Raw genomic sequence first — 57,671 nt, 5'->3', positions numbered from 1 at the left:
TTAGCCCTTACGGTAGGAGCATGTGGAAAAAAAGAAGAAAGCAAACCTTCTAGCCCTGGTCAAGCAGCTAGTGGTGATAGCGCTGAAAAAGTATTTCAAAAAAGTTGTGCAGGTTGCCACGGTAATGACCTACAAGGATTATCAGGGCCAGAGCTAAAAAAAGTGGGCGGAAAGTATAGCCAAGAAGAAATTGAAAAAATCATCGCGAAAGGTCGCGGTAGTATGCCAGGTGGTGTAATCCAAGGCGAAGATGTGAAAAAAGTATCAGAATGGCTAGCTGAGAAGAAGTAAAAAAGAAAAGCGGAAGCGGCTCGTTCAGAATGGGAGGGGGATGGAGCTCCTGACAGAGAGGCGTATTGTGCCTCGGAGGAAGGCGCGAAGCCACCGAGCATTCTAGCCGCGGGAGCCGACTAACTTAGAATCTCTTCATGAAATGCCAACAAATAAGACCTCTTTGTACGACAGCAGAAGGTCTTATTTGCTTGTGTTATGTTATATATTTCGTACCGTGTAACATAACTGTAACAAACTTGTATCCAAATTTAAAACCGAATAATGGTACAATGTAGGACGAAGTGCCTTTTTGTAGAATTTTGGTGAAAAAGTTTTACATAATTTAGAAGATAAAATAATGAAAAATGTGAAAACGACCGAAGATTTTAGCAATTATAGTTAAACATCGAAGAATAAAAAGTGTCGAAAAAATCATTAGTATTGGGTGATAAATAATGATAACAATGACGAATGTTTATAAGGAGTATCCAAATGGCATGAAAGCCGTGGATGGACTCACAGTAAAAATTAAGCAAGGCGAATTCGTTTATGTAGTAGGACCGAGTGGAGCCGGGAAATCTACATTTATTAAAATGATGTATCGTGAAGAAAAACCAACTACAGGATCTATTAATGTGAATGGTTTAGTAATTGAATCTTTACCAGAGCGTGACGTACCATATTTCCGTCGTCAGCTAGGCGTAATTTTCCAAGATTTCAAGTTACTTCCGAAGTTAAATGTATATGAGAATGTTGCGTTTGCTTTAGAAGTTATCGAAGAAGATCGAGACGTGATTCGTGAGCGCGTTATGGAAGTATTAAAGCTTGTAGGTCTTGAAGATCGTGCTGATGCATTGCCAAGTGAGCTTTCTGGTGGGGAACAACAACGTATTGCAATTGCAAGAGCAATCGTGAATCGTCCGAAAGTTGTAATTGCCGATGAACCAACTGGTAACCTTGATAAGGATACAGCGATGGATATTATGGGTATTTTTAAGCGCATTAATGATCGCGGTACAACGATTGTTATGGCGACGCATAATGCGGATATTGTAAATACAATTCGTCATCGTGTAATTGCAATTGAAGGTGGAAAAATTGTTCGAGACGAGATTGAGGGAGGATACGGATATGAAGACTAAAACCCTTAGTCGCCATTTACGAGAAGGTATCAAAAATTTATCCCGTAACGGATGGATGACATTTGCCTCTGTAAGTGCAGTAACAGTTACATTATTACTTGTAGGTGTCTTTTTAACAGCGATTATGAATATGAACCATGTTGCGACGAAAGTAGAGCAAGATGTAGAAATTCGTGTGCATATTGATCCAGCAGCTAAGAAAGAAGATCAAAAGAAATTAAAAGAGGATATTTCTAAGATTTCGAAAGTCGATTCTGTTAAATATTCTTCTAAAGACGCAGAACTAAAAAAATTGATTAAGAGTTTAGGCGATAGCGGGAAATCATTTGAGCTATTTGAGCAAGATAACCCGTTAAAAGATGTATATGTTGTAAAGGCGACAGAACCAACTGATACAGCTGTTATTGCAAAGAAAATTGCAAAAATGCAATTTGTAAATAAAGTACAATACGGACAAGGTGAAGTAGAAAAATTATTTGATACAGTAAAAACTGGCCGTAATATTGGGATTATCTTAATTGCTGGTCTATTATTCACAGCGATGTTCTTAATCTCTAATACAATTAAAATTACAATCTATGCACGAAGCACTGAAATTGAAATTATGAAACTTGTTGGGGCAACAAACTGGTTTATTCGTTGGCCATTCTTGTTAGAAGGATTATTCCTAGGTGTACTAGGTTCAATCATTCCAATTATTATGATTTTGATTTCATATAATTCGCTTCAATCTGTGTTTAATGAGAAATTTGCAGGAACAATCTTTGAATTACTTCCATATAGCCCGTTCGTTTTCGAGCTATCTGGCTTGTTAATGCTAATCGGTGCATTAATCGGTATGTGGGGAAGCGTTATGTCAATCCGTCGTTTCCTAAAAATTTAAAGTGTAAAAAGTTGCAAACATATTTCGTACAAGCTTATCATATAGTAGAAATAGTTAAAGGCATCGCACAGTGTGTGATGCCTTTTCATACACCATTGTGTGTTCGGAAAGGGGAATTCCGCATTGAAACGTAGAGTTGCGATTATAGGCATGGTTGTAGCGTTTTTCATTGGTGCTGGCGGAATGTTTGCGGGGATGTATTGGTTTGGTGGCTCTAACATCGCGCAATCTATTACAGGGAAAGAGGCCAATGTAAAACAAGCGGATTTGGATAAAATTCGCGAAGCGTATACACTAATTGATTCACGTTATGTTGAGGATGTGAAGGATGACAAGCTAGTGGAAGGAGCTATTCAAGGGATGCTTGCAACGCTGAAAGATCCATACTCTACATACATGGATAAGACCACAGCGAAGCAATTTGAGCAATCGCTTGATCCAGAGCTAGAAGGAATTGGTGCTGAAGTAAATAAAACGGATGAGAAATTGATTATTGTGTCACCAATCAAAGATTCTCCAGCAGAAAAGGCAGGTCTGAAACCGAACGATCAAATTTTAACAGTTGATGGAAATGGTGTGAAAGACTTAACACGCGAGGAAGCAGTCATGAAAATTCGCGGGAAAAAAGGGACGACAGTTACGCTTGAAGTGAAGCGTGCAGGAGTTACTGATCCGTTAACATTTAAAATTAAGCGTGATAAAATTCCGATTTTCACTGTATTTAGTTCTGTGAAGAAAGAGAATGGAAAGGATATTGGATATATACAAATTACATCATTCTCTGACAAAACAGCGAAAGAATTTCAAAATCAGTTGAAAGAGCTTGAAAAGAAAAATATACAAGGTCTTGTCATTGATGTGCGCGGAAATCCAGGCGGCTATTTAAAAAGTGTTGAAGATATTTTAAAAGAGCTTATGACAGACAAAAAACCAATGCTTCAAATAGAACAGCGTAATGGCGAGAAGCAAAAGTTCTACACGTCATTAAAAGAGAGAAAAATGTATCCAATCTCTGTATTAGTTGATAAAGGTAGCGCCTCTGCTTCTGAAATTTTAGCAGGAGCGTTAAAAGAAGGAGAAGGCTATCCTCTTATTGGTGAGAAAACATTTGGAAAAGGTACTGTTCAGCAAGCTGTACCATTTACAGATGGCAGCAATATTAAGCTGACAATGTTTAAATGGTTAACGCCTGAAGGCAATTGGATTCATAAAAAAGGAATTGAGCCGACGGTTGAAGTGAAACAGCCTGATTACTACCATGCAACGCCAATTCAAGTTGAAAAAACGTTGTCTTACAATGATAACGATGAGCAAGTGAAACATGCACAAGAGATGTTAAAGAGTCTTGGATATGAGCCGGGTCGTGGAGATGGCTATTTTAGCAAAGAAACAGAAGCAGCTGTGAAAGCATTCCAAAATGCAAACAGTATGGATGCAACGGGTAAGCTTGATAAAAAGACAGCAGAGACAATCCAAAATAAGGTTGTTGAAAAAATTCGTTCTGGTGAAAACGATCTACAGCTTCAAACAGCACTGAAATTAATGACGAAATAAGAAAAGCTGCCGGGAAACCCCGGCAGCTTTTCTAATATAAATCCATTTCGATTTACTAACATACAAATTGCTGCTATGCAGAATACAACATGCTCGATTCTATGTGCGGCCAAACGCTCTTGTCCATCTAAAAAAAGGTTTTTTTAATGCCATTGTTTCAATTTGTATTTATATATACTTTCAATGTTCTGTAATGTGTTAAACAAACGTTTGATTAATTGTGATAAGATAAAATGAAACGGATTAAATCTTACATAAAGCAATATGTACGGGAAGAAATAAAATATCTTATAAATGGTGGTGAATCGTCTCGTGGAGAGTTGGTTATTAGAAATTATGAAGGCAATTGTGCGTTGTTTAGCGCATCCTGCTTTGTATGTTTTCTTTATAAGTAGTTTTTTTGTTGGATATTTACGAGTATTACGAGAACGGAAAGATTTTTCTTTTAAGGTGTATGATGTTTGGTATGAACTACGCACATCTGGATTTGCAGGAATTGGTTTAGGACTCATTTTATCATTGATTACAGTTTTAGCAGGGCTTGTTTTCTCACAAGCAAGCGTGATTATAATGGCGATTTGGACGATATCGTTTGCTATTATTGCTCAGTATAGATACTTATCACCTGCATATACGTTAGGAGTTTCCATTGTAGCAGCGATATTATCTTCGAAACTTCCATTCTCTTTCTTACAGCTTCAAGAAGGAGAAGAGAGTAGCGTTGTATCATTAGCGATTTTACTTGGGCTTATGTTAGTTGTAGAAGGTTTACTTATTTCAAAGAATGCGGCGAATTATTCGACGCCGAAATTGCGAAAAGGAAAACGCAGTTTAAATATTGGACTCCATGAATCAAATAGATTATGGTTAGTGCCATTATTCGTTCTTATACCAGGCGATGCTTTAACGCAATTTATATCTTGGTGGCCGGTGGTCTCTGTTGGATCACAAAAGTTTTCTTTATTTTTAATCCCGTTCTTAGTTGGATTTACGAGAACGATTAAAAGCTTTGAGCCAAAATCAGCGTTGTTATTTACAGGACGCCGCGTATTTGGACTAGCTGCAGTTGTCCTTTTATTAGGAATAGCGAGTTATTGGTTGCATACATTAGCGATTGTAGCTATGGGAGTAGCGATGCTTGGAAGACTGACAATTGCTGTGCAAGAGCGTTTGGAAGATGACCGACGCCCTGCGTACTTTTCTTCTCGTGATAATGGTCTAGTTGTACTAGGCACAATTCCAGGTACAGCCGGAGAGGAACTGGAATTGAAACCAGGGGAAATCATTGTGAAAGTGAACGGAATTGTTCCGACAAATGTAGACGAGTTCTACAATGCACTGCAATTAAGATCAACAGGTGCTTTTTGTAAAATGGAAGTCGTTGATACGAACGGCGAGCTTCGCCTTGTACAACATGCAATTTATGAAGGAGAGCATCATGAACTTGGGATTGTTTTTGTAGAACAAGAACATCAGTGGGATACGGAAGTTGTATGATGTTGTTAAAAGAATAGCATATAAAAATGCATCTAAAGTTAGATGCGTTTTTTTTGTGATTTTTATGGAAGTCGTTATTTAGTAACATATGATCGTTTATTGAAATGTACTTATACATTCTGGTACAGCAAAATAAATTATGCTATGATGTGGACAAACAAAGCATAAAGCTATCTAACGGAGGGATTCATATGCCACATGTTGTATTTCGTGGAGTTACCACTGAACAATTGAAGAGTATAAGCAAACCATTAGTAGAAGAGCTCGCAGAGATTTGTGAGTGTGGTACGGATAATTTTACGTTGGAACTACCGAATTCTACATCTATATTCAACGGAGAAGAAATAGAGGTGTTTCCTCTTATTGAAGTAAAATGGTTTGAACGTGGACAGGAAACTCGTGATCGATTTGCTAAGGCCATTACTACATATTTGATGGATTTTGGACTTCCTGAAGTAGAGGTTGTGTTTACGGTTTTCACAGAATCAGCTTATTATATTAACGGAAAACATTGCGCAAGCTAAGGTTATAAGTTTATATACATAGGAGGAATAGATTATGATCGTTACAACAACTTCTGTTATTCAAGGAAAAGAAATTGAAGAGTATATTGATATTGTAAACGGTGAAGCGATTATGGGAGCAAATATCGTTCGTGATTTATTTGCGTCTGTTCGTGACATTGTCGGCGGTCGTTCTGGTGCTTATGAAAGTAAATTAAAAGAAGCACGTGATATTGCGATGGAAGAAATGAAAAGTCTTGCAGCGCAAAAAGGCGCAAACGCAATTGTTGGTATCGATGTTGATTATGAAGTCGTTCGCGAAGGAATGCTGATGGTAGCTGTAAGCGGAACGGCAGTTAAAGTTCGATAAGAGAATGATTTTGTGAACCCTTTCTCAACTGGAGGAAGGGTTCTTTTTATATGGACTTTAAGTTGTCTTTTCAGCGAAATCGTTTAGACTAATAGAGGGGTGAGAACGAATGAAAGAGAAGGTTTCAAGTACGAAATGGTTCGGACTTGCTGTGCAATCTTTATTGGTACTAGCGGATTATGAGGGTATTTGTCCTAGTGCAATTATGGCTGAAAAGTTAGGGACAAAGCCGCTCTTTTTAAGAAAAATCCTTACTCATTTAGTGAAAGCAGAACTCATTGTAGCGAAAGAAGGACGAGATGGCGGTTATTATTTAGCTAGAGCAGCAAATGAAATTACATTAGTAGAAGTGTATGATGCGATAAGAGCAGATCCGTATTCAAAAGGATTCCTTGATGTAGATGGGAAAGAGTGTTTTTCTCCTTCAACATGTTCAGCGTTATATGAATTAAGAGATGAAATGGAAAGATGGCTTGTAGAGGGGCTGGCAAAGAAAAAGCTAGCTGATTTACTTCCTAAAGAATAAATAAAGTGAAACTTCCATCAGTGGGGGTTTTTCTTTATCCCCACTGATGGAAAGCCCACCCAATCGGGCTCTTACGGGCAGTTATCTCCCACCTATCTTCTTTGTTTTTTCATAATCTCGAGGTGGGAGCTTTACTGCCCTAAAGTAGCGGGATAAAACGGAACTGTAGTTTTCGTTTTATTTTTTACGATTAACTGTTCTTGACAAAAGAACAGTTAGGGGGATATACTGTTCTTAAATTTAGAACAGTTAAAGGGGAGAAAAACCATGTCAGCAAAAAAGTCTGCAGCAGAAGAGTATTTGAATAAAATCCATGAGCTTAATACTCATACGGAAGCTCCAAAAGAAATTAAGGACACAGATTTCTTTACTATTGCTAAGGAGCGCCAATCTGTACGTCATTATGATCCGCATTTTAAAATGGATGAAAAAGATATTCGTGAAATTTTAGAGCTCGCAACTTTAGCTCCGTCATCGTCAAACTTGCAATCATGGAGATTTCTTGTTGTGCAAGATGAAGCAGCGAAAGAAGAGTTATTGCCAATCGCAAACAATCAAAAACAAATTGTCGATGCATCTATTGTCATTGCTGTTTTAGGAGATAAACAGGCCTATAAAAATGCGGAGAAAATTTACGGAGAAGTAGTGAAAAAAGGAAGAATGACAGAGGAAACGAAGAGTTTCTATGTTAATTCGATTGTTGAAAACTACGGGAAATTCTCTAATGAACAAGCTACTCGCGTGGCGATGATTGATGGTGGTTTAGTAGCGATGCAGCTTATGTTAGCGGCAAAAGCAAAAGGTTTTGATACTGTACCAATCGGTGGCTTCCATCCGCAGAAATTTGTAGAAGCTTTCCGTGTTCCGGAAAATCTTGAACCTGTTATGTTAATTTGTGTAGGGAAAGCAGTGCAGGCTGGATTTGAAAAAGTTCGTCTTCCACTTGATGATGTGTTAACTTGGAATAAATTTTAATCGAAAAAACGGGGCTGACTTGGGTCAGCCCTCTTTAGTGTGTCTAATATTGTCGAAGCGCCGATATATCAGAGGACAGCTTTTTTGCATTCTTTAATTTCACGCAGTAATTGCTCGTATTCACTTTCCAGAACAATCACATCATCGTGACGCCCTGGCATCGAAATGCGTCCAATTACTTCTGTTAATTTTGTTTGCAGACGCAGTAGTTCTTGCTCTGCTGGATTGATAGAAGATTGTTCAGTTCGTTTCGTATACTGCTCGTAATTTCCTTGAAAGATCCGCGGTTCGTTCTCATCTAGGTGTAAAATATGATCAGCAATTTTATGAATGAAGGTGCGGTCATGACTAATGAACAACACAGTACCAGGATAATCTTTCAGCATGTGCTCTAGTTCTTCTTGCGTAGCAAGGTCTAAATAGTTTGTCGGTTCATCAAGAAGAAGCAGATTGTAGTCTCCTAAGAATATTTTCGCTAGTGCGACCTTTACACGTTCGCCGCCGCTTAATACGTTTACTCGTTTATAAACATCTTCTCTTCGAAATAAGAGGCGCGCAAGAATTGTTCGTACGAAAGATTCGTCATAACGTGTTTTTTCCGTTACGTTTTGTAAAATGGTTTTGTCGTTTTGTAAAATGGCTAATGTTTGTTCAAAGTAACCAATTTTACAGCTTTTTGAAAGCTGAATTCCTCGTTCCTTTGCTTGAATCAGATGAAATAGCGTTGTTTTTCCACTTCCGTTTTTTCCGAGAATCGCAAGTTTTGCACCTGGAGTTATACTTCCATTTATGTTGTGAAAGAGGGTGCGGCTGCCAATTTTTTTCGTAACTTTATTTAATTGCAGGGCCGTTTTACTATGAATGGGTGCATGGTATTGTATATCAAATTTTGTATGCGCAATTTCTTTTGGTTTTTCTTTCTTTTCTAATTGCTCTAATCTTGTTTCTAGTGCTTTTGCGGCTTTTTGAACGTTACCTTGGCTATAAGCTGCTCCGGATTTGTATAGACAAGATTCATAAGAAGAAAAGCGCGTTGGGATTTTTGTCATACCAGAAGCCCGCTGTTGTCTACTGGCGATTGCCGTTTCTAAGCGCTGTTTTTCTTTCGTATATTTTTCATATTCCGCTTGCTGGTGCTGTCTTTGCAGCTTCTTTTGCTCCCGATAGTTTGTGTAATTTCCTTTATACTCCCGAACGGTACCGTCTTCAATTTCGATTATCTTTGTGCAAATGGCATCTAATAAGGCGCGGTCATGAGAAATTAAAATAATCGCTCCTCTATAAGATTGTAATGCCCGTTCTAGTTGTTCTGTGCCATGCATATCGATATGACTTGTCGGTTCATCAGCAAATAAGATAGCTGCTTCTTGTTCAAGGGCGTGAGCAATTTTTAAACGCCCGCGTTCGCCACCGCTCATATTCGTTGTGATGTGAGAAATTCCCCATTGTCCTTTTGCAAGAGAAGAGGCTGTTTCTAATGTCTCCTCATGGAACTGTGGAATGATGGCGATCGAACCGTAATGAGTAATCGTTCCTTCATCAGGTTCGATTTCTTTACTTAATATTTGTAATAGCGTTGATTTCCCGGCGCCGTTTACACCGACGATTCCAATGCGATCGTGCGCATGGATATCAAGCGCTTGTAACGTAAATAAAGTGCGGTCACCAAAGCTTTTTTCAATGTTTCGTGCTGTTAAAATAGTCATAAAAAAACCTCCCTAGTTTCACTAGAGAGGACATATTTCACCCGTAATATGTAAAAAGAGATGCACAAAAAACTGTACATGTATTTTTACATGTTCCTGTCAAAAGAAAGTTATCGACAAAAGGGCATACTAATCCTCTTCTAGTTTTCATCATTTTGTTTCACTATTTGTGATGGATGAATAAAAAGAGAATTAGAACTTCATTGGCCGATGTACCTTCCTTTCATAATTTCACCTTTATTGTATGCATTTGGGTGTATATTTGTCAAATCATTCTATTAATTTTCCTTGAAAATTTGATTATACAGTTTAGCCTTTTCAATTGCTTCTTTATCATTCACAATCTCTCCTGGCGCATTGGCAGATCCAATTATATAACCATCAAAAGAAGCGCCGACAAAGTCAAAAATGTATTGAAACTGTGCGATGAGTGGAAGTGCTTTTAATTTCGGATTGTCGCCGCCGACAATGACAACATATACTTTTTTATCTTGCATCCGCTCTTTAAAGTGAAGGGAAGCATCTCGTAAGCTTTGCGACCAGCGATCGACAACATTTTTCATATATCCGCTCATACCGTACCAATAAAGCGGCGTTGCAAAGACAATGGTATCATGTTCAAGCATCCGCTTAATGATACCTTCGTAATCATCATCAATTGGTTGAAAGCCCTCTGCATCGTGACGCTGATCTGTAATGGGCTTGATAGTATGATTACGTAAATATACTTCTTCAGTTTGGACGCCTTCTAACAACATATGCGTTAATTGTTCTGTATTCCCATTTGGACGTGAACTGCCGTGTAAAACGAACATCGTATATCAATTCCTTTCTTTTAGCAACGTAATGTGTTTTTGTAAATTCGCTTCGATATGAGAAAGTAACGAAATCTGCTTTTTTACTTCCGCAAGCTTATCCTCGTAAAGTGTGATGATACTGCTGCACGGGTTATCGTATAAGTGTGGCTCTACTTCTAAACAGCGCAGCATTCTAGCGGTTTCTTCTAAATTTAGCCCAAGTTGTAAATACATTTGAATAAGCTTTACTTGCTCAATGGTCGTTTCATCAAAATCACGATAGCCATTTGCAAGTCGTTTTGAAGTCAGTAAGCCTTTATCTTCGTAATGCCGTAGTGACCGTTCGCTTACGCCTGTATGTTTCGATAATTCTCCGATGCGCAAATCTATCACTCCTTCATCTCACATTTTAAACCCTGACACTAGTGTAAAGGTCAACGATGTTGATTCGCAAAGTTTTGCACATGATCTAAAAAGACTTGAATCGCTTTAGAAGGAATAAAATATTTTCCCCGTACAATGGAGAAAGGGCGCATGAGCTTTTCGTTTGGCACAGGGATGTGACATACTTCGCCAGCTTGCAACTCTTTACGCACTGTCCAGTCTGATAGAATGGCAATGCCAAGTCCGGCAGCAACGGCTTCTTTTACACTTTGAATGCTGCTAAATGTGAAGTAACGCTTCATTTTTAAATGATGGTCGTGAATAAAACGGTCGCTGTAAGCTCTCGTTCCTGAACCGGTTTCGCGGAGCACCCATACTTGATCTTGTAGCATGTTTGTCTGAATCGGGTTTGTCATCGTCAGAGGATGATTTGGCGGAACGACAAGCTTCATTTCATCCTCCATAAATGATTCTACGTCTACATCTGTGTAGATGACTTGTCCTTCTACTAAGCCAATATCTAGCTGATTCGAGCGAACACCCTGTAATACCTCTTCTGTATTCGAGATAAAGGTATGAACTTCAACGCGTGGATGTTCCTTTGCATAGTTTGCTAATATTTTCGGAAGAAGGTATTCTCCGATTGTAAAACTAGCGCCAATGCGCAGTGTTCCCGTAACGATATTATGAAGTTCATTAATTTCTTGTTTTGCTTCTTCGTACAGTGTCAGCATTTGTTTTGCATGTATGTATAAAATGTTTCCCGCTTCTGTGACTTGGACGTGTTTTGGTGAGCGCTGAATGAGCGTTGTACCAAATTCATTTTCTAAATTGCGAATGTGCATACTTACACCTGGCTGGGAAAGGTTCAACATTTCAGCAGCTCTTGAAAAATGTTTTTGTTCTACGACTGTTACAAAAATTTTTAAAATGTCGGTGTTGATGAGAATCATTCCTTTCGTTTTTTTGTCCAGCTCCGCCTCCGCTTTTCTTTTCATTTTATCATAAGTTTTCTTGATGATTGAGATAGTATATTGATATTAAACTTATGATTAAAATGCTCTTATAATGAAGGTAGAGCGAACATGCATATTACAAGATAGTTATTGGAGTGGTGAAAAGTGAATCAAATGATAGCGTTAAAAAAGGAGAGGGGTTTCGGATTCGCACAGGGCATTGGGATTACGTTACTGATCGCGATTGTTGCAAAATATTTGGCTCAGCTTCCGTTTTTAAGTATTATGGGCCAATTGGTTATTGCTATTCTAATCGGAATGATATGGAGAGCGGCAGTTGGCGTACCGCATCAAGCAATTGCTGGAACGAATTTTGCAAGTAAAAAACTACTGCGTCTCGGGATTATTTTACTCGGTATGCGATTAAATTTAGTTGATATTGCGAAGGCTGGCCCAAAGGTATTGGTCATGGCTGCAATTGTCATTACATTTACGCTTACTGTTGTATATGCGTTAACACGTTTTTGTAAAGTAGAGAAGAAGCTTGGTATTTTAACTGCATGCGGAACGGCGATTTGCGGGGCAGCAGCTGTTATAGCGATTGGTCCACAAGTAAAAGCAAAGGATGAAGAGGTTGCAGTTAGTGCAGCGATCGTTGCGATTTTAGGGACAATTTTCACATTAGCATATACACTGCTGTATCCTGTGCTTAACTTGTCTCCGTATGGATATGGTGTTTTTTCTGGGGCAACATTGCATGAAATTGCTCATGTTATTGCAGCGGCAGCACCTGGTGGCAGTCAGTCGGTTGATATTGCGGTAATTATGAAGTTAACGCGCGTTGCCTTTTTAGTACCTGTGGCACTTTTAATTGGCATATGGTTTCAGCGCGGAGAAGAAACGGGGCAAAAAAAATCTTGGCGTGACATTCCGATTCCGTGGTTTATTTTCGGTTTCTTAGCAGTGAGTGCGTTTCACTCGTTAGGAATTGTACCTGAAAAAATCGCAAGCGATATTGTGGTTGTTGCCTATATGCTTATGGCAATGGCCATGGCTGGACTTGGTTTAAATGTAGAGTTTAAGACATTCCGTAAGCTCGGAACGAAAGCATTTGTTGCAGGATTAATTGGATCGGTATTGCTTTCTGTTCTTGGGTATACGCTTTTGTATGTGCTGCATTTTGTGTAGAGGACTTGCTGAGCAAGTTCTTTTTTTATTGGAAATTTTGTAAAGATATCTTTACTTATTTTGGAAAAAATTTATAATAAAAGTAAAGATATCTTTACTTTTTGAAGGTGAATTCTATGAGCGTACAAAACAGAATTAAAGAATTAAGAAAACAAAATCATATTACGCAAGTTGAGATGGCAAAAGCAATGCAAGTGACGCGCCAAACTATTGTTGCGATTGAAAACCATCATTACAATCCGAGCTTGGAGTTGTCACTTAAGATTGCGAAGTATTTTAAGGTGAGTGTGGAGGAGATTTTTACGTTGGAATAGGGGGGGTTGTGATGGGGAGTTATAAATCATTATACATAGGGACTTTTTTAGGGTTACTTATAGGAGATATTTTATTATTTATGATGGATTCTTCTATACCGAAGATACCGGTATTACTGAGTAATGTTTTAGCGATGATATTTGTGATTTTATACGCTTATTACAAAAAGAAAAAGTTTGAACGTGAAGAAATTCCTGAGATTGATGAACGGGTACAAGACAATATAAAGAGATACTTAAATATTTCTTTTATCATGTCATTTATGATTCTCATTTTTTACATTGGTATAAGCAAAGTGGTCGGTAGAGAAACGTTACCGATACAAGAAATGTTTCTTATTTGCTGCGCTTTGATGGCTGGGAGTTTTATTGTTGCAACGGCATTTGGAAAACGAGCGTAAAGAAGAGATCGAGTGTAGCGAGTTACATGTTGAAAAATTATGATGTGTAATGTATGTAATGAATTTAATAGCATCTAAGAGAATGAATAATGACTTTGAGGGAGAAATGGATCATGAAAAGACGGGTCGATGAATACGAATGGCACATAACAGGAAAAGCCTCTAGATACACCTTTATGTTTTACGCAACATGCCTGTTAATTTGGACATTTTACGACATGATAACAAAGGGGAAAACAGGCTGGGAGTTTCCAATTATGGTGACTGGTAGTGCGATTTTTTTCGCCATTTGTGCATGGGAGAAGCGAAAGCTGAAAAATCTTGAAGATGATGAATGAGAATAATTTCGATAAGAGCTGTTTACACAAACTTGGATGTAGACAGTTCTTTTTTTATAAAACCTCTTGAAACTAACGTTACGTCACCTTTTATAATAAAAATGAGAGGGTGATGGAAATGATTTCTATTCAGCAATTAACGAAGGAGACAAGTATTACAGTAAGGACACTTCGGTATTATGATCAGATTGGTTTGTTAGAGCCAAGCGGAAAGACGGAAGGTGGACACCGATTATATAGTGAAGGTGATGTATTGAAGTTGCAGCAGATTTTGTTTTTAAAAGAAATGGGCTTCGCATTAAAAGAAATTACGAATATGTTAGAAACAGAGCGTGTAAATTTCAAAGAGGTTTTGCAAAATCAGTTGTTGTTCGTGCGAGAAGAGCAGCAGAAGTTTTCACATATGGAGAAAATGCTGCAAGCTGTTTTGTATTCTACAGAGTTAGAAGGGGACTTGAATTGGGGGATTATGTTTGAGCTCATGCAGCTTTCACAGCAGTCCCCGCGCATGCGGCAGCAATTTCAGCAACACGTATTTTCACAGGAAGAAGAACACCTGCTTAAAAATTTGCCAAACATGAGTGAACAAAATGAAGAAGTACAAGAGTGGATTCTTTTACTAAAACGAATGCGTCAGTTTATGCAAAGGAAGAGAGCACCAAGTGATGCTGAAGTACAAGGAATTACTGGAATCATTTTAGAGAAATGCCGGGAGATGGCCAACGGTGATGAATCATTTTTAGATAAATTGTGGGAAGTGCGTAAGTCAAAAGAAGAGTCGAAAAGAATGAATATGTATCCGATTGAAGAAGAGCTTCTGCAGTATATGGATGAGGCTTTTGAGTTGTATATAGAGGGAGAGGAGAAAAAATGAATCTACTAACCGAATATCGCTGGGCATTTTTAATTGGTGCTGAAATTGTGTTTTGGAGCGCAGCAATTAGTTTCTTTCTGTTACGATATGCTTTTCAGCTGCGTAAAGCAAGTTTCATTGTAGGGATTGTATTATTGCTGAATGAATTATTTATTTTAACGTTAGGTGTCATTGATTATTATGAAACAGGCGAGTTTTCTCAATTTCAAATTATTATCGTCATCATCTTATTGTATGCTGTTTTTTACGGAAAGAAAGATTTAAGGAAGTTAGATTTACGTATACAACGAATGATTGCAAAGTGGCGGGGAGAAGCATTACCAGTGATAGAGGAACCGGTAGAATTAACGGGCTGGGCACATACGAAGCAGGAATTATTGCATTGGGGACCTCATTTTATTGTATTTGCAGGTGTGCACATTGTGTTTTTCTTTCTGTATGGATTAGTACCTCTTGAAAACATATCAAGCTGGGATGCCGATATATTTTTAAATGAAACTGCGAATCGTGTAAGTAAAGTGTGGAGACTCGTTTTCGGTGTAGATACGCTTATTACTCTCTCTTATGTTATTTTTCCAAAAAAGAAAAAGAACGAGATGTTTTCGCGCTAAGGTAACATCTCGTTTTTTCTTCATTCTTCACGGCAGATACAGAACGTTTCTTGGATAAATATATTCAATCCAGCTTGAGCAGAATTTGTATTTGAGACACTTAAGCTTTTAAAGTTTTCCACATGAAATATTCTTGTACTTTCTGTAATTATAGCAGTAATAGGGTTATGGGGGCTTTTGGTTATAATGGTCACCGCTAAAGGTAAAGGGTCTTCACCTTGTAATGAGGCAGAAGTCAACTGAAGTAATGTTTTATTGTGATTACTAGTAAAATCTTGCAAAACAGGTTGATGGCTAGTGTCTCCTGGTACGAGAACTAGTACTGGTGAGTTTGTTGATCCAATTATGTGATTTTCAACAAAACAGTTAGGAGTATTTGATTCATCTTTAAGAGATTCTTCATTAAATTTGTCATGATGATCAAGCATATTGGGATTAAACCTCTTTTCTTTATTTTTGATACATTGTATTCCTTAAATAGAAAACACGTGTGGACAATGCGTGACGAGCTAGTTGTTCGTTTAAGTTGAAGATTGAGCTATGTGGATTTGACGTATGTCAATATAAAAAGAAGCTGCTGTCCTTAATGGACAACAGCTTCTTTGCTATCCCGCTCTAATAAGCGGTAAATAAAAATGGAAGTTTCACTTTATCCTGCCCAAATAGCCGGTAAGAAGTTAGGCAAGGAAGAGAGACAAACCGTCTGTAAGGGCCCGATTGGTTCAACTAACCATTCAGAGGAAAAGCATTTCTGAATGGAAGTTTCACTTTAAGCAACGTCTTCTTTTTGACCATCTCTCAACGTACTATTTTTATAACCATAGCTGAAATATACAACTAATCCGATAATTAACCAAACGACAAAGCCGATCCATGTTGTTGCTGGAAGTTGTAATGTTAAATATCCGCAGAAGAGAACTGCTAATATCGGAACCAATGGTACGAATGGTACTTTAAAGGCACGAGGCAGGTCTGGTTGTTTTTTGCGTAAGATGATAACACCGATTGATACAACGATGAATGCAAATAATGTACCGATGTTTGTTAATTCTGCTAGCTTGTCTAGTGGAACAAATCCAGAAAAGAAAGCAACCATAGCTGCTGTAATCCAGCTGTTCATAACTGGCGTTTGTGTTTTTTTGTTTACGCGAGAAAACGCTTTTGGCAGTAAGCCATCACGGCTCATTGCGTAAAATAAACGAGTTTGTCCATATAGCATAACGAGTAATACTGTTGTAATCCCAGCAATTGCTCCTAAAGAGATAAGTCCGGCAACCCAATCTTGATGAATATATTGCAAAGCATATGCAACAGGGTTCTTTACATTTAATTGGTTGTAGGGAACGATTCCTGTTAATACTAATGAAACAACAATATATAAGATTGTACAGATTGCTAAGGAAGCGATAATACCAATTGGCATATTGCGCTGTGGATTTTTAACTTCTTCAGCAGCTGTTGATACAGCGTCAAATCCGATATAAGCAAAGAATACAGTTGCTGCTCCAGTTGTTACACCAGAGAAGCCAAATGGCATGAATGGCGTCCAGTTCTCAGGTTTTACATAGAAAGCACCAACGCCGATGAATAGAAGAACAACAAATATTTTGATAGCTACCATAATGGCATTGAAGCGAGCTGATTTTTTTGCGCCTCTTGTTAATAAAAATGTCATGATGAAAATAATACAAATTGCTGGTACGTCTACGTATGTGCCAGCCGCTGGGTTATAAGCGCTTGTTAAGGCGTGAGGCAATTTAAACCCAAATCCAGATAATAATCCTTGGAAGTATCCCGACCAGCCAGATGCAACGGCTGAAGATGCTAATCCGTATTCTAGAATTAAGTCCCACCCTAAAATCCATGCAATAATTTCTCCAAATGTTGCATAGCTGTAAGTGTAGGCACTACCTGATACCGGTACAGTTGAAGCAAATTCAGAATAACATAATGCCGCAAATACACAGGCTAAGCCGGATAAAATGAACGATAAAATAAGTGCTGGTCCGGCATGCTTTGCTGCTGCAACGCCGGTAAGAACGAAGATCCCTGTTCCGATAATGGCGCCGACTCCTAACATTGTTAAATCAAATGCGCCTAGCTCCTTTTTTAAAGAAGCGCCTTTCTGCTGCGATTGCGCTAGCAGTGCGGAAATTGATTTTTTTCGAAATAGATTCATATAAGCTCCCTCACCCTCTAGTTGTTAAAATATTCTGAACTTTAATTCCGATTTGTCGTATAATGTCGAATCTTTAAACGTATTGTAATATGAAAAATGGGTGTTGTAAATACAAAATTTTTAGAAAATTATACCTATATAAAAAATTAGTTTCTTGTCGAATTGTTTATCGAATACTTGTTCGTTTTTTTGGTTTTTTCATGGGAGTTCGTGGTAAAATGAAAATACAGATTTTTTACGAGGAGGGCGGATTTATTTGGAACATCAATTTGAAATTGTCTCAGAATATTCCCCGCAAGGTGATCAGCCAAAAGCGATAGAGAAGCTGGTAGCGGGGATTAAAAACGGTAAGAAACATCAAGTGTTGCTTGGCGCGACAGGAACGGGTAAAACATTTACGATTTCAAATGTTATTAAAGAAGTGAAAAAGCCAACACTTGTAATGGCTCATAATAAAACGTTAGCAGGACAGCTATACAGTGAGCTGAAAGATTTCTTTCCAAACAATGCAGTTGAATATTTTGTTAGTTACTACGATTATTATCAACCGGAAGCGTATGTACCACAAACCGATACATTTATTGAAAAAGACGCAAAAATTAATGATGAAATTGATAAATTGCGTCACTCAGCGACGTCGGCTTTATTTGAACGAGATGATGTGATTATTGTAGCGAGTGTGTCTTGTATTTACGGTTTAGGTTCTCCAGAAGAGTATAGTGAGCTCGTTGTCTCTTTACGTGTTGGTATGGAGAAAGATCGCAATCAATTGCTTCGTGAACTTGTTGATGTGCAGTACGGCCGTAATGATATTGACTTCCAGCGCGGGACGTTTCGCGTGCGCGGTGATGTAGTTGAGATTTTTCCAGCATCTCTTGATGAGCATTGTATCCGAATTGAATTTTTCGGTGATGAAATTGATCGCATTAGGGAAGTAAATGCATTAACAGGTGAAGTATTAGCAGAACGTGAGCATGTGGCAATCTTTCCGGCATCTCACTTCGTTACACGCGAAGAAAAAATGAAAGTTGCTATTGAAAATATTGAAAAAGAGTTAGAAGAACGCTTAAAAGAATTAAATGATAATGGTAAATTGTTAGAGGCGCAGCGGATCGAGCAGCGGACACGTTACGATTTAGAAATGATGCGTGAGATGGGCTTTTGTTCAGGGATTGAAAACTACTCCCGTCATTTGACGCTCCGTCCGGCTGGTTCAACGCCATATACATTGTTAGATTATTTCCCTAAAGATTTTCTCATCGTAATGGATGAGTCGCATGTATCAGTGCCACAAGTAAGAGCAATGTACAACGGTGATAAAGCGCGGAAACAAGTGCTTGTTGATCATGGATTCCGTCTGCCATCAGCGCTAGATAACAGACCGCTTAAGTTTGAAGAGTTTGAAGAGAAAACGAATCAAGTTGTCTATGTATCAGCGACACCGGGGCCATATGAAATTGAACATTCACCAGAAGTGGTGGAACAGATTATTCGTCCGACAGGGCTAGTAGATCCGAAAATTGACGTAAGGCCAATTGAAGGACAAATTGATGATTTACTAGGAGAAATCCAAGATCGGATCGCGAAAAATGAGCGTGTATTAATTACGACATTAACGAAGAAGATGTCAGAGGATTTAACAGATTATTTGAAAGATGTTGGGATTAAAGTAAACTATCTTCATTCTGAAATTAAAACGTTAGAGCGGATTGAAATTATTCGTGATCTTCGCCTTGGTAAGTTCGATGTACTTGTCGGTATTAACTTACTTCGTGAAGGGCTTGATATTCCTGAAGTATCGCTCGTAGCGATATTAGATGCAGATAAAGAAGGATTTCTTCGTTCAGAGCGCTCTCTTATTCAGACGATTGGCCGTGCAGCTCGTAACGCAAACGGTCATGTTGTAATGTATGCCGACCGAATTACAAAATCGATGGAAATTGCAATGGAAGAAACGAAGCGTCGTCGTCAAATTCAAGAAGCATATAATGAAAAGCACGGCATTATACCGAAAACGATTCAAAAAGAGGTGCGCGATGTAATTCGGGCAACGATGGCTGCGGAGGATACAGAAACATATGAAGTGCCGTCACTAGCTTCTAAGAAAATGACGAAAAAAGAACGAGAAAATGTAATTGCAAAAATGGAAGCGGAAATGAAAGAAGCTGCAAAAGCGCTTGATTTTGAGCGGGCAGCTGAGCTTCGCGATCTATTATTAGAATTAAAAGCAGAAGGGTGAAGGTAATGGGTAAAGATTTTATCGTTGTAAAGGGTGCGAGAGCTCACAACTTAAAAAATATAGATGTCACCATTCCAAGAAATCAGCTTGTTGTTGTAACGGGGCTATCCGGTTCAGGGAAATCATCGTTAGCTTTTGATACGATTTATGCAGAAGGGCAGCGCCGGTACGTAGAATCACTATCGGCGTATGCACGGCAATTTTTAGGGCAAATGGATAAACCGGATGTCGATGCAATCGAAGGATTATCACCGGCCATTTCAATTGACCAAAAAACGACGAGCCGTAACCCGCGTTCAACAGTTGGAACAGTGACGGAGATTTACGATTATTTACGCTTATTATTTGCGCGTATCGGGACTCCGATTTGTCCAAATCATGGCATTGAAATTACATCGCAAACAGTTGAACAAATGGTGGATCGTATTTTAGAGTATCCAGAGCGTACAAAGCTACAAGTTCTCGCGCCGATTGTGTCAGGTCGTAAAGGTGCGCATGTGAAGCTATTAGAAGATATTAAAAAACAAGGGTATGTCCGCGTTCGCGTTGATGGAGAAATGCTTGATGTATCCGAAGAAATTACGTTAGATAAAAATAAAAAACATTCCATTGAAGTTGTCATTGACCGGATTGTGGTGAAAGAAGGCATTGCTCCTCGCCTTGCCGATTCATTAGAAGCGGCTTTGAGGCTTGGCGAAGGCCGCGTTTTAATTGATGTAATTGGAGAAGAAGAGTTGCTGTTTAGCGAGCATCACGCTTGTCCGTATTGCGGATTTTCTATTGGTGAACTTGAGCCGCGCATGTTTTCTTTCAACAGTCCGTTCGGTGCGTGTCCGTCTTGTGATGGTCTCGGTTCAAAATTAGAAGTAGATCTTGATTTGGTTATTCCAAACTGGGATTTATCATTAAACGATCATGCAATTGCACCTTGGGAATCGACGAGCTCGCAATATTATCCGCAATTGCTAAAGTCTGTTTGTAATCATTATGGCGTTGATATGGATGTACCAGTAAAAGATATTCCGAAGCAATTGCTTGAAAAGGTGTTGTACGGAAGCGGAGAAGAAAAAGTATATTTCCGTTATGTGAACGACTTTGGTCAAGTAAAGGAAGGCGAGATTATTTTTGAAGGTGTCATTCCTAATGTTGAGCGCCGTTACCGAGAAACGAGCTCTGATTATATTCGTGAGCAAATGGAAAAATATATGGCGGAGCAAGCTTGCCCAAAATGTAAAGGCGCTCGTTTGAAACCGGAAACTTTAGCTGTTTTTGTAGGCGGGAAAACGATTGCGGAAGTGACGCAGTTTTCTGTGCAAGACGCACACGAATTCTTTACAAATATCGAGTTAACGGAAAAGCAACAAAGTATTGCGAAGCTGGTTTTGCGTGAAATTAAAGAGCGTCTTAGCTTCTTAATTAACGTGGGGCTTGATTATTTAACGCTCAGCCGTGCAGCTGGAACGTTATCAGGCGGAGAAGCGCAGCGTATTCGCTTAGCAACGCAAATTGGTTCGAGCTTAACAGGGGTATTATATATTCTTGATGAACCTTCAATCGGTTTGCATCAGCGTGATAACGAGCGCTTAATTCAAACATTGAAAAATATGCGTGATTTAGGAAATACGCTTATCGTTGTAGAGCATGATGATGATACGATGATGGCGGCGGATTATTTATTAGATATTGGCCCTGGTGCAGGAATTCACGGCGGACAGGTTGTTGCAGCTGGGACACCGCAAGAAGTGATGCAAGATGATAATTCGTTAACAGGACAATATTTATCTGGTAAGAAGTTTATTCCAGTTCCGCTAGAGCGCCGCAAAGGTGATGGTCGTAAGATTGAGGTTATTGGAGCGAAGGAAAATAACTTAAAAAATGCGAAGATGTCATTCCCGCTTGGTACATTTGTTGCGGTAACGGGTGTATCTGGTTCAGGGAAAAGTACATTAATTAATGAAGTGCTATATAAAGCAGTGGCTCAAAAATTATATAAATCGAAAAGTAAGCCTGGTATGCATAAGGAAATTAAAGGCCTTGATCATTTAGATAAGGTAATTGATATTGATCAATCACCAATTGGACGCACACCGCGATCTAACCCGGCGACATATACAGGTGTATTTGATGATATTCGTGATGTGTTTGCGCAAACGAATGAAGCAAAGGTGCGCGGTTATCAAAAAGGACGCTTTAGTTTTAACGTGAAAGGTGGTCGCTGCGAAGCGTGCCGCGGTGATGGAATTATTAAAATTGAAATGCATTTCTTACCAGATGTGTACGTTCCATGTGAAGTTTGTCATGGAAAACGTTATAATCGTGAAACATTGGAAGTAAAATATAAAGATAAAAACATTTCTGAAGTGTTAGAGATGACAATTGAAGATGGGGTAGAGTTCTTTGCGAATATCCCGAAAATTAAACGTAAGCTCCAAACGCTTGTGGATGTAGGGCTTGGTTATATGAAGCTCGGTCAACCGGCAACAACGTTATCAGGCGGAGAAGCACAGCGCGTGAAGTTAGCATCTGAGCTGCACCGCCGTTCAACAGGCCGCACGTTGTACATTTTAGATGAACCGACAACAGGGCTTCATGCACATGATATTGCTCGTCTATTAAAAGTACTGCAGCGCCTTGTTGAAAATGGTGAAACGGTACTCGTTATTGAACATAACTTAGATGTTATTAAAACGGCAGATTATTTGATTGACCTTGGTCCTGAAGGCGGAGATAAAGGCGGGCAAATTGTTGCCACAGGTACGCCGGAGCAAGTTGTGAAAGAAGAGCGTTCTTACACAGGTAAGTATTTAAAAGGTGTTTTAGAACGTGATACAGCGCGTATGAAAGAAAAAGTGAAAGAAGTAGAATTAACAAAGTAAAGGAACATGTAACAGAGGGGCGGTGCCTTTCTGTTACATGTTTTCTGTTATATACATCCAAGGGGGATGAGGATGTGGATTCTACTGAAAAAGTGTTAGCCTCTTGTTGTTATTTCAGTATTTTTGTGTCTCCGTTATTATTTCCGATCATTGTGTATTTTGTTGTTCCTCATGAAGAAGTGAAATTTCATGCAAAGAAAGCTTTCATTTCCCATTTACTACCGTTCTTTTGTATATTTTTCGTTTTTCTACTTGGATTTGTGATGAACACACCAGAACAAATTGGTGTAATGGTACTTATTGCATTGTTGTTATTCGGATTAGTAAACCTTGTTATTTTCATCTGGAATATTGTGAAGGGTGTACAATTGCTTGTGAATGAGTAAATGATTTTCCGGAAGAAGAATCTGATAGGTGGCTTCATTGTATTTGTTCTTGGTATTTTTGGCGTAGTTAACGTATTATTGTTAGTATATATAAATCCACTTTGATTTTGTAACACACAAATCGCTACTATGCAGAATATACTATGCCAGGTACTAGCTTGTTCTTTTTGTTTCAAACTTGGCATGTGGCAGGAAAAGGTCCTCCTTAAAAAGAGGAGTTTTATATCGTTTTTTCAATTTGTATTTATATATGTAGTTTAGATATTCAGTGTCCCTAGTGAAAAGGAAGTGTAAAGAACATGAGATGGGTTATATCACTTATTGTAAATAGTATTGTGCTAATCGTTGTATCAGGTCTTCTCAAAATATTTGCACCAGGTGCGTTTGAAATAGCAAATATACAAACAGCAGTAATTGCGAGCGTTATTTTGTCTCTTTTAAATGTATTTGTTAAACCGTTCTTAATTTTAATTACCTTGCCAATTACTGTGTTAACATTTGGTTTCTTCTTAATCGTTATTAATGCGATTACGCTAAAAATTACGGATTCGTTACTTGGTGATGCATTTAATTTATCTGGATTTGGCGCAGCGATTATGGCAGCGATCTTTATTTCGATTTTAAATATGTTAATTGAAAAAGTGATTATTGAACCGTTATATGAGAAAAAATAATCGGATGGTAGAAAGTATCCGACAAAACGTAAAACATTTTGCGCACAGCGTGAAATGTTTTTTCTTTTTCAAAAGAAACCGTATTTCTTGTTTTAAGAAAAAAATGGTACAATAGCGGGTAGAATGGTAGTCCGCTGCCTAGATACATTCCGCAACGTGGAGGTTTACATATGCCAAAAGTTCGAACGAAAGATTTAATTGAACATTTTCATTTAGAATTAGTAAGTGGTGAGGAAGGAATTCACCGTCCAATTGATACGAGTGATTTATCACGACCTGGAATTGAAATAGCAGGATTTTTCACATATTATCCAGCTGATCGTGTGCAGCTTCTTGGGAAAACGGAGCTTACGTTTTTTGATACATTAACAGAAGAACAGAAGAAAATGCGCATGCAAGCGCTTTGTACAGAAGAAACACCGTGCATTATCGTAACGCGCGGTGAAGATGTGCCAGAGGAGTTAATGCAAGCATCTCGTCAGACGGGTGTGCCGATATTATGTTCACCGTTAAAAACAACACGTTTATCGAGTCGTTTGACGAATTATTTAGAAAGTAAATTGGCGCCAACAACAGCTATTCATGGTGTATTAGTTGATATTTACGGCGTCGGTGTAATGATTACAGGACAAAGTGGTGTCGGGAAAAGCGAAACAGCACTTGAGCTTGTGAAGCGCGGACATCGTCTTGTCGCTGATGATAGTGTAGAAATTCGCCAAGAAGATGACGATACACTAGTCGGGAGTTCACCGGAGTTAATTGAGCATTTACTTGAAATTCGTGGACTTGGCATTATTAACGTAATGACGTTATTTGGTGCAGGTGCAGTGCGTAATCATAAACGTATTACACTTGTGATTAATCTTGAGATTTGGGATCAAAAGAAAAATTACGACCGCCTTGGCTTAGATGAAGAAAAAATGAAAATTATTGATACAGAGATTACAAAGATTACTCTTCCAGTACGACCAGGTCGAAACTTAGCTGTCATTATTGAAGTAGCAGCGATGAACTACCGTTTAAAACGTATGGGCGTCAATGCAGCGCAACAATTTTCAGATCGTCTTATGAGCGCGATTGAACAAGGAGATCAAAATTAAATATAAGTGAAACTTCCATTAATGGAATAGAAGGGGAGTAGAGAATATGCTGTTAGGGTCTGTACCGCAGCTTGATCGCGTAGCAGTTCAGCTTGGGCCGTTTCCAATCTATTGGTACGGTGTCATTATTGGTACGGCTGTGTTGCTTGGATTATTGCTTGCAACCCGCGAAGGAGAGCGTCTCGGTGTTCCGAAAGATACGTTTATTGATTTGGTCCTAATTGCAGTGCCGATTGCAATCATTTGTGCACGTGCATACTATGTTATTTTCGAATGGAACTATTATTCCCAAAATCCAAGCCAAATTATTAACATTCGTCAAGGTGGTTTAGCGATTCATGGCGGATTAATTGGTGCGGTTCTTACCGGAATGGTATTTACAAAAATACGCGGGCTATCTTTTTGGAAGCTAGCAGATATTGCAGCACCAAGTATTTTGCTTGGACAAGCGATTGGCCGCTGGGGCAACTTTATGAACCAAGAAGCTCACGGCGGTGAGGTAACGCGTCAATTTCTTGAAAGTTTGCATTTACCGCAGTTTATTATAAATCAAATGTATATTGATGGCGTATATTACCATCCAACATTTTTATATGAATCACTGTGGAATTTTGCTGGGGTTATTTTACTCCTATTTTTGCGGAGAGCAAATTTGCGCCGCGGAGAACTATTCTTTATCTATTTAACTTGGTACTCCATCGGTCGTTTCTTTGTAGAAGGATTGCGCACAGATAGCTTAATGCTTGGTCCGCTTCGCATTGCGCAGGTTGTCTCCATTGTCTTAATTCTCGTCTCTATCATTTTTGTTGTTGTGAGACGAAAAATGGGGTATGCGGATAAACGATATGCAGAAAAATAATGATAGAACTTCAGAGATAATTCAGAAAAAGTAGCGTCATATATACGGCGCTGCTTCTTTTCATATCCCGCTATTTGCGGGCTTTCCATCAGCGGAAAAAAGCGCTGATGGAAGTTTTACTTGACCCCGCTCTAACAAGCAGTAAGCGCAGAAGGAAATGCGACTTCGAATGGAAGTTTCACTTTATCATACAAACAACTAAGGACGTGGAAAAGATGAACATCAATACAGTGTTATTTGATTTGGATGGAACGTTGATTAATACGAATGAACTTATTATTTCTTCATTTTTATATACTTTAGAAAAGTACTATCCAAATCAGTATAAGCGTGAGGATGTACTGCCGTTTATTGGTCCATCATTGCACGATACATTCAGTAAGATTGACGAAAACCGAGTGGAAGAACTCATCCAATGTTATCGTGATTTTAATCATGAACATCATGATGAGCTAGTAGAAGAGTATGAAACAGTGTATGAGACGGTGCAGGATTTACGAAAGAAAGGTTATAAAGTTGGAATTGTAACAACGAAGGCGCGCAAAACTGTTGAAATGGGATTAAAACTATCGAAATTAAAACAGTTTTTTGATGTTGTGGTGACAATTGATGATGTAGAGCATGTGAAGCCACATCCGGAACCGATTCAAAAAGCGCTGCAATTATTAGAAGCAAAGCCGGAAGAAGCGTTAATGGTAGGGGATAATCATCACGATATTGTTGGTGGGCAAAATGCTGGCGTGAAGACAGCAGCGGTTGCATGGACAGTTAAAGGACGCGAATATTTAGAGTCTTATAAACCGGATTATGTGTTAGAAAAAATGAGTGATTTGTTAACGATCTTAGGCTGACAAGGAGAGAGCATGGTGCGACGGACAACACGCTACCCTGTGTCAGGAGCAAATTCATTATGGAACGTATATAAGACCGTTTCATTTTGGAAAGTGATGAAAAACTTCATTGTCATTCAAATTGCGCGTTACACTCCGTTTTTACGGATGAAAAATTGGTTATATCGCACATTTTTGCGCATGCAAGTTGGTGAGCAAACTTCTTTTGCTTTGATGGCTATGCCTGATATTATGTTTCCAGAGAAAATTACGGTTGGGCGTAATTCGATAATTGGTTATAATACAACATTATTAGCTCATGAATATTTAATTACAGAATATCGCCTTGGTGAAATCAGAATTGGAGACGAAGTCATGATTGGAGCAAATTCGACGATTTTACCGGGTGTTGTCATTGGAGACGGAGCGATTGTTTCCGCGGGTACACTTGTTCATCGTGATGTACCGAGCGGTGCTTTCGTTGGTGGAAATCCGATGCGTGTTATTTATACGAAAGAGGAAATGGCAGCGAGAGAAGGGAAATGTTAGAAATGTAACATTTCCTTTTCTTTTCGAGAATGAAAAGGAAATAATTGCGTATAATATACTGTTTTGTTTTTAGAAGAATCGTTTATACTTATAGATAGAAGAATGAAATAATGGAGGCTCTATGGGGAAAAATCAAGAAGTTCATAAAGATAACGGACAAGTAATTGCTTTTAATCAATTAGCCGATTTCTTTTATGATAAAGGAATGAAGGCTTATCGCAATCATCATTTAGATGATGCAATTAAATATTTCAAAAGAGCGGCACAAAGTCAGAAAGAGCCGTTTATTTTATGTCAATTAGCAACGGCATTATCAGAAGCGGGAGAGTATCACGAATCGAATCAAATTTTATTGCAAATCGTTCGTACGGGTGAACGAATAGAAGAATGCTATTATTTTATGGCAAATAATTATGCGTATCTTGGTCTATTCCAACAAGCGAAAAAGTATGCAGAGCGTTATTTAGAAATTGCGACGGATAAAGAATTTATTGCAGAGACGATGGAACTTTTAGAGATTATCGAAGAAGAAGAAATAGATGCACCGGAATTAGAAGATGAAGACGGACTAATTGTGATGCAAGAGCAAGCAAATCATTATATTCGGAATGGTCAATTAGAAGAGGCAATTGCTACGCTTGAAGGAGTTATAACGGAATATCCGGAATTTTGGTCGGCACATAATAATTTAGCGATTGCTCATTTTCAGCTTGGTAATGTTGATCAAGCATTGAAAATGACTGAGCTCATTTTAGAGAAGAATCCAGGGAATATTCATGCGTTATGTAATACGCTTATTTTTCTATATTCTATTGGAGAATATAAGCAAGTAGAAAAGTTAGCAGAGCAACTGGAGACGGTGTATCCGATGTCGTTTGAACATCGTGTAAAACTAGGGACAACATTTGCGACAATTGGTCGTTTTGAAAGTGCATATAAATGGTTAAAAGTTTTAAAACGTCAAGGCTATGAAGGTGATGTTAGTTTTTATTATTGGTTTGCATATTCTGCTTACATGGTAAACGATGAACAAACAGCAGAGAAAATGTGGGCACACGTGGTGGAATTACATCCTGATAAAAAAGGAAAAGAGCCTTGGAATGCTATTAATTTAGCAGATGAAGGCCAAAATATTTTATTTCAAGAACTGCAGCAATCATTTCAGCAAAGTGAAACGTTAGAAGAACAAATGCTGGCTTTATATTTAATGAATGAGCTGACGACACCAGAGAAAATCGGCTTTTTCTTTGATGTGATGCAATCTCCTAAGCGTGTTCCAATCGTATCACAGCTCGCGCACTATTTCTTTTTAATAAATAGTCATAAAAGTATTCCACAAGAGCTTCAGCCGTTTGAACAATGTATTCATATTGCTGATGCTTTATACAACTATACAAAAAAAGATGATGAGCTGATTGAAGAGTGTCTATACCTTTGGTTTTGTACATTTATACGCTTATACACGAGCGGAACGGTGTTTACAAATGTATATGGTTGGTCAGCGGCGGTTGAATATATTGTAAGAGGTGAATGTCACGATAAGTTGACGCAGGTAGAACTAGGGAATATATATAATGTATCAGTAGCAACTGTACGAAAGTATGTGCAAGCGGTAAGAAGTGTGCATGCGTAAAGTGAAACTTCCATCAGTGACGCCTTTCTCACTGATGGTTAGCCCTCACCAATCGGGCTTTTACGGGCAGTTATTCTCCCGCTTCTCTGCTTCGCTTTTCCTCTGAATCTTGAGGTGGAAGGTTACTGCCCGCGAATAGCGGGGTAAGAGCGAGCAAATCATTGGGAAAAAAACATTGCCGGCAGTATAATGAGGGTATGAAAAGGTCGTTATGAACAGGAGATGAAGACTATGGCAGAAGAAAAAATTTATGATGTAATTATTATCGGAGCTGGTCCAGCAGGAATGACAGCAGCTGTGTATACATCTCGATCAAATTTAAGTACGTTAATGCTAGAACGCGGTATTCCAGGCGGACAAATGGCAAATACAGAAGAAGTAGAAAACTATCCGGGTTATGACCATATTTTAGGGCCGGATTTATCAAATAAAATGTTTGAACATGCGAAGAAATTCGGTGCAGAATATGCATATGGTGATGTAAAACAAGTTATTGATGGAAAAGAGTATAAAACTATAATCGCTGGAAAGAAAGAATATAAAGCACGTGCAATTATTGTAGCAAGCGGTGCGGAATATAAGAAAATTGGTGTGCCAGGCGAGAAAGAACTTGGCGGACGCGGCGTATCATACTGCGCAGTATGTGACGGTGCATTCTTTAAAGGAAAAGAGCTTGTTGTTGTTGGTGGCGGCGACTCAGCTGTTGAAGAAGGTGTGTATTTAACGCGCTTTGCAACGAAAGTAACAGTTGTTCATCGTCGTGATCAATTGCGTGCACAAAAGATTTTACAGGACCGTGCTTTCCAAAATGAAAAAGTTGATTTCATTTGGAATCACACTGTAAAAGAAATTAATGAAGCAAATGGAAAAGTAGGCAGCGTAACGCTTGTAGATGTAAACAGTGGGGAAGAGCAAGAGTTCAAAACAGACGGTGTGTTTGTTTATGTTGGTATGTTACCACTTTCTAAACCATTTGTAGAATTAGGTATTACAAATGAAAATGGCTATATTGAAACAAATGAACGTATGGAAACAAAAGTTCCTGGTATTTTCGCAGCTGGTGATATTCGTGAAAAAATGCTTCGCCAAATTGTAACAGCAACAGGTGATGGAAGTATTGCAGCGCAAAGTGCACAGCATTACGTGGAATGCCTAGTAGAAGAATTAAAAGAAGAAAAATAATAATTCAAGAAGAGAAGTTACCTTACTGAGGTAACTTCTTTTTCATTTATCGGCGCTTTTTTCGATATATCGGCTGTAGTTTCTATTATTACATTTAATTTTGGATTTGCGATTGTATCATATTTTAGTAAGAAATAAGTGATTGAGGGGTAGTCCTTAGTCACTTATTTTTTTGTTTGTAAAAGGTTAAAACCTACTTTTTTTAAGGGGGGGGCGAGAGCGACTGGTCGTGCATAGTAGCGTTCAGGGCCTTTTTGTGCCACATGCGGAGTTTGAAACAAAAAGACGATGCAAGTGGAGGCTATGTTTTGTTTAGCGTGGCAGTGACTTGTAGGTTGAGAAAACTTTTAGATGGGCGAGAGTGACTGGTTGTGTAAAGATGGGTTCAGGGCCTTTTTGTGCCACGTGCGGAGTTTGAAACAAAAAGACGATGCAAGTTGGAGGTTATGTTTTGTTTAGCGTGGCAGTGACTTGTAGGTTGAGAAAACTTTTAGATGGGCGAGAGTGACTAGCCGTGTAAAGAAGCGTTCAGGGCTTATTTTTGCCACGTTCAGGGCTTGAAACAAAGGGAGGAAACGACTGGGGTTCCTTCGTTGTGACAAACTGTATTTGATAGTATAATGAAGGAAGTATATAATGGGGATTTCTCCGTTAGTAGCTGAGGTGAAGAAGTTTGCAAAGAGTGACGAACTGTGTGTTAATTAAGGATAATGAAGTTCTTCTATTACAAAAGCCTCGTCGAAATTGGTGGGTTGCTCCAGGGGGAAAAATGGAGCGCGGGGAGACAGTAAGAGAATCGGTTGTTCGCGAATATCGCGAAGAAACGGGTATTTATTTGAAAAACCCAGCATTAAAAGGTGTCTTCACTTTCGTAATCCAAGAAGGAGACAAGGTTGTTTCTGAATGGATGATGTTTTCTTTCTTAGCGACAGACTTTGCAGGAGAAAATAAACTGCAAAGCGAAGAAGGGATAATAGGCTGGCATACATTTGATAAGATTGATGAGTTGCCAATGGCACCGGGAGATTATCATATTATTGATTATTTAATTAAAGGAAATGGTATTATTTACGGTACATTTGTATATACACCAGATTTTGAATTGCTTTCGTATCGATTAGATCCGAGTTAAACCATGAGGGGTGATATGATGGACGCGCATAATGATATTAAAATGGTTATTATTACAGGAATGTCTGGAGCCGGGAAAACAGTTGCCTTACAAAGTTTCGAAGATCTAGGATATTTTTGTGTGGATAATTTACCGCCGATGTTGTTGCCAAAGTTTGTTGAATTAATGGCAGACTCGAAAGGTAAAATGAATAAAGTAGCGCTCGGTATTGATTTACGTGGACGAGAGTTCTTTGATCACTTATGGGGAGCGCTTGATGATTTAACAGAACGTACATGGATTATACCGCATATTTTATTCTTAGATGCAAAAGATAGTACACTTGTGACTCGTTATAAAGAAACAAGGCGTTCACATCCACTTGCTCCAACGGGTCTTCCGTTAAAAGGAATAGAAGCAGAGCGTTCATTATTAACAGATATGAAGGCGCGTGCGAATATTGTACTTGATACATCAGAATTAAAGCCGAAAGAGTTAAGAGAAAAGATTATTCAATTATTCTCAACTGAGGGTGAACAAGCATTTCGTGTAAATGTGATGTCATTTGGATTCAAATATGGTATTCCAATTGATGCTGATTTAGTATTTGATGTTCGTTTTTTACCAAATCCATACTATATTCCACATATGAAGCCATTAACAGGTCTTGATGAGGAAGTATCGTCATATGTGCTTAAATTTAATGAAACGCACAAGTTTTTAGAGAAGTTAACTGACCTTATTTCCTTTATGCTTCCGCATTATAAACGCGAAGGGAAAAGTCAGCTTGTTATTGCGATTGGATGTACAGGTGGGCAACATCGATCCGTTACACTTGCAGAATATTTAACGAAACATTTAAAGCAAGAGTATACAACGCATGTATCTCATCGTGATGTGGAGAAGAGAAAGGGACATTAAGAGATGGGAAAAGAGGGGAAACCAAAAATCGTTATTATGGGAGGTGGAACGGGTCTATCCGTTTTGCTTCGCGGTTTAAAAACGTATCCTGTTGATATTACAGCGATTGTAACGGTCGCTGATGATGGGGGAAGTTCTGGAAGGCTCCGTGATGAGTTAAAAATCCCGCCTCCTGGAGATATTCGTAACGTGCTGGTTGCGTTGTCTGATGTAGAGCCTTTGGTGGAGTTGTTATTTCAGCATCGCTTTACATCAGGAGAAGGATTAACAGGACATGCGCTTGGAAATTTATTGTTAGCTGGAATGACAGCTATTACAGGTGATTTCTTTCATGCGATTACGGAAACGAGTAAAGTGTTAAATGTGAGAGGACGTGTACTTCCAGCTGCAAATCAAAGTGTTGTTTTGCATGCGGAATTGGAAGATGGTCAAATTGTAAGCGGGGAATCGAAAATTCCGTATTACGGGAAAAAAATTAACCGTGTCTTTTTAACACCGGGGGAAGTAGAGCCGCTTCATGAAACGTTAATGGAAATTCAAAGAGCTGATTTACTTTTATTTGGACCAGGAAGTTTGTATACGAGCATTTTGCCGAATTTAATGGTGAAAAAAATCGGTGAGGCAGTACTTCAGGCAAAAGCGAAGAAAGCATATGTTTGTAATGTTATGACTCAAGCTGGTGAAACAATGGGATATACAGCGTTTGACCATGTGAAAGCATTGCATGATCATCTTGGAGAAGCGTTTATCGATACAGCAATCGTTAACGATGAATCAATCCCATCTCAATTATTAGGACGCTATGCAAAAGAAATGTCGGAGCCAGTTGAGATCGATGAAGAACGTTTTGCTGCGCATAATATTAAGTTGATTAAAGGTTGTTTGGCAAAGTATGATGATAAAGTTGTGCGTCATGATACGATAAAGCTAGCTTCGATTTTATATTCATTAATATAACTTGTAAGCTATAAAGCGTTACTTCTTTGAGGTAACGCTACAAATTCATTTAGGGTAGTAATGATCATTAATAGGAGGTGAAACGGTTGTCCTTTGCATCAGAAACAAAGAAGGAGCTAACAAAGCTTACGATGAAGGAATGCTGTGAGAAGGCAGAGTTGTCAGCATTGCTTCGTATGAACGGTTCACTCTCCTTTTCAAACCGCCGTGTAATCATTGACATTCAAACGGAAAATGCAGCGATTGCGCGGAGAATCTATACATTATTGAAAAAAGGATATAACGTGACAGTTGAACTACTTGTGCGTAAGAAAATGCGCTTAAAGAAAAATAATGTGTACATCGTTCGTTTAGTTGAAAGAGCGCGTGAAATTTTATCCGATTTACACATTGTGCGAGAAGACTTTTCGTTTATTCGCGATATTTCACAAGAATTAATTGAGAAAAAGTGTTGTAAACGTTCGTACTTACGCGGTGCATTTTTAGCGGGTGGTTCTGTAAATAATCCAGAAACATCGTCGTATCATTTAGAAGTTTTCTCGTTATACCAGGAGCACAATGATGCGATATGTGAACTTATGAATGAGTTTATGTTAAATAGTAAAACGTTAGAAAGACGAAAAGGGTACATTACGTATTTAAAGGAAGCGGAAAAGATTACCGAATTCTTAAATATTATTGGTGCTCATAGTGCTCTTTTAAAGTTTGAAGATATTCGGATTGTGCGTGATATGCGTAATTCTGTAAATCGTCTTGTGAATTGTGAAACAGCAAACTTAAATAAAACGATTGGTGCAGCTTTAAGACAGATTGAAAACATTCGTTATATTGAAGAGACTGTTGGACTTGACTTTTTACCAGATAAATTACGTGAAATCGCAGAACTACGTATCAATTATCAAGATGTTACATTGAAAGAATTAGGAGAAATGGTATCTGGGGGAAACATTAGTAAATCGGGGATCAATCATCGTTTGCGTAAAATTGATGACATTGCAGAGAAATTACGCGCCGGTGAAGCGGTTATAAAAAAATAAAGGGCAAAGGGGAATGGAACAGTGGTTCAAAAACTGGTAGAGGTACGGTTGAAGACTGGATTACAAGCACGTCCGGCGGCGTTGTTTGTACAAGAGGCAAATCGTTTTCAAGCTGATATTTTTATGGAAAAAGACGGGAAAACGGTCAATGCTAAAAGTATTATGGGGATTATGAGCTTAGCTGTTGGATCTGGATGTGAAGTTACAATTACGACAGAAGGATCAGATGAGACAGAAGCATTAGCAGCACTTGTTGCTTATGTACAAAAAGAACAATAAAAAGCTATCGCGAATGTGCGATAGCTTTTTATTGTGGCTGGGCTACTCGCCGCGTGTCGAATGTGGTCGAGGGGTCTTTAAATCGTGTCGAGTCGCCGATAAATTGTGCCGAGTCGCTGATAAATGAAAAAGAGCTATCAGGAATGATAGCTCTTTTCTATAAGCGATTAGCGATTTGTAAAGATTTTATCGATTAAGCCGTATTCTAGCGCTTTTTCTGCTGTCATGAAGTTGTCGCGTTCTGTGTCGCGCTCGATTACTTCTAAGTCTTGACCTGTACGCTCAGCAAGAATTTTGTTTAGTTTATCACGTAAGAATAGGATACGTTTTGCAGCGATTTCGATTTCTGTCGCTTGTCCTTGTGCGCCGCCAAGTGGTTGGTGAATCATAACTTCACTGTTTGGAAGAGCGAAACGTTTTCCTTTTTCACCAGCTGCAAGTAAGAAAGCACCCATAGATGCAGCCATACCGATACAAATTGTAGATACGTTTGGTTTAATGAATTGCATTGTATCGTAAATTGCCATACCAGCTGTAATAGATCCACCAGGACTGTTGATGTATATATGAATATCCTTTTCTGGGTCTTGTGATTCTAAGAATAAAAGCTGAGAAACGATTGAGTTTGCTACGTTGTCATCAATTGCGCTACCTAGCATGATGATGCGGTCCTTTAATAGACGAGAGTAAATATCGTAAGCACGTTCCCCGCGATTTGTTTGTTCAATAACTGTAGGAATTAAATTCATGTGTAACTTCCTCCTTTAACACATTTGTTAATTTTATAATACAATTATGGTCAATAAAGGTCAAACGAAACCACTTCAGTTTAAAAAAATATGTAGGTTTACCATGTTAATTCGCTATAAATAAGGAATTCCCTTCTTCTGTACCTTCCTCATCATAACCGAATTGGGTGAATTTAAACATACTTATAGAAAACCTCTCTTTTTTTAGGTAGGCGAGTGCATCCGGCCATGCATAGAAGCGGTCAGGGCCTGTTTTTGCCACATGCGAAGTGAAAACCAAAAAAGAACGCTATTACATATATAAGCGTTCTTTTCCGTACTATTCCTTTAGTAAATACGTAACTTTATTTAAAATTTCTTCTAGCTTCTTGGCGTTGTTTGCATACATGTTCGCGGCAATGCTTGATTTCGTCTCTAAAGAAAAGAGTTCAAGGTCAGCATGACACTTCTTTAAGGAAGCGAATAATAATGGTTTGTCTTGAGGAGAAGGCATTTGGATTTTATCGTTGTATATGTCGACTGTTAGTTGGCCGTAGGAGTCGACTTGTCCAATGAATACGTTGTCGATTGCAACCCCCATTTTTTCGAGTTCGGTGCGAACCCAAGCGCGGTTATGACCGCTTGCTGCAAGAGGTTCATCTATTATGTTTCCATCCATAATGATTGTGTGTGTTTCTTTTTCGTTTGGTAGTTTTAATCCGATATCTTTTGCAGTTAATGGTTGCTTGTCCTTCTTCAATAATACGTTTAGTTCACCGCTCGGTTCTAATATAGCGAATTCAACATCGGTTATGTTGAATACATCTTTTTTTCGCAGAAGTTCTAATAGTTCGTCGCTTGTATATTTTTCCTTTTTTAAATTATCTTCGAGTACTTTGCCGTCTTTTATAAAAATAGTGGATTTACCTTCTACAAAATCTCGTACTGTTTTATTTTTTAAGGAAATTAGTCCTGCGAAAAAGGGAATGACGGCAAAAACCAGCATACTAGAAATACCGTGGAAGAAGTTTTGTTCCAGTCCTGTTGACACTTCCGCAGCGATATCACCGATTGTCATACCTGCTATGTATTCAAAAAAGGAAAGTTGAGCGATTTGTCTTTTGCCAAGCCATTTCGTAATGGCGAATAAAACAATTAAGACACATAAAGAACGTATAATGACAAGTGGCCATTCTGGTATGTGAATGTTAGGCATGTATATCCTCTCCAGTCTTCCTAAAATCCTTTATATTGTGGTTCTTCTCGCTCTAATGTTGAAACGCGCCCTTGTATATCAGCGATAATACTATCCATCTCTAACATACATTCATGAAAAACGCGCTTTGTTTCTTGATCAGCAGAGTTTTGAGAAAGGGCGCTTAAACTTGCTTGTGCACCTTTCAAACTAGCAAGGCATGTTTTGACGCTTGCAACAACGGTCATGAGAGCACCTCTTATCCTTTTGGTTTAAATAATAAAGCTCCAATAAATCCGAAGATAATTGCGGCGGATACACCAGCGCTTGTTACTTTAAACATTCCTGTTATAACGCCAATGATTCCATGTTCAGCAGCTTCGGCCATTGCGCCGTGAACGAGAGCGTTCCCAAAGCTTGTAATAGGAACCGTTGCACCCGCTCCGGCAAAATCAATTAATGGTTCATACAAATTAAATCCGTCTAATATAGCGCCAATGACAACAAGTGTCGCCATTGTATGAGCGGGGGTGAGTTTGAAGACGTCGAACATAATTTGTCCAATGACACAAATGATGCCGCCGATTACAAAAGCCCAGAAAAAGATCATGTATTATACACCTCCAACTTCAATGGATACTGCATGGGCGATACAAGGAATTGTTTCTTGTTGCTGGAAAGTTAATGGGGAAAGTAGGGCCCCGGTAGCAACTACAAGTATTTTGCGAAACTCTCCTTTTTTCATTCGGTTTAGTAAATGTCCATACACAACAGTTGCTGAGCAGCCTGGGCCACTTGCTCCTGCTAAAATAGGTTGGTCGTCTCTATAAATGAGCAATCCGCAATCTTGAAATTGTTCGCTTCGTATAGATGTTCCTTGCTTTCGTAGTAAGTCATAGGCAATTTCTCGTCCGACATGACCGAGATCGCCCGTTACAATTAAGTCGTAGTAGGATACGTCGATTTGTCGTTCTCTTAAATGTGCTTCTATCGTGTCGACAGCAGCGGGAGCCATAGCCCCTCCCATATTAAACGGATCGGTTAATCCCATATCGATCACTCTTCCGATTGTTGCTGATGTTACGCAAGGTCCATCTCCTTGATCACTTAATAAGGCAACACCGGCTCCTGTTACTGTCCACTGCGCGGTAGGGGGTTTTTGTCCTCCGTATTCAGTTGGATATCTAAACTGTTTTTCTATAGCGGTATTATGGCTTGATGCTCCTGTTAATAAATATTTCGCTCCTTTTGCATTTACGATGCTTGCCCCTAACGCAAGTCCTTCCATTGAAGTAGAACAAGCGCCGAATAATCCGAGATAGGGAGTGCCGAGTGTCCGGCAAGCAAAGCTTGAAGGTGTAATTTGATTAATTAAATCTCCCGCCAAGATAAATTGAACATCTTCCTTCCGTAGTTTTGCTTTTTCGGTTGCTCTGCTGCAAGCCTCTTCGAATAAAACGCGATGTGCCTTTTCATAAGAGTCTTGTCCTAGCCATAAATTATCATGCAATGTATCGAAATCGTCAGGGATGTTGCCGTTTGCTTCAAATGGTCCGCCAATGACACCAGTTGAGATAATCACGGGTTTGTTTTCAAATACCCATGTTCGGTGACCTTGTAACATTTAAAATCCTCCCCATTGAATTAAAATTGTGCGAATCAGTGCAATTACAAAAGCGGAAAATACACCAAATAAAATAACGGATCCGGCTAGTTTAAACATATTTCCGCCCACTCCAAGAACAAAACCTTCCGTACGGTGCTCGATACAAGCGGATATGACAGAATTTCCAAATCCGGTCACTGGAACGGCTGTACCTGCCCCGCCAAACTGAGCTAATCGATCGTATACACCAAAACCTGTTAGGAGCATAGAAATAAAGATCATTGTTGCTACAGTTGGGTTCCCCGCAGATTGTTCAGTAAAATCGAAATAAGTAATATAAAATGTGGAGATAAGTTGACCGATTAAACAAATGAATCCGCCAACAAAAAATGCTTTTATACAATTTTTTAGAACAGGACGCTTCGGCTCACGCTGCTGTTCAAACTTTTTATATTCTTGTTGCACTGGTGTTAAGTCTTTGTTTTGGCTCGACATATGAATCCATCCTTTTCTATGGTGAAAAGTATTATCCCGCTATTCGTGGGCAGTAAATTGAAGAAGAACGGGGGAACTACCCGTAAAAGCCCGATTGGGCGGGCTTTCCCTCAGTAAGAAAAGCATCACTGATGGAAGTTTCACTTTATTACGTATCAGAATGCATTTCTTCTTTCACTACTTTTAGTTGTTTCTTAATCTCTTTCTTATCCGCTTTTTTGTTTTTAATCTTCGTTTCTAATTTATCTAGCAGCATAAAAATTTTTTTATCTGTACTGACATGAATTTTTGAATTTGGATACTTTTTTTCTAATGTTTGTTTCATTTTCTTTTTTAATTTCTTTAGCTGAAAGCGTTCGTGGTGCTCTGGTTTCGCGGCTACATACAGTTCGTTATCTAAATTAACCGCCTTTACATCAATTATTTCTTCCATATTAAAAATCTTATCTTTCGCTTGATTTGCTATGGATTGATCAACAGACTCCATACTGACTTGTTTTAATTTCGTATCTTCTTTAGTTGCTTTGTGTTCTTCTTTCTCATTTGCTTCTTTTTTTACTTTTTTATCTAGTGGGCTGTTACAGCCGCTTAGGAAATTGAGGGAGAGAAGGAATAACAAAGTAATAATCCTAAATTTTCGCATTGTATCATTCCGTTTCTATAGCTCTATGTAATTTGAGGTGAAAAAAGGATGATATGGTATCACCCTTTTTTCGGTTCAGTGTAAAGTAGGCATCAATGCCCTTTACTGTTGTGTATATTGAGGTTCTTCTTGTTGAACCTCTTCAACGCGTGGAGATAAAGAATCAATAATCGTTTGCGTTTGCTGCGCTGCACTTTGGAATAATTGCTTTGCTTGTTGGTTATCAGTATCAAGAGCGAACCCTTCTAAGCTCGCTTGTGCACTTTTTAATCCTGAAACAGTTTGTTTAAGTTTCGTAATTACAGTCATAACGTAATTCCTCCTCTGTTTGAATTGAATTTCAATGATTAGAATTTGTGAATGTGCGTTGAAATATAATTACCAATTTTAGGTTTTGTTCGAAATGTAAATTTTTATCATGTAATTTGAAAATGTAAGGGATTAGCAGGTTTTCTATATAAGCGAGTAGCAAGCATGTTGTATTCTGCATAGCAATGAATTGTATGTAGGGAAATTAAAATATCAATAGTTATGGTTATTAGAAAATAACGATTATGTGTAAATTTGTAGGCTTTTGATGGAGAGTACATATTTTATATTTCGTAGTTCAAAATATCATGTATCAATTGAAATATGGAGAATAAAAATTAGCAAACGACGATAAAAAGGAGAAAAAGTTATGGATCATCATACTTTAATTAGATGGTTGGAAGCGATGTTAATTATTTTCGCATTAATTGCAATTTGGTTTTCTGCAAGTAATTTCAGTAGTGTGAAGCGCTTTTTAATTGGTCGTCCTATGTCAACGTCAGAGCTTCATGCGCAACATAACAAGTTATTTTGGTTAATCGCGCTGCCGATCCTTTCAGCGGATTTGTATTCATCTGTTGCATATGGACCTGAATCAGGAATGACAGAGCTTGTAGGACTTGGCCCTGATGCGAAATGGTTAATTTTACCGATTACCATTTCTACTATCGTTCTTTTGGCAATATTGATTGTCTCGTATATTATGGGGATTTTGGCATATCCAAACGGCGGGGGAGCGTATGCTATTGCGAAGGATAACTTCAAGCCACGCTGGGTTTCTCTTGTTGCCTCTAGTTCTTTGCTTGTTGATTATGTGTTGACCGTAGCTGTATCCGTATCTGCGGCGATGGAAGCTGTTTCTTCAGCGTATCCTGTAGTCGCTCCTTATGAAACGATTTTGGCTATTTTATGCGTCGTTCTTTTAGTGCTTGTAAACTTACGCGGAGTAGCAGAATCAGCTCGCGTATTTGCTTGGCCGACATTCGGGTTTATGATTTGTATGTTAACTTTAATTTTTACGGGCTTTTTTGATGAACTTCGTCACGGGTTTATTCAACCAAGTACACCGAGCTTTGGAACAGTTCCAGAGGGCTTAACAACTTTACTAGTTTTGAAAGCGTTCAGTTCAGCTTGTTCAGCCCTTACAGGAATTGAGACGATTTCAAATGCAGTTCCTATTTTTAGAGAACCACAGCAAAAAAACGCAATTAGAACGTATATTGCTTTAGGTTCGATCACAGCTGTGACACTGTTAGGATTTTCGTTTCATCTGTATGCGAAAGGTATTACGCCAGACCCACATAACACGATGTTGTCACAGTTAGCTGGCATGTATTTTGGACATGGAATTTTATATCAAGTCATTATATGGTTTACGTTCATTGTGTTAATTTTAGCAGCAAACTCTACATTTACAGGATTTTCTCAGCTTGCTGCGATTGTAGCAGCAGACGGATTTTTGCCTCGAAGCTTAACAAATCGCGGAGACCGCTTAGGATATTCGAATGGAATTATTGCGTTAGCATCACTAGCATGTATTTTGATTATAGCGTTTCATGCGCATACGAATGCGTTAATTCCGCTTTATGCGATCGGTGTGTTCCTTTCGTTTACAGTAGCGCAAATTGGTTTGATGCGCCGCTGGAAGCGAGTGAAAGGATCAAACTGGAAAGTTAAGTTTACAATTAATACAGTTGGTGCTGTGATTACATCAATCGTTGCCGTTATTTTTGCTGTTACAAAATTTACGGGCGGCGCCTGGGTTGTATTAGTTGTCTTGCCGATTTTTATTTTCATCTCAATGTCCATTCACAAGCATTATGAAGATGTTGCGAAAGAACTGCGCATCGATATGCAAACGATACGTCCAGAAGCAAGCGATATAGTCACACTCGTTTTAGTGTCAGGCGTTCATCGTGTTGTGAACAACACGATATCCTTTGCGAAAAGTGTAGATGTGGATCCGATTGCTGTATATGTTGGTTTCGATGCTGCATCTATAAATAAAATGGAGACAAAGTGGAAAGAATGGGGAACTCCTTGTAGACTGGTAGTTCTTCGCAGTAAATATCGGTCTATACTTGAACCGCTGAATCGCCTTATTAAAACGATAGAAGCGAAACAAAAGGGTGGGGGACACATTCATATTATTATTCCGCAGTTTATTCCGCACAAATGGTGGCATCATGCGTTGCATAACCAAAGTGCGCTTCTATTACGCATGTGGTTTATGCGCAATAAAGATATTGTAATTACAACGGTTCCATATCATTTGCAGAAATAATATCGTTTCATGATTGGCAGCCCACATCGTTACGTGATGTGGGCTGTTATTCAGTAATTATGACATAAGAAGTAATTGCTTCCAAAACGAAGATATCGTATAATAAACATTACGCGATAGGATAAACAGGTATCCGTTTGCCGTAGAATTTATAATCATGCGCCCATAGCTCAGTCGGATAGAGCGGTGGTTTCCGGTACCACGTCTGCCGGGGGTTCGAATCCCTCTGGGCGCGTCAAAAACCCTAACTTATAGTAAAGTTAGGGTTTTATTAATATAAAAGAGTAGTCTAAGTATAATGAGGTTTCGTTATATTTAAACTACTCTTTTTAATTGTTATTTCTAGAAATGGGAGTTACTATTAGTACGTGGTATAAAGTTTTGAGTGTTTTTAAAAGGTTGGCATTCATTCCTCCTAAATATTATTCGTTTTTTTAGTTGTAATATATAAACTTGAATAATACATATAGAGTAATAATATGTGGATATGGGTGTTAGTCCAGGATTCTCCTTTTTATAAACTTATTGTACAATAGAAGTGAGGGGGAGATTAGGTTGAAAGCAAGTCTTTTACAAGAACAAAGTTTACGTTTGGCAATGACGCAAGAGTTAAGACAAGCAATTACAATGCTCCAGTACAATGTGCAGGAATTAACGGAGTTTTTGTATGAGCAATCGCTGGAAAATCCCCTTATCGAGCTGGGGGGCTTTGACAGGGAGAAGAAAAAAAGTAAAACAACGGGGAAACAAACTGAGAATCAAATGGAAATTTATAGTGTTGATTCAACAACGATTCAACAGCATTTAGTAAACCAATTGCAGTATTATAAAATAGATGAAAAGCAAAGAAGAATTGCCTCATTCATTATTTTAAATATGGATGAGAATGGATATTTACAAGAAACGAATGAGGAATTAGCGTCGTTATTATCAGTGCGTATAGAAGACGTGAATAGCTGTATGGAGCTCGTTCAATCGTTAGAGCCAGCAGGGATAGGAGCGAGAAATATTCAAGAGTGTTTATCCATTCAATTAAAGCGCTTACATAAAAGGAGCGCTTTAGCGGAGATGATTGTAGATGAATATTTTGCATATTTTGTAAAGAAAGATTGGCGCAAATTAGCAAATGTATTGAAGTGTAGTACGGAAGAGTTACAAGAAGCTGTTCATGTGATTACATCGCTGCAACCGAAACCGGGTTTGGCGTTTTCTTCGGAGAAGCCGATGTACATTGTTCCAGATATGGCGGTGAAAAAAGAAGAGAATCGCCTAGTGATTCAGATGAATGAACGTAATATGCCGAGAATTGAAATTCATTCAGAATATAGTGAGCTTCTTCATAATAGTGAAAGTGACGTTGCTTCTTATGTTTCGGAAAAATATCAGCATGTACAATGGATTATGCGTAGTTTAAAACAAAGGAAGCAAACGCTTTTAAATGTAATGGAAGTAATTATTGAAAAGCAACGTGACTTTTTTATGAATGGGCCGCAATATTTAAAGCCACTTGCACTAAAAGAAGTGGCCGAGATATTAGGTGTTCATGAGTCAACGATTAGCCGAGCGACGCGCAATAAATATGTGCAAACGCCGTATGGTTTATTTGAAATGAAGTCGTTCTTTAGCAATGCGGTAACAACTACAGAAGACGAGGCGGTTTCAACGAAGAGAGTAAAGCAGCTTATCGGAGAGTTTGTAGAGAAAGAAAATAAGAAAAAACCACTTTCAGATCAAAAGATTTCAAAAATGTTAGAAGAAGAATACGAAATTGTTGTGTCGCGCAGAACAGTAGCGAAATATCGTGAGCAGTTAAATATTCCAGCTTCTTCTCTGCGAAAAACGATTGTATAGGTGATGAACATGGAGGTTATTCTATATACAAAAGCGGAATGTGGCCTTTGCCAAAAGGCAAAAAAACTTCTGCAAGAATTGCAAGATGAATACGTATTTGATTTGAAGGAAATAAATATATATGAGGATGAACAGCTGTTAGAAAAGTATCATCTTATGATCCCTGTTGTTGAAATTGAAGGGATAGAGGTAGAATATGGAATTATTCACAAAGATGTCATAATGGACAGTATAATTCGTATAATAAGAGTTGAATAACTTTTTATCTCCTGTTACAATAATAAATGTAGCAGGGATTATTTTTTTTACTCTATGCGGGACACAATATGTCACTACGGGACATATAATGACCATATAGATAATGAACCAATGTGGTGAGGAGATGCAATATGATGCGCTCATGGATTCAGTATACAAAAAAATTATTACCTGATCTGCTACCTGTTATGCAAAAGAGAATGCAAATTCTTCAGTACATCCGGTTAACGCAACCTATTGGTAGAAGAAACTTATCTGCAAGTCTTGGTATGACAGAACGAGTATTACGAAGTGAAGTACAGGTTTTGAAAGATGAAAACTTGATTCACGTCGCCTCTTCTGGAATGACATTAACAGAAGAAGGAACAGCTGTTGTTCTTGCTTTGGAAGACTTTATGAAAGAAATTTCTGGTTTGAAGGTTTTGGAAAAGCAGCTTAAGGAAACATTAGATTTGGATGAAGTTTTCGTTGTCCCTGGTGATAGTGATGAATCACCTTGGGTCAAGCTGGAAATGGGCCGTGCTTGTGTTGCTCGTATAAAAGATCGTCTAACAGCGAATAATATCGTTGCTGTGACTGGAGGAACCACGATAGCTGCCGTAGCTGATATGATGCAAATTGATTGCAAAGATCTACATATGTTATTTGTCCCAGCACGCGGTGGAATAGGAGAGAGTGTGGAGCTAGAAGCAAACACGATTTGTGCGAAAATGGCACAAAATACGATGAGTAATTATCGCTTATTGTACGTTCCTGACCACGTAAGCAGCGAGGCATACGCATCCATTGTGACAGAACCTTCTGTGAAAGAAATTCTTGAGTTGATTCGATCTTCCAATATTGTCATTCACGGAATCGGTGATGCCCTAACAATGGCGCGTAGAAGAAGTACTTTAGAAGCAGATTGGACGAAAATTAAAGAGAACAAAGCGGTCGGTGAAGCCTTTGGGTACTACTTAAATGAACAAGGTGAAGTTGTTCATAAAGTGCAAACAGTTGGCATGCAGCTTGAAGATTTACAGCATGTATCTCATGTCGTGTCAGTTGCTGGAGGTTCATCAAAAGCGAAAGCGATTCAAGCAGTAATTAAACAAGGGAACACTTCGTTACTAATTACAGACGAAGGTGCAGCAAAAGAGTTAGTAAAGGGTAAATAACCCTTAATATACATCCCCCAAGGAGGAAATTCAAATGACTAAAATTGGTATTAATGGATTTGGCCGTATCGGACGTGTGGTATTCCGCGCAGCTCTTAACAACCCTAACGTGGAAGTAGTAGCAATTAACGACTTAACAGATGCAAAAACATTAGCACATCTTTTAAAATATGACTCTGTTCACGGAACAGTAAATGCAGAAGTATCTGCAAACGGCGATAGCATCGTTGTTAACGGTAAAGAAATCAAAGTTATTGCTGAGCGCGACCCAGCTCAATTACCATGGAGCGACTACGGCGTAGAAGTAGTAGTAGAATCTACTGGCCGTTTCACTAAAAAAGCAGACGCTGAGAAACACTTAGGTGGATCAGTTAAAAAAGTTATCATCTCTGCACCAGCTTCTGACGAAGATATCACAATCGTTATGGGCGTTAACCACGAGCAATATGATGCAGCTAATCATAACGTAATCTCTAACGCTTCTTGTACTACAAACTGCTTAGCTCCATTTGCTAAAGTATTAAACGAAAAATTTGGCATGAAGCGCGGTATGATGACAACTATTCACTCTTACACTAACGATCAACAAATTTTAGACTTACCACATAAAGATTTACGTCGTGCACGTGCAGCAGCAATGAGCATGATCCCAACTACAACTGGTGCAGCGAAAGCAGTAGCATTAGTATTACCAGAACTTAAAGGTAAATTAAATGGTGGTGCAGTTCGTGTTCCAACTGCTAACGTATCTCTTGTTGACTTAGTTGTTGAGCTTGAGAAAGAAGTAACAGTTGAAGAAGTAAACGCAGCATTCAAAGCAGCAGCTGAAGGCGAATTAAAAGGTATCCTTGGATACAGCGAAGAGCCATTAGTATCTATCGACTATAACGGATGCACAAGCTCTTCTACAATCGATGCATTATCTACAATGACTATGGAAGGCAACATGCTTAAAGTTCTTTCTTGGTACGACAACGAAACTGGTTACTCTAACCGCGTAGTTGACTTAGTAGACTACATTGCTTCTAAAGGTCTTTAATTCTTAAGTTTATCAGTTATTAATGACAAAACGAGGGAGAGGGTTTGTTCCCTCTCTCTTCTTTCGTTTTATAAGCAAATGTGATAAGCTTTTGAATGGGTTTTGTCAATCCTAACTAGTCGGAGGGAAATCCAATGAATAAAAAATCAATTCGTGACGTAGATTTAAAGGGTAAACGAGTATTTTGCCGCGTTGACTTCAACGTGCCAATGAAAGAAGGCAAAGTTACAGACGAGACTCGTATTCGTGCAGCTCTTCCTACAATTCAATATTTAGTAGAGCAAGGTGCGAAAGTGATTTTAGCAAGTCATTTAGGTCGTCCAAAAGGACAAGTGGTAGAAGAAATGCGTCTAACTCCAGTAGCAGTACGTTTAGGCGAACTTCTTGGTAAAGACGTGAAAAAAGCGGACGAAGCATTCGGACCTGCTGTACAAGAAATGGTTGCAGCAATGAACGAAGGCGACGTATTAGTTCTTGAAAACGTGCGTTTCTATGCAGGTGAAGAAAAGAACGATGCAGAACTTGCGAAAGAATTTGCAGCTCTTGCTGATATCTTTGTAAATGATGCATTCGGTGCAGCTCACCGTGCTCATGCTTCTACTGCAGGTATTGCAGATTACTTACCAGCAGTATCAGGTTTCTTAATGGAAAAAGAATTAGAAGTATTAGGTAAAGCACTTTCTAATCCGGAACGTCCATTTACAGCAATCATCGGTGGTGCGAAAGTAAAAGATAAAATCGGTGTAATACGTCATCTACTTGATAAAGTTGATAACTTAATCATTGGCGGCGGACTTGCTTATACATTTGTAAAAGCATTAGGTCATGAAATTGGAAAATCTCTATGTGAAGATGACAAAATTGAACTAGCAAAAGAGTTTATCCAACTTGCAAAAGAAAAAGGTGTAAACTTCTACATGCCAGTTGATTGCGTTATTGCAGATGAGTTTTCTGAAACTGCAAACCGACAAGTTGTAGATATCGATTCTATTCCTGCTACTTGGCAAAGTTTAGATATCGGACCAAAAACAAGTGCAATTTATGCAGATGTAATTAAAAACTCTAAGCTTGTTGTATGGAATGGACCAATGGGCGTATTCGAAATGGCTCCATATGCAGAAGGTACAAAAGCAGTAGGACAAGCATTAGCAGATGCAGAAGGTACATACTCTGTTATCGGCGGTGGTGACTCTGCAGCAGCTGTTGAACTATTTGGTATGGCTGATAAAATGAGCCACATTTCTACTGGCGGCGGTGCGTCATTAGAATTTATGGAAGGTAAAGAACTTCCTGGTGTAGTTTGTCTTAACGACAAATAATTAGCAGCCAAGAAAAAGGACGGTGCAAAGCATGCGTAAACCAATTATCGCAGGTAACTGGAAAATGAATAAAACTCTATCTGAAGCAGTTAGCTTCGTAGAGGAAGTAAAAGGTCAAATCCCAGCTAGGGCGGCTGTTGATGCAGTTGTTTGTTCTCCAGCTCTTTTCTTAGAGCGTCTTGTAGCAGCTTCAGAAGGAACTGATTTACAAGTAGGTGCACAAAACATGCACTTCGAAAAGAATGGTGCATTCACTGGCGAAATTAGCCCGGTAGCACTTAGCGACTTAAAAGTAAGCTATGTAGTACTTGGTCACTCTGAACGTCGTGAAATGTTTGCTGAAACAGACGAAACAGTAAACAAAAAGACTCTTGCAGCATTTGAACATGGTTTAACACCAATCGTTTGCTGTGGTGAAACGTTAGAAGAGCGCGAAAGCGGAAAAACATTTGATCTTGTAGCAGGTCAAGTGACAAAAGCACTTGCAGGCTTAACAGAAGAGCAAGTAAAAGTAACTGTTATCGCTTATGAGCCAATTTGGGCAATCGGTACAGGTAAATCTTCTTCTGCACAAGATGCAAACGAAGTATGTGCGCACATCCGTAAAGTTGTTGCTGAAGCAGTCTCTCCGGCAGCGGCAGAAGCAGTTCGTATTCAATACGGCGGTAGCGTAAAACCTGAAAACATTAAAGAATACATGGCACAATCTGATATCGATGGTGCTTTAGTTGGCGGCGCAAGCTTAGAGCCTGCTTCCTTCTTAGGTCTTTTGGAGGCGGTAAAATGAGAAAGCCAACAGCTTTAATCATTCTTGATGGTTTCGGTTTACGTGAAGAAACATACGGGAATGCTGTAGCGCAAGCTAAAAAACCTAATTTCGACGGTTTCTGGAACAAGTTCCCTCACACAACACTAACAGCGTGCGGTGAGGCAGTAGGTCTTCCGGAAGGTCAAATGGGTAACTCTGAGGTAGGTCACTTAAATATTGGTGCCGGCCGCGTTGTATACCAAAGCTTAACACGTGTTAACGTTGCAATTCGTGAAGGTGAATTCGATCAGAATGAAACGTTCCAAAGTGCAATGAAACACGTAAAGGAAAAGGGTACAGCTCTTCATTTATTCGGTTTACTTTCTGATGGCGGTGTGCATAGTCACATTGACCACATGTTTGCTCTTCTTCGCTTAGCTGCAAAAGAAGGCGTGGAGAAAGTATATCTCCATGCATTCTTAGATGGCCGCGATGTTGGTCCGCAAACAGCAAAAGGGTATATCGATGCAGCAAATGAAGTAATCAAAGAAACAGGAGTAGGACAATTCGCGACAATCTCCGGTCGTTATTACTCCATGGACCGTGACAAGCGTTGGGATCGCGTTGAAAAATGTTACCGTGCCATGGTAAAAGGCGAAGGCCCTACTTACAAAACAGCACATGAGTGTGTGGATGACTCATATGCAAATGGTATCTATGATGAATTCGTATTGCCGTCTGTAATGGTAAATGAAGATGAAACGCCAGTTGCAACTATCAATGATGATGATGCAATCATCTTCTACAATTTCCGTCCAGATCGTGCAATTCAAATTGCGCGTGTATTTACAAACGAAGATTTCCGTGAGTTCGATCGTGGTGAAAAAGTACCTCGCATTCCAGAATTCGTTTGTATGACACACTTTAGTGAAACTGTAAAAGGTTACGTAGCATTCAAGCCAATGAACTTGGATAATACGTTAGGTGAAGTTGTTTCACAAGCGGGATTAAAACAACTTCGCATTGCGGAAACTGAAAAGTATCCGCACGTTACATTCTTCTTTAGCGGTGGTCGTGAGGCTGAATTCCCAGGAGAAGAGCGTATCTTAATTAACTCGCCTAAGGTTGCAACGTATGACTTGAAACCTGAAATGAGCATTTACGAAGTTACGGACGCTTTAGTAAATGAAATTGAAAATGATAAGCATGATGTAATCATTCTTAACTTTGCAAACTGTGATATGGTTGGCCATTCTGGGATGATGGAACCAACAATTAAAGCAGTAGAAGCAACTGATGAATGTTTAGGAAAAGTTGTAGAAGCGATTCTTGCAAAAGATGGTGTAGCACTTATTACTGCTGACCATGGTAATGCTGATGAGGAGTTAACTCCAGAAGGCACACCGATGACTGCTCATACAACAAACCCGGTTCCTTTCATCGTTACAAAAGAAGGTATTGAGCTTCGCGGCGACGGTATTTTGGGAGATATCGCACCAACAATGCTTACACTTCTTGGCGTTGAACAGCCAAAAGAAATGACAGGTAAAACAATTATTAAATAATTACTCATATAATAAAGGAGAGAAATAATATGCCAGCAATTTTAGATGTTTATGCTCGTGAAGTTTTAGACTCTCGTGGTAACCCAACTGTAGAAGTAGAAGTATACACGGAAAGCGGTTCATTCGGACGCGCATTAGTACCAAGTGGTGCATCTACTGGTGAATACGAAGCAGTAGAATTACGTGACGGTGACAAATCTCGTTACCTTGGTAAAGGTGTTCTTAACGCAGTAAATAATGTAAATGAAATTATCGCTCCAGAAATCGTTGGTTTCGACGTAACTGACCAAGCTGGAATCGACCGTGCTATGATCGAATTAGACGGCACTCCAAACAAAGGTAAATTAGGCGCTAACGCTATCCTTGGTGTATCTATGGCAGTAGCTCATGCAGCAGCTGACTATGTAGGTCTTCCATTATACCGTTACCTTGGTGGATTCAATGCAAAACAATTACCAACTCCAATGATGAACATCATCAACGGTGGTTCTCACGCTGACAACAACGTAGACTTCCAAGAGTTCATGATCTTACCAGTTGGTGCTCCAACATTCAAAGAAGCAATCCGTATGGGTGCTGAAGTATTCCATGCATTAAAAGCTGTATTACATGACAAAGGTCTTAACACAGCAGTAGGTGACGAAGGTGGATTCGCTCCAAACCTTGGTTCTAACCGTGAAGCATTAGAAGTAATCATCGAAGCAATCGAAAAAGCTGGTTACAAAGCTGGCGAAAACGTATTCTTAGGAATGGACGTTGCTTCTTCTGAATTCTACAACAAAGAAACTGGTAAATATGATCTTACAGGTGAAGGACGCAGCATGACTTCTGCAGAAATGGTTGATTTCTACGAAGATCTTTGCAATAACTTCCCAATCATCTCTATTGAAGATGGTTTAGACGAAAACGACTGGGATGGCCACAAGTTATTAACTGACCGTCTTGGCAAAAAAGTTCAATTAGTTGGTGACGACTTATTCGTAACGAACACACAAAAACTTGCTGAAGGTATCGAAAAAGGTATCTCTAACTCTATCCTAATTAAAGTTAACCAAATCGGTACTTTAACTGAAACTTTCGAAGCAATCGAAATGGCTAAACGTGCTGGTTACACAGCAGTTGTATCTCACCGTTCTGGTGAAACTGAAGATGCTACAATCGCTGACATCGCAGTTGCAACTAACGCTGGCCAAATCAAAACTGGTTCTATGAGCCGTACTGACCGTATTGCGAAATACAACCAATTATTACGCATCGAAGACGAACTAGGCGAAATCGCTGTTTACGATGGTTTAAAATCTTTCTACAACTTAAAGAAGTAATTTCTGTAAGGTAGAATAGTATTGCTTTTACCTCCTATAAATGTGGACATCCACGTTTATAGGAGGTTTTTTTAATATGAGGAACCATTGCTAATTCTGTTATAAATACAGAAAAATCAGAATGTAAGCGCCTACCACATTGTGCTAAATTTGTCAACAAAATAAATTGAAGGTCTTTACAATTTGTACTATGATTAGTTAGGGAAATGTCAACAATCGCATAATAAAGGATGATAGATAGATGAAATTCACGAAAATTATTGTCCAAGTAGCAGCGCTTTACGTATTTTACATGATTGGAACGTGGATAGGAGGCACATTTCATCTTCCGATTCCAGGAAGTTTAATAGGGATGCTTTTGTTATTTATATTGCTGAGCTTAAACGTCCTTCCAGTAAAGTGGTTTGACTTTGGAGCAGAAACATTGGTGGATCTTATGCCATTTTTATTAGTTCCCTCAATCATTGGTTTAATGAATTATGGTTCTTTTTTTGTGAGTAAAGGTATTTCGTTGTTAATTACTGTTGTTCTGAGTACGTTTATTATTATCGTTGTAGCAGGGCATACAGGACAATACTTTGCGAATAGAAAGGAAAAAGAGATACAATGAGTATAGTAATTGGAATTGGTTGGATTATATTGACAGTGCTATTATATCAATTATCGAAGAAGATTTATGAGTGGTTTCCAACGCCGTTTACGATTCCCATGCTTGTCGCAACAGCTTTAATGATTATATTGTTAGTTGTATTTGGTATACCATATCAACAATACATGCAAAGCGGCGGGGGCTGGATTTCGAAATTGCTTGGTCCTGGGGTAGTAGCGTTTGCGATCCCTCTTTATAAACAACGCAGTGTTTTAAGAAAGTATATTATCCCAATTGTTGGCGGTGTATTGATTGGAACAATCGTTGCCATTGCAAGTGATGTGATGATTGCAACCGTTATTGGAACGGATAAAAGCTTAATTTTATCTTCCTTACCGAAGTCAGTAACGATGCCAGTAGCTATGAGTGTGTCAGAGGAAGTTGGCGGTGTACCATCGTTAACGGCTGCTTTCGTAGTAGTTGCCGGAATATCTGGAGCAATTACCGGTCCTCTTTTATTAAAATGGAGCAGAGTGACAAATTCTGTTGGGATAGGAATTGGACTTGGTTGTGCATCGCATATTATGGGTGTTATGCGTGCGATGAAAAATAATGAGAACGAAGGCGTAATCGGATCAGTAACGATGACATTAGCAGCAATCTTAACATGTTTACTAGGTCCATTATTTGCATCGTTTTTTATTTAATTTGGTGAAGTATTGGGCGTATGAGACGCTCTCGCTTTTCCAATTATTTTATGTTACATTTAAAGTAATTGAAACTTGAGGAGGCGTGTAAAGTGCATACGTTTTTATCGGTCCTGCTTATTATTGTATCGTTGTTATTAATTGTACTTGTATTAATGCAATCCAGTAAGAGCGCTGGTTTATCTGGTGCAATTTCTGGCGGTGCGGAGCAATTATTTGGCAAGCAAAAAGCACGCGGAGTAGAAGCTGTATTAAACCGCATTACAATTGTTCTTGCTGTATTATTCTTCGCGTTAACATTTGCAGTTACGTATTTACAAGTCTAAGTATAAAAGATTCGCCTTTTCGGGTTGAATCTTTTTTTATTTGCCCTGAGAATTTCTAATTAGATTATGGAAAAGAAACTATGTTACACTATGAATAGACAATATATAAATACAAATTTAAAAAACGACATAAAAGCCTTTTTTAGGGACGGACGAGAGCATCTGGCCATGCATGGAGGCGGTCAGGGCCTAGGAGGCAGAGTTAGACAAAGATGTCGGAAAATTAAAGTGGACATATATATGAAGATTACATTATAGGAAGAGAAGGAGATTGGGAAATGAAGCTAGCATCCCCAAAACCATTTACATTTGAAGCGGGAGAACGTGCAGTTTTACTATTACATGGTTTTACAGGAAATTCTGCAGATGTTCGTATGCTCGGACGTTATTTAGAGACAAAAGGCTACACATGCCATGCGCCAATTTATAAAGGTCATGGTGTACCACCAGAGCAGCTTGTACACACAGGTCCAGAAGACTGGTGGAAAGATGTAATGGGAGCATATCAGCATTTAAAAGATAAAGGATACGAAAAGATTGCAGCAGTTGGTTTATCGCTTGGCGGCGTTTTTTCGTTAAAACTTGCTTATACAATGCCAATTATCGGAGTGGTACCGATGTGTGCTCCGATGTACATTAAAAGCGAAGAAACGATGTACCAAGGTATACTAGCGTACGCACGCGAATATAAAAAGCGTGAGCGTAAATCGCCAGAGAAGATCGAAGAAGAGATGTTTGCATTTAAGCAAACACCGATGAACACATTAAGAGCACTGCAAGATTTAATTCGCGATGTGCGCAATAACATCGATATGATTTATGCACCAACGTTTGTTGTGCAAGCACGCCATGACGAAATGATTAATACAGATAGCGCAAATATTATTTATCATGGAGTAGAATCAAACTTGAAGGAAATTAAGTGGTATGAGGATTCTACACATGTAATTACGCTTGATAAGCAGCGTGATGAGCTGCATGAGGATGTATATAACTTCTTAGAGCAACTAGATTGGTAAGATCTAGTTGCGTATTTTTTACATATGTAAAAATATAAAAACCTCTTTTTTAGGATTGGCGAGAGGGACTGGCCATGTGTAGGAGCGGTCAGTGCCCTTGTTCTGCCACGTGCGAGGTTTGAAATACAGGGAGAAGACGAGAGCGGGTCTTGTTTTGTTTTCATAGCAGTGATTTGTATGTTGAAAAACCGGTATAAAAACAAGAAGGACGAGAGCAGGTTCTGTTTTGAGCAACTTATGTGTTGAAACGTTAAAATGGATTGATATAAGGCAACATCATTTATATATGGTTATCTTTTCGGATACAATATTAAATACGAGGATTTTGAAGGAGGTTTTTGTACTTGGAGGAAATGATTCAGGAGAATATCGATAAGTTGTTATCGTTTATGAAAGAGGAAGCATATAAGCCGCTTACTGTGCAAGAGTTGGAAGAAGCGTTTGGTATTGAAGATGCGGCGGATTTTAAAGAGTTTGTGAAAGCACTTGTTATTATGGAGGAAAAAGGAATTGTTGTGCGGACGAGAAGTAATCGTTACGGTCTTCCAGAGAAAATGAATTTAGTGCGCGGTAAACTCATCGGACATGCTCGTGGCTTTGCGTTTGTCGTACCAGAGGAAAAAGGGACAGATGATATTTTTATACCGCCAACAGAATTAAAAGGCGCGCTGCATGGTGATACAGTATTGGCGCGTATTAGTTCAGAGTCAAGTGGTTCGCGCAAGGAAGGGACAATTGTTCGTATTATAGAGCGCGGAACGAAAGAATTAGTTGGTACATATACAGAATCGAAAAACTTTGGCTTTGTGCTTCCTGACAATAAGCGCTGGACGAGTGATATTTTCGTTCCAAAAAATGCTTCTATGGGTGCGGTAGAAGGGCATAAAGTTGTTGTGAAAATTACAAGCTATCCGCAAGACCGTTTAAGTGCAGAAGGAGAAGTTATTCAAATTCTTGGTCATAAAAACGACCCAGGCGTTGATATTTTATCTGTTATTCATAAGCATAACTTACCGCTTGCGTTTCCGCTAGACGTAATGGAGCATGCGAACAGTGTACCAGAAACGATTGATGAAAACGATTTACAAGGGCGTCGTGATTTACGAGATCAAACAATCGTTACAATCGATGGCGCGGATGCGAAAGACTTAGATGATGCGGTTACAGTAACGAAGCTTGAGAACGGCAATTACAAGCTTGGTGTACATATTGCTGATGTAAGTCATTACGTGACAGAAGGTTCAGCAATTGATCGCGAAGCCGCGGAGCGCGGAACGAGTATTTATCTTGTAGACCGTGTAATCCCAATGATTCCACATCGTTTATCTAACGGAATTTGTTCATTAAATCCAAAGGTAGACCGTTTAACTTTATCTTGTGAAATGGAAATTAATGAGCAAGGGGAAGTAGTAAAGCATGAAATTTTCCAAAGTGTGATTAAAACAGCGGAGCGTATGACGTATTCTGATGTGAAGCGCATTTTGGACGATGAAGATGAAGAACTAATGGAGCGCTATGAGCCGTTAATCCCAATGTTCCAAGAGATGGGGAAACTAGCTGCTATTTTACGTGAAAAGCGTATGCGCCGCGGAGCAATTGACTTTGACTTCAAGGAAGCAAAAGTATTAGTGGACGAAGAGGGCAAACCGACAGACGTTGTATTACGTGAACGTTCTGTTGCGGAAAAGCTTATTGAAGAATTTATGCTAGTCGCAAACGAAACGGTTGCAGAGCATTTCCACTGGATGAACTTACCGTTTATGTACCGCGTTCACGAAGACCCGAAAGAAGATAAACTAGAGCGTTTCTTTGAGTTTATTACGAGCTTTGGGTATGCGGTAAAAGGACGCGGAAATGAAGTACATCCGCGTGCGCTGCAACAAATTCTTGAAATGGTACATGGTCAACCAGAAGAGGTTGTGATTTCAACAGTTATGCTTCGTTCTATGAAGCAAGCACGTTACGATGCGGATAGTTTAGGCCACTTCGGTTTATCGACAGAGTTCTATACACATTTCACATCACCAATTCGCCGTTATCCTGATTTAATTGTGCATAGATTAATTCGCACATATATAATTAACGGAAAAGTGGATCATGAAACACAAGCAAGATGGCGTGAGGATTTACCGGATATTGCGGAGCATTCTTCAAATATGGAGCGCCGCGCTGTTGAAGCAGAGCGTGAAACAGATGAATTGAAAAAAGCAGAATACATGCTTGATAAAGTTGGTGAAGAATACGACGGAATCATTAGTTCTGTAACAAACTTCGGTTTATTCGTCGAACTTCCAAATACAATTGAAGGTCTTGTTCACGTTAGCTATTTAACAGATGACTACTATCGTTATGACGAACATCATTTTGCGATGATTGGCGAACGAACAGGGAACGTCTTCCGCATTGGTGATGAAATTACGATTCGCGTAATTAACGTAAACAAAGATGAACGCGCGATTGACTTTGAAATTGTCGGCATGAAAGGCAGTGTAAAACGACAACGAAAAGATCGCCCAGTTGTAATTGACCAGCCAAAAGGAAATAGAAGAAAACGCAGTGATCGTGATAACAATCGCGGCGGACAAGGAAAAGATTCGAGTCGCAACGGAAAACAAAATGGAAATGGAAACAAAAAGAAAAAGCCATTCTTTGAAAATGCACCGAACTTTAAGAAGAAAAAGAAAAAACGTAAGTAAGAAAGAAGCCGTATATGGCTTCTTTCTTCATATTTTGTTACAATGATACAAATGAAGGGAGGCAGCAAAGAGATGCCAAAAGGTCAAGGGAAAGTCATCGCACAAAATAAAAAAGCATTCCATGATTATTTTATTGAAGAAACATTTGAAGCAGGTCTTGTCCTTCAAGGAACAGAAATTAAGGCGATTCGTGCCGGTCGTGTAAACTTAAAAGATGCCTTTGCACGTGTGCAAAATGGTGAAGTATGGGTACATAATATGCACATTAGTCCATATGAACAAGGAAATCGTTTTAACCATGATCCGCTTCGTACAAGAAAGTTACTTCTTCATAAAAAAGAAATTTTAAAGCTAATCGGTTATACGAAAGAAACAGGTTATACGCTTGTACCGCTTAAAATTTACTTAAAAAATGGATTTGCGAAAATGGCACTTGGTTTAGGGAAAGGTAAAAAGCAATATGATAAGCGCCATGATTTAAAAGAAAAAGAAGCAAAACGTGAAATTGCACGTGTATTCCGCGATCGTCAAAAAATGTAATACAGAAATTTACAATTGCAAAATGACGATCGTGTGCTATAATAACAAATGTAAGGCCAGTTGAACATTGAAAAACAGCTCAATAGCAGCTATCACGAATATACTTCGTATGCTCCATTTCTTATATGGGGACGTTACGGATTCGACAGGGGTAGTTCGAGCTTAGGTTGCGAGTCGAGGGGATCGGCCTCGTTAAAACGTCAAAGCCTATAACTGGCAAACAACAAAACAACTTCGCTTTAGCTGCTTAATAACAGCTTTTAGCGGTTCGTCCCTCCATCGCCCATGTGGTAGGGTAGCGGACTCACTCTAAGTGGGCTACGCCGGAGTTCACCGTCTGAGGACAAAGGAAGAGAACAACCAGACTAGCAATTCGGAAGCCTGTCGATAGGCTGAAGAATTTGCGAAATGCTAATATATCGACTACACTCGTAGAAGCTTAAGTGCCGATACTTTTGGACGTGGGTTCGACTCCCACCGTCTCCACCAATACATATTTGGTGGTTTTTTTATTTTGTATGTAACAAGAAGCATAAGATGGCCGTTTTGGCCAACTTATGCTTCTTTTAGTTTACGGCCAACTTATGCTTCCAATATAAAAAATGAGTGTGGATTCTCTTGAGGTTTTATTAGATTAGGACTTGCCACCCAAATTGCCTACGTACGTTTTCCAGGAAAACTATTATCTGAGAATAATAAATATGTTGAATGCTACTCTTATTAACAATACAAAGGGAACCTGATACATTCTCATATGCAACATTGCATACAAGAATGTATTGATAAAAATGAAAGCGCTTACTATAATAAGGGTATAAAGATAAAACACATTTTAGCAACAACAAAGGGAGAGTAAATACTATGACAATCGCAATGACAATTTTAAAATTTCTAGGTGGAGCACTTCCAATAGTTCAAGGACTTTTAAAAGCATTTATGTAAGTTTACTATTTAGCAATTATTGATAAATAACTATCATACTTAAATACGCAAAAGAGGAAGAAGTTGATTTTTTTGAAAAATAGAAAAAATACTAAGGGAATAAAATTACTAGCATGTTTATCAATTGGTTTATGCACTTTTAATTATACATCTATTTCTTTCGCTGAAACACCTAAAAGTAATTCAGCTGATCAAGTAAAAAAAGCTATTGACATTGATACTGGTATAG

The 57,671-nt window shown here is 38.8% G+C and carries 60 protein-coding genes, 1 tRNA gene, 1 other RNA gene and 1 pseudogene (1 of these 63 running past the window's edge); 48 read left to right on the top strand and 15 right to left on the bottom strand.

What is annotated here, in order from left to right:
* From cccB to BM211_RS14025, 9 genes are all read left to right on the top strand, one after another.
* Positions 1–291 carry the 3' portion of a cytochrome c551 gene (gene cccB / locus BM211_RS14070; protein WP_035430513.1) on the top strand. Its footprint begins 39 nt before the window's first position, so 291 of the gene's 330 nt are visible here — the last part of the coding sequence; its start codon lies off the left edge, out of view; the stop codon is at positions 289–291.
* A 437-nt stretch (positions 292–728) separates the two neighbouring features.
* Positions 729–1,415: a cell division ATP-binding protein FtsE gene (gene ftsE, locus BM211_RS14060; protein WP_081904781.1), complete on the top strand. Its 687-nt coding sequence runs from the start codon at positions 729–731 to the stop codon at positions 1,413–1,415.
* Positions 1,405–2,298 (top strand): permease-like cell division protein FtsX, encoded by an 894-nt coding sequence (ftsX, locus tag BM211_RS14055; protein WP_035430511.1) that lies wholly within the window; start codon positions 1,405–1,407, stop codon positions 2,296–2,298. The genes ftsE and ftsX overlap by 11 nt, the downstream gene beginning before the upstream one ends.
* 123 nt (positions 2,299–2,421) lie before the next feature.
* Positions 2,422–3,852, top strand: a complete 1,431-nt coding sequence (locus BM211_RS14050) for a S41 family peptidase (protein ID WP_090998076.1) — start codon at positions 2,422–2,424, stop codon at positions 3,850–3,852.
* A gap of 294 nt (positions 3,853–4,146) precedes the next feature.
* Positions 4,147–5,349: a PDZ domain-containing protein gene (locus BM211_RS14045; RefSeq protein ID WP_090998073.1), complete on the top strand. Its 1,203-nt coding sequence runs from the start codon at positions 4,147–4,149 to the stop codon at positions 5,347–5,349.
* A 191-nt stretch (positions 5,350–5,540) separates the two neighbouring features.
* Complete coding sequence (locus tag BM211_RS14040) at positions 5,541–5,873, top strand: DUF1904 family protein (protein ID WP_035430505.1); 333 nt, start codon at positions 5,541–5,543, stop codon at positions 5,871–5,873.
* A 34-nt stretch (positions 5,874–5,907) separates the two neighbouring features.
* A complete protein-coding gene (locus BM211_RS14035; RefSeq protein WP_035430504.1) occupies positions 5,908–6,222 on the top strand; it encodes a heavy metal-binding domain-containing protein in 315 nt (104 codons plus the stop codon).
* Positions 6,223–6,331: 109 nt separating this feature from the next.
* Positions 6,332–6,748 carry an RrF2 family transcriptional regulator gene (locus tag BM211_RS14030; RefSeq protein WP_035430503.1) on the top strand — a complete coding sequence of 139 codons (417 nt, stop codon included), beginning with the start codon at positions 6,332–6,334 and terminating at the stop codon, positions 6,746–6,748.
* Positions 6,749–7,015: 267 nt separating this feature from the next.
* On the top strand, positions 7,016–7,723 hold the full coding sequence (locus tag BM211_RS14025; protein WP_035430502.1) for a nitroreductase family protein: 708 nt from the start codon (positions 7,016–7,018) through the stop codon (positions 7,721–7,723).
* Between the two features lie 68 nt (positions 7,724–7,791).
* Here the strand turns inward: BM211_RS14025 and abc-f are convergent, their stop codons facing one another.
* The 4 genes from abc-f to BM211_RS14005 form a co-directional block, all read right to left on the bottom strand.
* A complete protein-coding gene (gene abc-f / locus BM211_RS14020) occupies positions 7,792–9,429 on the bottom strand; it encodes a ribosomal protection-like ABC-F family protein (RefSeq protein WP_035430501.1) in 1,638 nt (545 codons plus the stop codon).
* A gap of 278 nt (positions 9,430–9,707) precedes the next feature.
* A complete protein-coding gene (locus BM211_RS14015) occupies positions 9,708–10,244 on the bottom strand; it encodes a flavodoxin family protein (protein WP_035430500.1) in 537 nt (178 codons plus the stop codon).
* Between the two features lie 6 nt (positions 10,245–10,250).
* Entirely contained in the window at positions 10,251–10,610 is a 360-nt protein-coding gene (locus tag BM211_RS14010) for a MerR family transcriptional regulator (protein ID WP_090998070.1), read from the bottom strand.
* A 50-nt stretch (positions 10,611–10,660) separates the two neighbouring features.
* Positions 10,661–11,554 (bottom strand): LysR family transcriptional regulator, encoded by an 894-nt coding sequence (locus BM211_RS14005; protein WP_035430672.1) that lies wholly within the window; start codon positions 11,552–11,554, stop codon positions 10,661–10,663.
* Between the two features lie 186 nt (positions 11,555–11,740).
* Between BM211_RS14005 and BM211_RS14000 the strand changes: the two genes are divergently transcribed.
* The 6 genes from BM211_RS14000 to BM211_RS13975 all read left to right on the top strand — a co-directional run bounded on the left by BM211_RS14000 (position 11,741) and on the right by BM211_RS13975 (position 15,292).
* A complete protein-coding gene (locus BM211_RS14000; RefSeq protein ID WP_371261881.1) occupies positions 11,741–12,754 on the top strand; it encodes a YeiH family protein in 1,014 nt (337 codons plus the stop codon).
* Positions 12,755–12,870: 116 nt separating this feature from the next.
* Positions 12,871–13,068 carry a helix-turn-helix transcriptional regulator gene (locus BM211_RS13995; RefSeq protein ID WP_035430496.1) on the top strand — a complete coding sequence of 66 codons (198 nt, stop codon included), beginning with the start codon at positions 12,871–12,873 and terminating at the stop codon, positions 13,066–13,068.
* Between the two features lie 11 nt (positions 13,069–13,079).
* Positions 13,080–13,469, top strand: a complete 390-nt coding sequence (locus BM211_RS13990) for a hypothetical protein (RefSeq protein ID WP_090998067.1) — start codon at positions 13,080–13,082, stop codon at positions 13,467–13,469.
* A gap of 113 nt (positions 13,470–13,582) precedes the next feature.
* A complete protein-coding gene (locus BM211_RS13985; protein ID WP_035430671.1) occupies positions 13,583–13,807 on the top strand; it encodes a hypothetical protein in 225 nt (74 codons plus the stop codon).
* Between the two features lie 112 nt (positions 13,808–13,919).
* On the top strand, positions 13,920–14,681 hold the full coding sequence (locus BM211_RS13980; RefSeq protein ID WP_090998064.1) for a MerR family transcriptional regulator: 762 nt from the start codon (positions 13,920–13,922) through the stop codon (positions 14,679–14,681).
* Positions 14,678–15,292 (top strand): hypothetical protein, encoded by a 615-nt coding sequence (locus tag BM211_RS13975; RefSeq protein WP_035430492.1) that lies wholly within the window; start codon positions 14,678–14,680, stop codon positions 15,290–15,292. Before BM211_RS13980 ends, BM211_RS13975 begins: the two co-directional genes overlap by 4 nt.
* Before the next feature lie 20 nt (positions 15,293–15,312).
* On the opposite strand, the gene BM211_RS13970 is transcribed toward BM211_RS13975, so the two are convergent.
* A complete protein-coding gene (locus BM211_RS13970; protein WP_035430670.1) occupies positions 15,313–15,720 on the bottom strand; it encodes a hypothetical protein in 408 nt (135 codons plus the stop codon).
* A gap of 341 nt (positions 15,721–16,061) precedes the next feature.
* Entirely contained in the window at positions 16,062–17,471 is a 1,410-nt protein-coding gene (locus BM211_RS13965; RefSeq protein WP_035430490.1) for a branched-chain amino acid transporter BcaP, read from the bottom strand.
* Positions 17,472–17,727: 256 nt separating this feature from the next.
* On the opposite strand from BM211_RS13965, the gene uvrB reads away from it, so the two are divergent.
* The 15 genes from uvrB (at position 17,728) to BM211_RS13890 (ending at position 34,104) form a co-directional block, all read left to right on the top strand.
* Complete coding sequence (gene uvrB, locus BM211_RS13960; protein ID WP_090998060.1) at positions 17,728–19,710, top strand: excinuclease ABC subunit UvrB; 1,983 nt, start codon at positions 17,728–17,730, stop codon at positions 19,708–19,710.
* A 5-nt stretch (positions 19,711–19,715) separates the two neighbouring features.
* Positions 19,716–22,586: an excinuclease ABC subunit UvrA gene (uvrA, locus tag BM211_RS13955; RefSeq protein ID WP_035430488.1), complete on the top strand. Its 2,871-nt coding sequence runs from the start codon at positions 19,716–19,718 to the stop codon at positions 22,584–22,586.
* 74 nt (positions 22,587–22,660) lie between these two features.
* Positions 22,661–22,972: a magnetosome magnetite crystal formation protein family gene (locus BM211_RS13950; protein WP_035430487.1), complete on the top strand. Its 312-nt coding sequence runs from the start codon at positions 22,661–22,663 to the stop codon at positions 22,970–22,972.
* Between the two features lie 299 nt (positions 22,973–23,271).
* Entirely contained in the window at positions 23,272–23,646 is a 375-nt protein-coding gene (locus BM211_RS13945; protein ID WP_090998057.1) for a phage holin family protein, read from the top strand.
* Positions 23,647–23,816: 170 nt separating this feature from the next.
* Positions 23,817–24,746: an HPr(Ser) kinase/phosphatase gene (hprK, locus tag BM211_RS13940; RefSeq protein WP_141771642.1), complete on the top strand. Its 930-nt coding sequence runs from the start codon at positions 23,817–23,819 to the stop codon at positions 24,744–24,746.
* Positions 24,747–24,792: 46 nt separating this feature from the next.
* Entirely contained in the window at positions 24,793–25,605 is an 813-nt protein-coding gene (lgt, locus tag BM211_RS13935) for a prolipoprotein diacylglyceryl transferase (RefSeq protein WP_035430483.1), read from the top strand.
* 215 nt (positions 25,606–25,820) lie between these two features.
* Entirely contained in the window at positions 25,821–26,456 is a 636-nt protein-coding gene (ppaX, locus tag BM211_RS13930) for a pyrophosphatase PpaX (protein ID WP_090998054.1), read from the top strand.
* A gap of 15 nt (positions 26,457–26,471) precedes the next feature.
* Positions 26,472–26,984: an acyltransferase gene (locus BM211_RS13925; protein WP_090998134.1), complete on the top strand. Its 513-nt coding sequence runs from the start codon at positions 26,472–26,474 to the stop codon at positions 26,982–26,984.
* Between the two features lie 121 nt (positions 26,985–27,105).
* Positions 27,106–28,617: a tetratricopeptide repeat protein gene (locus BM211_RS13920; RefSeq protein ID WP_035430479.1), complete on the top strand. Its 1,512-nt coding sequence runs from the start codon at positions 27,106–27,108 to the stop codon at positions 28,615–28,617.
* A 222-nt stretch (positions 28,618–28,839) separates the two neighbouring features.
* Entirely contained in the window at positions 28,840–29,799 is a 960-nt protein-coding gene (gene trxB, locus BM211_RS13915; protein ID WP_090998051.1) for a thioredoxin-disulfide reductase, read from the top strand.
* Positions 29,800–30,472: 673 nt separating this feature from the next.
* A complete protein-coding gene (locus BM211_RS13910) occupies positions 30,473–30,931 on the top strand; it encodes an NUDIX hydrolase (protein WP_028411235.1) in 459 nt (152 codons plus the stop codon).
* An 18-nt stretch (positions 30,932–30,949) separates the two neighbouring features.
* A complete protein-coding gene (gene rapZ, locus BM211_RS13905; RefSeq protein ID WP_090998047.1) occupies positions 30,950–31,831 on the top strand; it encodes an RNase adapter RapZ in 882 nt (293 codons plus the stop codon).
* A 3-nt stretch (positions 31,832–31,834) separates the two neighbouring features.
* Entirely contained in the window at positions 31,835–32,788 is a 954-nt protein-coding gene (yvcK, locus tag BM211_RS13900; RefSeq protein ID WP_035430474.1) for a gluconeogenesis factor YvcK family protein, read from the top strand.
* An 86-nt stretch (positions 32,789–32,874) separates the two neighbouring features.
* Positions 32,875–33,825 (top strand): DNA-binding protein WhiA, encoded by a 951-nt coding sequence (gene whiA / locus BM211_RS13895; protein ID WP_035430472.1) that lies wholly within the window; start codon positions 32,875–32,877, stop codon positions 33,823–33,825.
* 21 nt (positions 33,826–33,846) lie between these two features.
* Entirely contained in the window at positions 33,847–34,104 is a 258-nt protein-coding gene (locus BM211_RS13890) for an HPr family phosphocarrier protein (RefSeq protein WP_035430471.1), read from the top strand.
* 167 nt (positions 34,105–34,271) lie between these two features.
* Here BM211_RS13890 and clpP read toward each other — a convergent pair whose 3' ends face one another.
* From clpP to BM211_RS13850, 9 genes are all read right to left on the bottom strand, one after another.
* On the bottom strand, positions 34,272–34,853 hold the full coding sequence (gene clpP, locus BM211_RS13885; RefSeq protein ID WP_020061713.1) for an ATP-dependent Clp endopeptidase proteolytic subunit ClpP: 582 nt from the start codon (positions 34,851–34,853) through the stop codon (positions 34,272–34,274).
* 106 nt (positions 34,854–34,959) lie between these two features.
* Positions 34,960–35,115: a hypothetical protein gene (locus BM211_RS26770; protein ID WP_218160809.1), complete on the bottom strand. Its 156-nt coding sequence runs from the start codon at positions 35,113–35,115 to the stop codon at positions 34,960–34,962.
* 57 nt (positions 35,116–35,172) lie between these two features.
* A complete protein-coding gene (locus tag BM211_RS13880) occupies positions 35,173–36,048 on the bottom strand; it encodes a DUF421 domain-containing protein (RefSeq protein WP_035430470.1) in 876 nt (291 codons plus the stop codon).
* Positions 36,049–36,068: 20 nt separating this feature from the next.
* Positions 36,069–36,275, bottom strand: coding sequence for a DUF1657 domain-containing protein (locus BM211_RS13875; protein ID WP_035430469.1), 207 nt, complete (start codon positions 36,273–36,275; stop codon positions 36,069–36,071).
* A gap of 11 nt (positions 36,276–36,286) precedes the next feature.
* Positions 36,287–36,637, bottom strand: a complete 351-nt coding sequence (gene spoVAE / locus BM211_RS13870) for a stage V sporulation protein AE (RefSeq protein ID WP_035430468.1) — start codon at positions 36,635–36,637, stop codon at positions 36,287–36,289.
* A gap of 3 nt (positions 36,638–36,640) precedes the next feature.
* Positions 36,641–37,651, bottom strand: a complete 1,011-nt coding sequence (spoVAD, locus tag BM211_RS13865) for a stage V sporulation protein AD (protein WP_035430467.1) — start codon at positions 37,649–37,651, stop codon at positions 36,641–36,643.
* On the bottom strand, positions 37,652–38,128 hold the full coding sequence (gene spoVAC / locus BM211_RS13860; RefSeq protein ID WP_035430466.1) for a stage V sporulation protein AC: 477 nt from the start codon (positions 38,126–38,128) through the stop codon (positions 37,652–37,654). It lies immediately after the preceding gene.
* 148 nt (positions 38,129–38,276) lie between these two features.
* The gene (locus BM211_RS13855; RefSeq protein WP_090998044.1) at positions 38,277–38,771 is read right to left on the bottom strand and encodes a YhcN/YlaJ family sporulation lipoprotein; all 495 of its coding nucleotides are present in this window, start codon (positions 38,769–38,771) and stop codon (positions 38,277–38,279) included.
* A gap of 102 nt (positions 38,772–38,873) precedes the next feature.
* Positions 38,874–39,080 carry a DUF1657 domain-containing protein gene (locus tag BM211_RS13850; RefSeq protein ID WP_035430463.1) on the bottom strand — a complete coding sequence of 69 codons (207 nt, stop codon included), beginning with the start codon at positions 39,078–39,080 and terminating at the stop codon, positions 38,874–38,876.
* Between the two features lie 370 nt (positions 39,081–39,450).
* Here BM211_RS13850 and BM211_RS13845 point away from each other — a divergent pair, with 370 nt between their 5' ends.
* The 18 genes and pseudogenes from BM211_RS13845 to BM211_RS27145 all read left to right on the top strand — a co-directional run.
* Positions 39,451–41,364: an APC family permease gene (locus tag BM211_RS13845; protein WP_090998041.1), complete on the top strand. Its 1,914-nt coding sequence runs from the start codon at positions 39,451–39,453 to the stop codon at positions 41,362–41,364.
* A 159-nt stretch (positions 41,365–41,523) separates the two neighbouring features.
* Positions 41,524–41,599, top strand: a tRNA-Arg gene (locus tag BM211_RS13840).
* Positions 41,600–41,919: 320 nt separating this feature from the next.
* Positions 41,920–43,215, top strand: coding sequence for an RNA polymerase factor sigma-54 (gene rpoN, locus BM211_RS13835; protein ID WP_035430459.1), 1,296 nt, complete (start codon positions 41,920–41,922; stop codon positions 43,213–43,215).
* Between the two features lie 9 nt (positions 43,216–43,224).
* Positions 43,225–43,473, top strand: coding sequence for a glutaredoxin family protein (locus BM211_RS13830; RefSeq protein ID WP_035430458.1), 249 nt, complete (start codon positions 43,225–43,227; stop codon positions 43,471–43,473).
* A 134-nt stretch (positions 43,474–43,607) separates the two neighbouring features.
* Positions 43,608–44,630, top strand: a complete 1,023-nt coding sequence (locus BM211_RS13825) for a sugar-binding transcriptional regulator (protein WP_090998131.1) — start codon at positions 43,608–43,610, stop codon at positions 44,628–44,630.
* Between the two features lie 34 nt (positions 44,631–44,664).
* Positions 44,665–45,669, top strand: a complete 1,005-nt coding sequence (gap, locus tag BM211_RS13820; RefSeq protein WP_035430457.1) for a type I glyceraldehyde-3-phosphate dehydrogenase — start codon at positions 44,665–44,667, stop codon at positions 45,667–45,669.
* 134 nt (positions 45,670–45,803) lie between these two features.
* Complete coding sequence (gene pgk / locus BM211_RS13815) at positions 45,804–46,988, top strand: phosphoglycerate kinase (RefSeq protein ID WP_035430456.1); 1,185 nt, start codon at positions 45,804–45,806, stop codon at positions 46,986–46,988.
* Between the two features lie 31 nt (positions 46,989–47,019).
* Positions 47,020–47,775, top strand: coding sequence for a triose-phosphate isomerase (tpiA, locus tag BM211_RS13810; protein WP_035430455.1), 756 nt, complete (start codon positions 47,020–47,022; stop codon positions 47,773–47,775).
* A complete protein-coding gene (gene gpmI, locus BM211_RS13805; RefSeq protein ID WP_090998039.1) occupies positions 47,772–49,301 on the top strand; it encodes a 2,3-bisphosphoglycerate-independent phosphoglycerate mutase in 1,530 nt (509 codons plus the stop codon). Before tpiA ends, gpmI begins: the two co-directional genes overlap by 4 nt.
* Positions 49,302–49,330: 29 nt before the next feature.
* Complete coding sequence (gene eno / locus BM211_RS13800; protein WP_090998036.1) at positions 49,331–50,623, top strand: phosphopyruvate hydratase; 1,293 nt, start codon at positions 49,331–49,333, stop codon at positions 50,621–50,623.
* A 241-nt stretch (positions 50,624–50,864) separates the two neighbouring features.
* Positions 50,865–51,233 (top strand): CidA/LrgA family holin-like protein, encoded by a 369-nt coding sequence (locus BM211_RS13795; RefSeq protein ID WP_035430452.1) that lies wholly within the window; start codon positions 50,865–50,867, stop codon positions 51,231–51,233.
* Positions 51,230–51,919, top strand: a complete 690-nt coding sequence (locus BM211_RS13790) for an LrgB family protein (protein ID WP_035430451.1) — start codon at positions 51,230–51,232, stop codon at positions 51,917–51,919. The genes BM211_RS13795 and BM211_RS13790 overlap by 4 nt, the downstream gene beginning before the upstream one ends.
* 92 nt (positions 51,920–52,011) lie before the next feature.
* Positions 52,012–52,245 (top strand): preprotein translocase subunit SecG, encoded by a 234-nt coding sequence (gene secG / locus BM211_RS13785; protein ID WP_035430449.1) that lies wholly within the window; start codon positions 52,012–52,014, stop codon positions 52,243–52,245.
* A 278-nt stretch (positions 52,246–52,523) separates the two neighbouring features.
* Positions 52,524–53,264 carry an alpha/beta hydrolase gene (locus tag BM211_RS13780; RefSeq protein ID WP_035430447.1) on the top strand — a complete coding sequence of 247 codons (741 nt, stop codon included), beginning with the start codon at positions 52,524–52,526 and terminating at the stop codon, positions 53,262–53,264.
* 353 nt (positions 53,265–53,617) lie between these two features.
* Complete coding sequence (gene rnr / locus BM211_RS13775) at positions 53,618–55,960, top strand: ribonuclease R (protein ID WP_371261880.1); 2,343 nt, start codon at positions 53,618–53,620, stop codon at positions 55,958–55,960.
* Between the two features lie 72 nt (positions 55,961–56,032).
* Positions 56,033–56,500 (top strand): SsrA-binding protein SmpB, encoded by a 468-nt coding sequence (smpB, locus tag BM211_RS13770; RefSeq protein WP_035430443.1) that lies wholly within the window; start codon positions 56,033–56,035, stop codon positions 56,498–56,500.
* A 127-nt stretch (positions 56,501–56,627) separates the two neighbouring features.
* Positions 56,628–56,989: a transfer-messenger RNA gene (gene ssrA, locus BM211_RS13765) on the top strand.
* A 516-nt stretch (positions 56,990–57,505) separates the two neighbouring features.
* Positions 57,506–57,671: pseudogene (locus tag BM211_RS27145) on the top strand (alveolysin); the annotation flags it as partial.

Source organism: Bacillus sp. 491mf (genome assembly GCF_900112415.1).
GTDB lineage: Bacteria > Bacillota > Bacilli > Bacillales > Bacillaceae_G > Bacillus_A.
This window is presented reverse-complemented; position numbering and strand designations above follow the sequence as displayed.

Bases quoted from the DNA above. Each gene is read 5' to 3' on its own strand.
- ftsE (WP_081904781.1), top strand. From the start codon at position 729: ATGATAACAATGACGAATGTTTATAAGGAGTATCCAAATGGCATGAAA.
- ftsX (WP_035430511.1), top strand. From the start codon at position 1,405: ATGAAGACTAAAACCCTTAGTCGCCATTTACGAGAAGGTATCAAAAAT.
- BM211_RS14045 (WP_090998073.1), top strand. From the start codon at position 4,147: ATGGTGGTGAATCGTCTCGTGGAGAGTTGGTTATTAGAAATTATGAAG.
- BM211_RS14040 (WP_035430505.1), top strand. From the start codon at position 5,541: ATGCCACATGTTGTATTTCGTGGAGTTACCACTGAACAATTGAAGAGT.
- BM211_RS14035 (WP_035430504.1), top strand. From the start codon at position 5,908: ATGATCGTTACAACAACTTCTGTTATTCAAGGAAAAGAAATTGAAGAG.
- BM211_RS14030 (WP_035430503.1), top strand. From the start codon at position 6,332: ATGAAAGAGAAGGTTTCAAGTACGAAATGGTTCGGACTTGCTGTGCAA.
- BM211_RS14025 (WP_035430502.1), top strand. From the start codon at position 7,016: ATGTCAGCAAAAAAGTCTGCAGCAGAAGAGTATTTGAATAAAATCCAT.
- abc-f (WP_035430501.1), bottom strand. From the start codon at position 9,429: ATGACTATTTTAACAGCACGAAACATTGAAAAAAGCTTTGGTGACCGC.
- BM211_RS14015 (WP_035430500.1), bottom strand. From the start codon at position 10,244: ATGTTCGTTTTACACGGCAGTTCACGTCCAAATGGGAATACAGAACAA.
- BM211_RS14000 (WP_371261881.1), top strand. From the start codon at position 11,741: ATGATAGCGTTAAAAAAGGAGAGGGGTTTCGGATTCGCACAGGGCATT.
- BM211_RS13995 (WP_035430496.1), top strand. From the start codon at position 12,871: ATGAGCGTACAAAACAGAATTAAAGAATTAAGAAAACAAAATCATATT.
- BM211_RS13990 (WP_090998067.1), top strand. From the start codon at position 13,080: ATGGGGAGTTATAAATCATTATACATAGGGACTTTTTTAGGGTTACTT.
- BM211_RS13985 (WP_035430671.1), top strand. From the start codon at position 13,583: ATGAAAAGACGGGTCGATGAATACGAATGGCACATAACAGGAAAAGCC.
- BM211_RS13980 (WP_090998064.1), top strand. From the start codon at position 13,920: ATGGAAATGATTTCTATTCAGCAATTAACGAAGGAGACAAGTATTACA.
- BM211_RS13975 (WP_035430492.1), top strand. From the start codon at position 14,678: ATGAATCTACTAACCGAATATCGCTGGGCATTTTTAATTGGTGCTGAA.
- BM211_RS13970 (WP_035430670.1), bottom strand. From the start codon at position 15,720: ATGCTTGATCATCATGACAAATTTAATGAAGAATCTCTTAAAGATGAA.
- BM211_RS13965 (WP_035430490.1), bottom strand. From the start codon at position 17,471: ATGAATCTATTTCGAAAAAAATCAATTTCCGCACTGCTAGCGCAATCG.
- uvrA (WP_035430488.1), top strand. From the start codon at position 19,716: ATGGGTAAAGATTTTATCGTTGTAAAGGGTGCGAGAGCTCACAACTTA.
- BM211_RS13945 (WP_090998057.1), top strand. From the start codon at position 23,272: ATGAGATGGGTTATATCACTTATTGTAAATAGTATTGTGCTAATCGTT.
- hprK (WP_141771642.1), top strand. From the start codon at position 23,817: ATGCCAAAAGTTCGAACGAAAGATTTAATTGAACATTTTCATTTAGAA.
- lgt (WP_035430483.1), top strand. From the start codon at position 24,793: ATGCTGTTAGGGTCTGTACCGCAGCTTGATCGCGTAGCAGTTCAGCTT.
- ppaX (WP_090998054.1), top strand. From the start codon at position 25,821: ATGAACATCAATACAGTGTTATTTGATTTGGATGGAACGTTGATTAAT.
- BM211_RS13920 (WP_035430479.1), top strand. From the start codon at position 27,106: ATGGGGAAAAATCAAGAAGTTCATAAAGATAACGGACAAGTAATTGCT.
- trxB (WP_090998051.1), top strand. From the start codon at position 28,840: ATGAAGACTATGGCAGAAGAAAAAATTTATGATGTAATTATTATCGGA.
- rapZ (WP_090998047.1), top strand. From the start codon at position 30,950: ATGGACGCGCATAATGATATTAAAATGGTTATTATTACAGGAATGTCT.
- yvcK (WP_035430474.1), top strand. From the start codon at position 31,835: ATGGGAAAAGAGGGGAAACCAAAAATCGTTATTATGGGAGGTGGAACG.
- clpP (WP_020061713.1), bottom strand. From the start codon at position 34,853: ATGAATTTAATTCCTACAGTTATTGAACAAACAAATCGCGGGGAACGT.
- BM211_RS13880 (WP_035430470.1), bottom strand. From the start codon at position 36,048: ATGCCTAACATTCACATACCAGAATGGCCACTTGTCATTATACGTTCT.
- BM211_RS13875 (WP_035430469.1), bottom strand. From the start codon at position 36,275: ATGACCGTTGTTGCAAGCGTCAAAACATGCCTTGCTAGTTTGAAAGGT.
- spoVAE (WP_035430468.1), bottom strand. From the start codon at position 36,637: ATGATCTTTTTCTGGGCTTTTGTAATCGGCGGCATCATTTGTGTCATT.
- spoVAD (WP_035430467.1), bottom strand. From the start codon at position 37,651: ATGTTACAAGGTCACCGAACATGGGTATTTGAAAACAAACCCGTGATT.
- spoVAC (WP_035430466.1), bottom strand. From the start codon at position 38,128: ATGTCGAGCCAAAACAAAGACTTAACACCAGTGCAACAAGAATATAAA.
- BM211_RS13855 (WP_090998044.1), bottom strand. From the start codon at position 38,771: ATGCGAAAATTTAGGATTATTACTTTGTTATTCCTTCTCTCCCTCAAT.
- BM211_RS13850 (WP_035430463.1), bottom strand. From the start codon at position 39,080: ATGACTGTAATTACGAAACTTAAACAAACTGTTTCAGGATTAAAAAGT.
- BM211_RS13845 (WP_090998041.1), top strand. From the start codon at position 39,451: ATGGATCATCATACTTTAATTAGATGGTTGGAAGCGATGTTAATTATT.
- BM211_RS13830 (WP_035430458.1), top strand. From the start codon at position 43,225: ATGGAGGTTATTCTATATACAAAAGCGGAATGTGGCCTTTGCCAAAAG.
- BM211_RS13825 (WP_090998131.1), top strand. From the start codon at position 43,608: ATGCGCTCATGGATTCAGTATACAAAAAAATTATTACCTGATCTGCTA.
- gap (WP_035430457.1), top strand. From the start codon at position 44,665: ATGACTAAAATTGGTATTAATGGATTTGGCCGTATCGGACGTGTGGTA.
- pgk (WP_035430456.1), top strand. From the start codon at position 45,804: ATGAATAAAAAATCAATTCGTGACGTAGATTTAAAGGGTAAACGAGTA.
- tpiA (WP_035430455.1), top strand. From the start codon at position 47,020: ATGCGTAAACCAATTATCGCAGGTAACTGGAAAATGAATAAAACTCTA.
- gpmI (WP_090998039.1), top strand. From the start codon at position 47,772: ATGAGAAAGCCAACAGCTTTAATCATTCTTGATGGTTTCGGTTTACGT.
- eno (WP_090998036.1), top strand. From the start codon at position 49,331: ATGCCAGCAATTTTAGATGTTTATGCTCGTGAAGTTTTAGACTCTCGT.
- BM211_RS13795 (WP_035430452.1), top strand. From the start codon at position 50,865: ATGAAATTCACGAAAATTATTGTCCAAGTAGCAGCGCTTTACGTATTT.
- BM211_RS13790 (WP_035430451.1), top strand. From the start codon at position 51,230: ATGAGTATAGTAATTGGAATTGGTTGGATTATATTGACAGTGCTATTA.
- BM211_RS13780 (WP_035430447.1), top strand. From the start codon at position 52,524: ATGAAGCTAGCATCCCCAAAACCATTTACATTTGAAGCGGGAGAACGT.
- rnr (WP_371261880.1), top strand. From the start codon at position 53,618: ATGATTCAGGAGAATATCGATAAGTTGTTATCGTTTATGAAAGAGGAA.
- smpB (WP_035430443.1), top strand. From the start codon at position 56,033: ATGCCAAAAGGTCAAGGGAAAGTCATCGCACAAAATAAAAAAGCATTC.